Origin of the sequence: Streptomyces sp. NBC_01384, from assembly GCF_045040035.1 — a bacterium.
Lineage (GTDB): Bacteria > Actinomycetota > Actinomycetes > Streptomycetales > Streptomycetaceae > Streptomyces.
The window spans coordinates 1,200,477-1,256,779 of sequence record NZ_CP109559.1 but is presented as its reverse complement, the minus strand read 5'-3'; the positions used below and the strand labels follow the sequence as shown (position 1 = coordinate 1,256,779).

The window sequence follows — 56,303 nt, the reverse complement described above, 5'->3', positions numbered from 1 at the left end:
GTCGAGGATGACGCGGGCGACGAGCGCCGGGTCGTCGCTCATCGGGACGTGGCCGCAGCCGGGCAGCCGCACCAGCCGGGCCCGCGGAATGATGTGTTTGGCGCGGATCCCTTGGCGGCGCACCAGCAGCCGGTCCCGGGTGCCCCAGGCCACGGTGACGGGCAGCCCCGGGATGTCGTCCGTGAACTGGACGGTGGTGCCGGCCCGGAGGGTCTCGTCGAATCCCGCGGCGTGGGCCAGCGCGAGGGTCTCGGCGACGACCGCCTCGGGTGAACGGCGGCCGGGCCGGGCGTAGATGGTGCTCGTCAGGACGGCTCGCCCGGCCGCCGTCCGCGAGAGCCGCTCGACCACCGGGAGCGGCAGGCGCCGCGCGCCTTGCCGCATCGCCATGAGCACTCCGAAGGCGTACCGTCGCTCGACCGGCGTCCAGAACCCGGCGGGCGAGAGCGCCGTGACGGACCGTACGAGCTTCTCGCGGCCCAGCTCCAGGGCCAGGAGTCCGCCCAGGGAGTTGCCCGCCACGTGCGGACGCTCGATCTCGAGTGCCTCGCACAGCGCGCCGAGCACGGGTACCACCGCCCCGAGGCCGTGCGTGAGCCCCTCGGGCAGCGCCGGGGACTCGCCGAACCCGGGAAGGTCGACGGCTATCACCTCGCGCTCGGCGGCCAGGACGTGCACGACCGGGTCCCAGGCCTGCCGGTGGTGGCCGATGCCGTGCAGCAGGAGCAGCGGCTCTCCGGTGCCCACGCGCGCGTAGGAGATGGTCACGGTCCGCGGGCCGTGCGCGGAGGGAAGGCTGAAGGAGACCGTGGCGGACATGATGCTGCTCCTCGTCTGGTGACATGCTGGCGAACCGACTTCGTAGACAGCTTGTCAGCAACTGCTACCGACGGGTAGCCCCCGGTCACCGCGAGCCGCACGCATGCGCCGCCATCGCCGCGCACCCGTACCGTCATCCATCACGCACACACGCGTGCGCCCCTCAACGCGCCCTGCGCACCTCCAGGTTGAACTCCGCGTGCCCGAAGCGCTCGAACAGCCGCACCCGCAGCACCCTCTCCACGGCCCGCGCCGCCTCGACGCTGCCCAGGTCGAACACGCGGGGCGGAGGCGATCCGAACCCCCCTAGGAGCGCCGCCACCTGCTCCTTGGCACTCGCGCCCTCGCCACAGACGACGATCTTGCGCTCGCCCGGGGACCAGTGCTCTGGGCCCATTCCACGGCGACCGCGGGTCATGCTGCTCCGCGGTGTTCCGTGCTGCTCCATGAGGCACCGATTCCGCCTGGACACGGCGGGACGTGTCGGATGGGATGGAAGCGTGACCACCGACACCGCGACCGACGTCTTCGAAGAGCACCGTCCCGTCCTGATGGGCGTCGCCTACCGCATGCTGGGCCGGGTGGCCGACGCGGAGGACGTGGTCCAGGAAGCCTGGCTGCGCTGGTCCGGCGCCGCCCGGACCGAGGTGCGCGAACCGCGCGGCTACCTCGTACGCATCACCACCCGGCTCGCCATCGACCGGCTGCGCCAGGTGCAGGCGCGCAACGAGGCCTATGTGGGGCCGTGGCTCCCCGAGCCATACGTCACCGACTTCGGGGACACCGCCCAGGACACGGCGGAGCGGGCCGTGCTGGCCGACTCCGTCTCGCTCGCCGTCCTCGTCGTCCTGGAGTCACTGTCACCCCTGGAACGCGCGGTGTTCGTGCTCAGGGAGGCGTTCGGCTACCCGTACGCGGACATCGCCACCGTTCTCGACCGCGGCGAGCCGGCGGTGCGCCAACTTGCCGGGCGGGCGCGCAAGCACGTCGAGGAACGGCGGCCGCGCTACGAGGTCGACCCGGCCGAGCGCCGCGATCTGACCGAACGGTTCCTCGCCGCGGCCGCCGAGGGCGACCTGGAGGGGCTGATGGCGCTGCTGGCCCCGGACGTCCGGCTGGTCGGCGACAGCGGCGGACTGTCCAAGGCCCCCCTGCGGGTCATCGAAACCGCCGACAAGGTGAGCCGTTTCCTCTACGGCGTCGCCCAGAAGGGCGTCTCCGACCTGTCGTTCCGCCTCCTGGAGCTCAACGGCGGCGCCGCGGTCCTGGCCCTGTCCGGCGACAAGCCCGACAGCGTCTTCCAGCTGGATGTCGTGGACGGCCGGATCCAGTGCATCTACATCGTGCGCAACCCGCAGAAGCTCGTGTCCCTGGGCAACCAGTAGCCGCCACGGCACCTGTACGAACCCGAAAGCCCCCGTCTTCTGGGACTCCGTTGGGAAATCCGCAAACTGGCGGGTGTGATCTTGTTGTCAGGCGGCGAGTTGGAGTCGGGCGAGGTGTGAGGTGCGGGTTCCGCCGAGGGGTGTTTCGTTGAGCCAGGCGTCGAGTCTGATGATGTTGATTGCGGTGGCGGCGAAGATGTGTCCGAGGCGGGTCTTGGGCAGGCCCGTGTAGCGGGTCCGGCGGATGCGGGTGCGCCGGACTGCCTGGGAGATGGTTCCCTCCACCCCGGCGCGGACGTTGTAGCGCTGCTGCCACTGGTCGGTCAGCTGCTCGCGACGCCGGTCTTCCAGCGCTTCCTGCTGGTCTTGGGGCAGCAGGGTCAGGCTGCGGCCCCACTTGCCGTTCGCCGCCTTGGTGCACTTGTCCTGCACCGGACAGGCCGCGCAGTCCTGGGCGGTGAAGTGCACCCGTGAGACAGGAGTGCCGCTGCTCTTGCGCTGGTCGGACCAGCTGGCACTGATCTTGCCCTGGGGACAGACTGCCTTCTTGGCCTCCCAGTCGATCGTGAACGCGCTCTGCGTGTAGTGCTCGCCCTCGTAGTTCTCGTGACACGTATCCAGCCCGACCGGCCCCAGCAGCTCGATCCCATGCGCGTCGCGCGCGGCCACGATGTGCGCGGCGGTGACGTAGCCGGCATCGACGTCGTGTTCATCAGGCAGCAGTTCACGTGCGGCCAGGCCCTGGTGGACGGCTCCGGTGACCTCGGTGTCGGCGACGGTGGCGTCCGTGGTGACGACATGGGTGATCAGGTGTGGGGCATTGGGCTCGCACGTCTCGCTGAGGTGGGTCTTGTAGCCGCACCAGCCCGAGCCGCGCTTGGTCCCGTAGCGGGCGTCGGGGTCGTAGGGCGAGGAGAGCCGCCGTCTGCCCGGCGGGAGGTCTTTGCCCTCCCGCCAGCGCACCCCCTCGCCGTCGCGGTGGTACTGCTCCACCCAGGCCCGGCGCAGGACCTGGACGGCGGGGATCTCCCGTAACCAGGCAGGAGCCTGGGGTGCGTAGACGGCCTCCAGGATGGTGAAGCCGTCCCGGCCGACCTGTTCGGCCCACTCGGTGCGGACGTTGTCGCCCTTGGGGAAGCGGTAGGAGTCGATCCGGGCGCCGTAACGTTTGGCCCAGTCGGCGTTGACCATGGACGAAAGCCACGCCGGGGCGGCTGCGGCCAGTGCCTCCAGCGCCGCGCGCAGGGTCTCGCCGACGAACTCCATCCGGTTCAGCGTCCGCACCGCTGCAAGGACGTGGGTGGAGTCGGTCCGCTGCCGACCGCCTGCGCGCAACAGCCCGAGCTCGGAGCACCTGGCCAGGACCAGGTCCAGGACGTGCTCCTCCAGTCCGTGCCCGATCAGCCGGGCACGGAAGTCGCTCAGGACAGAGAAGTCGAACCCCGGATCGTCCAGCTCCAAGCCGAGGAGGAACTTCCAGTCCATCCGGGCCCGCACCTGGTCAGCAGCCTGCCGGTCGGTGTGGCCCTCGGCGTACTGCAGCACCAAGACCAGCGCCAGCGCTCCCGGTGACACGGCCGGACGCCCCCGGGCCGAGAACGCCTCAGCGAAAGACTCGTCCTCGAACAGCGGGCCGAGCGCCTCACGTACCCGGACGGCCAGCGTCCCCTTCGGGAACGACGCCCGCACCACCCGGGCGGTCAGCTCCGGCACCCCACCATCGTCCCGAGACTCCAGCGACACTCAGCCACACCCCTCGCTCCGACAAACAGAACGATCATGCCGACCTCAGCACGCCGGCGAAGCCAGTTTGCTCATTTCCCAACGGAGTCCTTCTGGACGGGGGCTTTCGGCGTTGTGTCCCGGACGTCGCCCAGCACGAACGGCCTGTGAACGCTCCGCGGCAACGCGCCTGCGCAATCCGTAAGGGATCGAGGATTGGTCTTGACCAAGGGTGGGGGCGGCCCTATGGTCGCAGGGATAGTGCAAGAACCTTTAATAAACAAGGGCGCTAAAACGCCGCCGGGTAACGGCGATTGCGGAGGACAGGGTGGGGACCACGCAGCTGGAAACGGTGCCGGAGCCTAAGTACTGGCATCTCAAGACAGTGCTCAGCGAGGCACTGGACTCTGAATTCTCCGTGGGCGAGATCCTGCCCAACGAACGCGACCTCGCGGCCAGGTTCGGCGTCGCCCGTGCCACGCTGCGCCAGGCGCTGGAGCAGCTGGAGCTGGAAGGCCGTCTGCAGCGCCGCCGCGGGGTGGGCACGACCGTCGCCCCGCCGCGCATGGGCGTGGCCGTCGGATCCGAGCAGCACGTGTGGCCGGGCGCGGTCGGCGACGCCTGGCAGCCCACGGACTGTGCGTCGGCGGTCCCGCCCGCCGCCGTGGCCGACGTCCTGGAGACGGACCACGACGACGAGGTGCACACGATCCGCCGCTCCCGGGTGACGCACGGCCAGCCGGTCGCCGCCGAGCTGATCTACATCCCGGCGTCCTCGGTGCCCGACCTGTCCGCGATCGACGCGCCTTCGGGGGCGGCACGCGCGCGTGCCGTGCTGCGCGAGCTGCAGCGCCTCGACCTGGAGGGCCAGGACCGCGCCGTGGAGCTGGGCTCGGCCCGTGCGGACGACGCCAAGGAGCTCGACCGGTTGCCCGGGGCGCCCGTTCTCGTCGTGACGACCCGCTACTTCGCCGAGGGGCGCACCGCCGCGGTCTCCGTCGCCACGTACCGCGCCGACACCTGTCGGCTGACCTTCGGCGACTCCGGCGGCGTGGAGATCCACCACGACCCGGAGCGCCGGGCTTCCTGAGCCGCAACAGAGGCGTAAGCCGTCACGTCCCGGAACACTCCGGGGCGTGACGTTTTTTCCAGCGTTCCAGCGTTCCAGCGTTCCAGTAGTCCGGTATTCCAGTCCTCGTCGGACCGCCGGTCAGCGGCGCGCGGTCACGGTCCCCTCCACCGCGAACAGCTGCTCCTCCACATGATCGAGGGCCAGCCGCAGGGCGCCCGTCGCGACGGCCGCCTCGCCCAGCAGTGAGAGCGCCACCCTGGGCGGCCGCAGACAGTAGCGCTCCAACTCGCGCCGCAGCGGCTCCAGTACGCCGTCCAGACCGGCCGCCCAGCCGCCGACCACGACCAGTTCGGGGTCGAGGGCCAGGACGAGGGCCGCCACGTCGTGCACAAGGCGCTGGATGAAGCGGTCGACCGCCGCGCGAGCCCGCTGGTCGCCGCCCTTGGCGAGCGCGAAGACCTCGGCGACGGCCTGCTCGTCAAGCGGGTGCAGCGGCTCGTCCGTGGTCGACAGCAGCGTCTCCGGAGTGGCCTCGCGGCCCAGCAGATGCAGCGCCCCGATCTCTCCGGCGGCGCCCCCGTACCCCCGGTGCAGCCGCCCGCCGATCAGTGAACCCGCCCCCGGGCTCAGCCCGGCCAGGACGAACACCACGTCGTCGGACTCGGTCGCGGAGCCCTTCCAGTGCTCGGCGACCGCCGCCGCGTTGGCGTCGTTCTCGACGAGCACCGGACACTTGAAGGAACGGCTCAACCGGTCGCCCAGCCGCAGCCCCGTCCACTCCGGCAGCGCCGTGCCCAGCCGTACGGTGCCGTCCGCCTCGACGATCCCTGGACTGCCCACGCCCACCGCGCGCAGGGAACTACGGGCGACACCCGCCCGGCGCAGCAGGTCGGCGACCGCCGTCCGCAGCCGTTCCAGCCGCTCGTCGGCCGAGGCGGTCTCGTCCACGTCCTTGGACATGGCGCCCAGTACCCGGCCGTCCAGATCGGCGAGGAGCCCGGCGACGCGATGGGGGCCGATCTCCAGGCCCAGCAGATGGCCCGCCTCGGCCCGGAACCTGAACCGCCGTGCCGGGCGGCCCTGGCGCCGCGCAGCACCCTCCTCGGCCGCCTTCTCGACCACGAGGCCGCCCTCGATCAGCCCCTCGACGACACCCTCGACCGTGGGCCGGGACAAACCGGTCACCCGGGTGATCTCGGTGAGCGTCGCGCAGTCCGTGGCACGCAGCGCGTGCAGCACCACCGCGGAATTGATCCTTCGCAGCAGAGAGGGGTCCCCGCCGGTCAACCGCCCCAACGTCCGTCCTCCCAGCTCGCGCGCGTGTTGGCCGGATCGTACTCGGCGCGGCGCGGCCCGGCGAGAGCCGGGGACCTCCTTTGCTACCGGCGGGTTGCTTTCAGCCCGGGGCCACGAACCCCGACTCGTACGCCGCGATGACCGCCTGCGTACGATCCCGGGCGCCCAGCTTCGCCAGCACGGCGCTGACATGCGATTTGACCGTCTCGGTCCCGACGATCAGCCGCGCCGCGATCTCAGCGTTCGACAGGCCCCGGGCCATCAGCCGCAGCACCTCCGCCTCCCGCTCGGTCAGCGCCGCGCGCTCCATGGCCGCCCGCGCCGCGCGATCTTTGGCGCCGCCCCCGTACTCTGCGGCCAACCGCCGTACGGAGGCCGGGAACAGCAGCGAGTCGCCCTCGGCGACCAGCCGCACGGCGTGCACGATCTCGGCGGGGCGGGCCCGCTTCAGCAGAAAGCCGTCGGCACCCGCGCGCAGTGCCTCGTAGACGTACTCGTCGTTCTCGAAGGTCGTCACGACGACGATCTTCGGCGGTTCGCTCACGGTCCGCAGCACCGCGCGCGTGGCCTCGATGCCGTCCATGAGAGGCATCCGGACGTCCATGGCGACGACGTCCGGCCGCAGCCGGCGCACCAGCGGGATCACCGCGGCGCCGTCGGCCGCCTCCCCGACGACCTCGATGTCGGGCTGCGCCTCCAGGACGGCCCGCAGGCCGGCCCGTACGAGGGGTTCGTCGTCGACAAGGAGAACGGTGACCGGCATCCGGCCAGGGTAGATCAGCGCAACGGCAGCTCCACCCGCACCTGCCAGTCACCCTCGTCCGGCCCCGTCCGTGCCCGCCCGCCGAGCAGAGCCGCCCGCTCCCGTATGCCCCGAAGGCCACTGCCGCGGCCCGGTCCGGGTACATCGGCCGTCAGCGGATTGCGGACCTCCAGGCCGAGCGTGCCGTCGGCGACCGCTATACGGACCCGGACCGGCACGCTCCCCGCGTGCCGCAGCACGTTGGTGAGGGACTCCTGGAGGATGCGATAGCCCTCCCGGGACACCGGTCCCGGCACGGCCTCCAACGCACCCGCCACCTCGGCGTCGACCTTCGCACCCGAGGCACGCGCCGACTCCAGGAGCCGGTCGGCCTCGGTCAGCGTGGGTCGCCCGCTCGCGGGGCGCCCCGCCTCGCGCAGCACGCCGAGGACCCGCTCCAGGTCCTCCAGGGCGGCCCGGCCGGTGTTCTCGATGGCAAGCAGCGCCCGGTCGGTGAACGCGGGGTCGCCGGCCGCCCGCGCCGCGCCCGCCTGCACCACCGCCACGGTCAGCGCGTGGCCGATCGAGTCGTGCAGCTCACGGGCGATGCGCGTGCGTTCCAGGAGCTGCTCGGTGCGCTCCTCCAGGGCGGCGAGCCGCTCGGCGGGGGAGGGACCGAGCAGCCTACGCGCGATCGCCGTGATCAGCTCACCGAGACCGACCACCGCGCCGTACAGGGCGAGCAGCGGCAGCGGTACGAGCAGGGCGTAGACCCAGGGCGGGAGCGACACCGGCAGCAGCGGGACGTCGAGGCCGCGGCCGAACGCCGCCCCGACGAGTTCTACGGCGGCCGCGGGCATCCAGACGGAGACGCACGTCGCCACCGCCCCGAGACCCATCCGTACCTCGAGCCAGAGAATGGTCCGCGACCGGTCCCGCCAGGTGGCCGCGGGCGCGACCGAGATCGCCGCGTCCCGGCCGTCCCGCTCGTCCGGCGCCAGCATGAACTGCGCCTGCACGCCCTCGCCCCGCCGCACGGCCGGGATCAGCCCCAGCGGGATCAACAGCACCGCGGGCACCCACGGCCTCGACATGTCGATGAACAGCCACACACTGACGAACAGCATCGGCACCCACAGGTGCAGCAAGCGCGTGTACGTCGTCCCCCGGAGCAGGGGGCGCAGAAAGCGGGCCATTGCGTCATCGTGCCAGCCGGCACCGACAACGGGCCTCCCCCGAGTGGGGGAGAGGATCTCCACTAGCGGGGGAGGCACCGGCCGGTCAACAGTCGCCACGCTGAGGCCATGACCAGCATCGACGTCCAGAACCTGACCAAGGATTACGGCAGTCGGCGCGCCGTGGACGACCTCACCTTCAGCGTGCTTCCCGGTCGCGTCACCGGCTTCCTCGGACCCAACGGCGCCGGAAAGTCCACCACCATGCGGCTCGTGCTCGGCCTGGACCGGCCCACGTCCGGCACCGCCACCGTCGGCGGCCGCGCCTACGCCACGCTCGACGAGCCCCTGCGCCACGTCGGGGCCCTGCTCGACGCGGGTGCCCCGCACGGTTCGCGCACCGCCCGCGACCATCTGAGGGCGCTCGCCGCGAGTAACCGCGTCCCCGAACGCCGGGTGGACGCGGTGCTGGAGGAGACGGGGCTCGCGTCCGTCGCGCGGCGCCGGGTGAAGACCTACTCCCTGGGCATGCGACAGCGCCTGGGCATCGCGGCCGCGCTCCTCGGGGACCCTTCCGTGGTGCTGCTCGACGAACCGTCGAACGGGCTCGACCCCGAAGGGATCATCTGGATCCGCGAGTTGCTGCGCCGACTGGCCGGGGAGGGTCGCACCGTGCTGGTCTCCAGCCATCTCATGGCCGAGACCGCGTCCTTCGCCGACCACCTCGTCGTCCTCGGCCGGGGCAGACTCCTCGCCGAGACCCCCGTGCGGGAGTTCATCCACGCGCGCGTGCGGCCCCGCGTACGAGTGCGCACCACGGACGGCGGCGCGTTGGGCGCCCTGCTCGCACGGCACGGTCACGAGGCCGTCGAGGGCGAGGGAGGACGGTGGACCGTGCTCCACGCGCGCGTGGAGGACATCGGGCACCTCATGTCCGGGGCGGGCGTGCCGATCCTCGAACTCACTGCGGAGGAGGGCACGTTGGAGCAGGCCTATCTCGACCTGACCGCCACCGAGACCGAGTTCTCGGCCCTACCGTCCCCGACGCAGCCACAGGAGGCCCGACCATGACCTTCGCACCCGCACTCCGCGCGGAGTGGATCAAGATCCGTACGCTGCGGTCGCTCGTCGTGGGACTGTCCGCCGTGCTCGTCCTGACGGCGGTCTTCTCCGCGCTCGCCGGTCTCGACGACTCCGGGGACCCGGACTTCGATCCGCTGTTCTCGGCGTTCTTCGGCGTCGGCTTCGGGCAGATCGCGGCGATCACCTTCGGCGCGCAGGCCGTCTCGGCCGAGTTCCAGGGCGGTGCGTTGCGGGTGTCGCTGGCCGCGGTGCCCCGGCGGGGGCCATGGTTCGCGGCCAAGGCGGTCGCGATCGGCGTGCCCGTGCTGACCCTCGGTCTGGTCACGGGGGCTGTGAGCCTGATGGTGGGCAAGGGGGTGCTCGGAACCAGGGCGAGCGGGCTGACCTCGGGCGAAGAGCTCCGTGGCGTGGTCGGCTGCGGCATCTACCTGACGCTCATGGCACTACTCGCGGCGGGGCTCGCGGCCGTCCTGCGCAGCGGGGTCGCCACCTTGAGCATCCTGATCCCGTTCCTGCTGATCGTCTCTTTCGTCATTGGGGGAGCGTCGGGCACCGTCGCCGACTTCCTGCCGGACAAGGCGGGCCAGGCCGTCCTCCACGAGACGTGGGACGGTGCTCTCGGACCCTGGTCGGGGCTCGCGGTGACCGCGGCCTGGGCGGCAGCGGCCCTCGGGGGCGGAGCGTGGAGCCTGCGGCGCCGCGACGCCTGACCCGCCGACGGACGGCCCCCCATGGCCATGGCCCGCTGACGGCCGACCCCGTGGCCACGACCCGCTGACGGTACACCAATTGTCAGTGGCAGCCGCTTTACTGGATCTCATGACCAGCGAGCAGCACCTCGCCACGATCCTGAGGCTGTGCTCCGAGGACTTCCCCCCGGAGCACAGCCGGTCGGACGTCGGCGACGCGGGACCCGGTTACCTCATCGCCGAGTTGGCGACGAGCGAGGAATTCTGGGAGGACGACGGCACGGCCCGGGAAGCGGCGGCGGAGCAGTACGCGACCGATCGGGACGGCCTCTCGGAGCTGCTCAGCCACCGCTGGGGGCGCCCCCAGGCCTTCAGCCTGTCGAGCGTGCTCGACAGGACGATGGACGGTGAGGACATACCTCAGCCCTGGGGCATCCTGAGCGGACATGTGCCCGACGTGCACCTTTGGAGGACGGACGGGCACGGCCGCTGGGTCGCCCTCGGTGTTTCGCAGTGGGACAAGGAATGGCCGTTCCAGCTCCTGGCCGTGGTCGCGGAGGCAGACCCACCGTGACCTGATCCACTAGCCCTCGGTGGCAGCCGCCCGCAGCCGTTCGTACTCCTCGGCCATCGTCGCCGCCGTCCAATGCGCGTTGAGCCCACTGGGGTTGGGAAGCACCCACACCCGGCTGGCCCCGATGGTCCGCTCCTGCGGGCCGATGACAGCCTTGCGGTCGCCGAAAGCCGCCCGGTACGCCGTCACACCCACCACCGCCAGCCAGCCCGGCCGTAGCCGCTCCACCTTGGCACTCAGCAGCCGCCCGCCCTCGCGGTACTCCTCCGCGGTGAGCTCGTCGGCCCGGGCGGTCGCGCGCGCCACCACGTTCGTGATGCCGAGCCCGTACGACAGCAACTCGCCCTGCTCCGACGGCTTCATCAGACGAGGAGTGAACCCCGACAGATGCAGTACGGGCCAGAACCGGTTGCCGGGACGGGCGAAGTGATAGCCCGTCGCGGCGGTCATCAACCCCGGATTGATGCCACAGAAAAGCACCTGGAGGCCGCCCGCGACGACATCCGGCACCAGCCGGTCGCGGGCGGCCTCCAGGTCCGCGGGGGTGAGCCGCGTCAGAGGATCGCCCCCGGCGTGTAGCCCGCGGCCTCCGGGTGCTGCTTCACGATCTCCTCGATACGGCCGACGACGGCGGCGACCTGGTCGGCAGCGGCGCCGGTGAAGGAGAGCTTGTCGGCCATCAGCTCGTCGAGCTGCACACGGTCGAGCGGGATGCGCTCGTCGGCGGCGAGCTTGTCGAGCAGCTCGTTGCGCTCGGCGCCCTGCTCGCGCATCGCGAGGGCCGAGGCGACGGCGTTCTCCTTGATCGCCTCGTGCGCGACCTCGCGGCCGACGCCCGCGCGCACCGCGCCCATCAGGACCTTGGTCGTCGCGAGGAACGGCAGGTAGCGGTCCAGCTCGCGGGCGACGACGGCCGGGAAGGCGCCGAACTCGTCGAGGACGGTGAGGAAGGTCTCCAGCAGACCGTCCAGCGCGAAGAACGCGTCGGGCAGCGCGACCCGGCGCACGACCGAGCACGACACGTCGCCCTCGTTCCACTGGTCGCCCGCCAGCTCGCCGGTCATCGAGGCGTAGCCGCGCAGGATCACCATGAGGCCGTTGACGCGCTCGCAGGAGCGGGTGTTCATCTTGTGCGGCATCGCGGAGGAGCCGACCTGGCCCGGCTTGAAGCCCTCGGTCACCAGCTCGTGCCCGGCCATCAGCCGGATCGTCTTGGCCAGCGAGGACGGGGCGGCCGCCAGCTGCACCAGCGCGGTCACGACCTCGTAGTCGAGCGAGCGCGGGTAGACCTGGCCGACGGACGTGAACGCCTGCGAGAAGCCGAGGTGCCCGGCGATCCGCTGCTCCAGCTCCGCGAGCTTCGCCGCGTCCCCGCCCAGCAGGTCCAGCATGTCCTGCGCCGTGCCGACCGGGCCCTTGATGCCGCGCAGCGGGTAGCGGCGGAGCAGCTCCTCGACCCGGCCGTACGCGACGAGCAGCTCGTCGGCGGCGGTCGCGAAGCGCTTGCCGAGGGTGGTGGCCTGCGCCGCCACATTGTGCGACCGGCCGGCCATGACCAGCTCGCCGTACTCGCCGGCCAGCTTGCCGAGCCGCGCCAGCACGGCCACCGTACGGTCGCGCATCAGCTCGAGCGAGAGCCGGATCTGCAGCTGCTCGACGTTCTCGGTGAGGTCCCGGGACGTCATGCCCTTGTGCACCTGCTCGTGCCCGGCGAGGTCGTTGAACTCCTCGATCCGCGCCTTCACGTCGTGCCGCGTGACCTTCTCGCGCTCGGCGATCGAGGCCAGGTCGACCTGGTCGAGCACCCGCTCGTAGTCGGCGATGGCGGCGTCCGGCACCTCGATGCCGAGATCCTTCTGCGCCCGCAGCACGGCGAGCCAGAGCTGACGCTCCAGTTTCACCTTCTGCTCGGGGGACCAGAGCGTGGCGAGCTCGGCGGAGGCGTAGCGTCCGGCGAGGACGTTGGGGATACGGGGCTTTGCAGGCGCAGCAGTCACGTGTACGGATTCTACTGGCGATTCCTGCAGGCCAGCGCCACGGGGTGATTCGTGGGAACCTACGAGAGCGGCGCGGAGCCGTCCGCGATCTCCGCCAGGATGTCCCCGTGGCACAGCTCGGGTGCGCACCAACAGGCCAGCGTCTTGCCGCGCAGCGCGGGCACCTGGGCGAGGAGTTCGGGGCGTTCAAGGAGGTACGCCCGGTACTTCTCCATGATCTCGGCGCGGGTTCCGTCGCGCTTCTTGGTGGGGGTGTCGGGGGCGAACGGGTTGTAGAGCGGGTGCTGTGGGAGGTCCCAGTGGCCGATGGTCCAGCGGCGGCCGATGTAGACGAGGTCCGCGGGGGCGTGTTCCAGCCGGGGGCCGAAGTCGTGGATGCGGCCCTTGAGGTTGATCACGGTGGTGGACATGGGGCTCCCTTCCACCCGTATGTCTACCCCGTCGGGCCCGCTCAGCCGTTGTGGCTAGGCCGCGGGCCCCTCGTACGGCAGCAGCTCCGGACGCTTGGCCGGGCGGCCGTCCCCGGACGGTGCGACACCCATGGCCGTCGAGCCTCTCATAGACCTCTGCCTGCGCAAGATCAAGAACTTGAAAAATAGCTCCACCGCCGAGGTGTGACTTCTGAGGCGTCACTGCGCCCCTGCGGCTGGTGAGATCGCGCGGCAGCCCGGTTTGCCAGTCTCAACCACTAAAGTCTGCCTCGCTCCAAGGTGTTCCGTATAGGAGATTGATCTCGTCTCGTCGCGGACGGGCCTGTCACACGAGAGGCGAGAGCGCAGTACTGGGGCGCCTGAAGCCGCTCTAATCAGGCGAAAACGACCTCTCAAGCACCCAAAATGCCCTTTCCTGCGGGTCGTGAGGCGTGGATGTACTGGTCGGCCCAGGCGCTGATGATGTGGGCGGCTCGCTGCGCCTGCCCTGGTGCGGTCAGGAGGTGGTCTGCTCCTTCGAGCGAGACGAAGCTTCGCGGGTGCCGCGCCTTGCGGAAGATCTCCCCGGCGTTGGCGATATCGACGGTGTCGTCGGTGGGCGAGTGCATCACGAGCAGCGGCTGGTCCAACTCGCGCACCCGCTCGTGCAGACGGGCACGGCGGACGTCCTCGACGAAGGCGCGCTTGAGGACCAGGGTCCGCCCGCCGACGAACCACTCGTGCTGCCCCTCACTGAGCACGCGGTCCACGACCGCGTCGTACTGGTGCTCCACGTGGCTGGGGTCGGCGGGCGCCCCGATTGTGGCGACCGCGCGGACGCCGGTTGCCTCGGCCGCCGCGGCGATGGCGGCGGCGCCTCCCCACGAGTGACCCACCAGCAGATCCGCCGGAGTCCCCCGCTCTGCCATCAGGTTTGCCGCGCGGACGGTGTCCTGGACCTTGACGGTGAAGGAACCGTCACCCCAGTCGCCGTCGGAGTCTCCGATCCCGAGGTTGTCGTAGCGCAGCATGCCGATCCCCTCGCGGGCCAACTGCTTGCTGACCCGCGAGGCGGCCGGCGAGTTCCTGCCGAGCGTGAATCCGTGGACGAAGATCCCCCAGCCCCGGACCTCGCCCTCCGGCAGGTCGATCGACCCGGCCAGCTCGGGGCCGACGACGCTCTTGAATCTCACTTCTTCGGACACGTTGCGATCACTCCGGCCGGGTGTTCGTGGAGGTCGGCGTGGAGACGAGCAGCTCGGTGATCTCCTTGGCAAGGTGCGGGCCGAGCTCGCCCCAGCCGTCCTTGTAGCCGTAGACGTCGGCCAGGGTGCGGGCCTCGTAGTCGCCGTTCATGATCTCGATGTCGTCGGCGGTGATGAGTCCCGGGTGGGCGACGCCGACAGCCGACGAGACCTTCATCAGCTCCCTGCGCAGGGTGCGCAGGTAGACGGCGGTCCGGGTGGCCTTCGAGGTCGGGTCCAGGCCGCGGGCCAGCCACTGGTTCTGGGTGGCGATGCCGGTGGGGCACTTGTCGGTGTGGCACTTCTGCGACTGGATGCAGCCGATGGACAGCATCGCCTCACGGGCCACGTTGATTATGTCGGCGCCCAGGGCGAAGGCGACCGCGGCGTTCTCGGGCAGGCCGAGCTTGCCGGAGGCGATGAAGGTCAGGTCGTCGGTGAGCCCGAGCTCGGCGAAGGTGCCGTAGACCCGGGAGAAGCCCATCCGGAACGGCAACGACACCGAGTCGGCGAAGATCCGCGGCGCCGCTCCGGTGCCGCCCTCGCTGCCATCGATGGTCACGAAGTCGACGCCACGGTCGCCACGCGCCATCAGCGTGGCCAGCTCCTGCCAGAAGCCCATCTCTCCCACCGCGCTCTTGACCCCGACCGGCAGACCGGTCTCGGTGGCGAGCAGCTCGACGAAGTCGAGCATCGAGTCGACGTCGCTGAACGCGGTGTGCCGCGACGGGGAGGCGCAGTCCTTGCCGACGGGGATGCCGCGGATTTCGGCGATCTCCGGGGTCACCTTGGCGCCCGGCAGCATCCCGCCCAGCCCCGGCTTGGCACCCTGGGAGAGCTTGATCTCGATCGCCTTGACGGGGGCGCTCGCGACCACGTCCTTGAGCTTGTCGAGGTTGAAGCTGCCGTCCTCGTTGCGGCAGCCGAAGTACGAGGTGCCGATCTGCAGCACCAGGTCGCCGCCGCCCCGGTGGTACGGCGACAGGCCGCCCTCGCCGGTGTTGTGCATCGTGCCCGCCAGCGCCGCTCCCTTGTTGAGCGCCGTGATGGCCGCGCCGGAGAGCGAGCCGAAGCTCATCGCCGAGATGTTCACGACGCTCGCCGGCCGGAAGGCCTTGGCGCGCCCGCGCGGACCGCCCAGCACCTTGGCCGAGGGCAGCGGGGCCTGCGGGTCGTGCGCGTCGGGCAGAGCGCCGGCGAAGGTGCGCTGCTTCAGGTAGGCGTGCCCCTGGACGTGCTCGATGTCGACCTCGGTGCCGAACCCGAAGTAGTTGTTCTCCTCCTTCGCCGACGCGTAGATCCAGGTGCGCTGGTCACGGCTGAAGGGGCGCTCCTCCTCGTTGGAGGTCACGATGTACTGCCGCAGCTCCGGCCCGATCGTCTCCAGCAGGTACCGGGCGTGCCCGATCACCGGGAAGTTCCGCAGCAGCGCGTGCCGCTTCTGGACAAGGTCGCGGGCTGCCACCAGCGCCACTGCTGTTGCGGCGACCGCGCCGATCCTCCTGGCCTGCATGAACGTTCCTCCTCGAGGCACGGCTCTATCGCCACACGATGGAGGCCGCTTGTGTCACATCGGGCGCCAGACGGCGCACACAGTCAGGGCGCGCCAGCGCCATCGAAGAAAGCGAGACGACTCTAAAAGGCCACACGAATATGCACAGCGACGGCAATCACACCACCCAAACGACGGGGCCCAGGCCTCGCCCGCGCCCCGCGTGTAATCGGTGCATGGCAGCCGGCGGGGCTCCGGGCTAGGGCCCCACCCGTCGCCAGTCCGTCACGGGGCCGGGGTTTGTGTGGTCCGCAGGGGTGACCCAGAAGGCTTTGCCCAGCTCAGCGCTAAACTGGGCGCCTGTCCGGCCGTCCCCGGATGGTGTGACCCCCCAGGTTCCCTGCACGGAGGGTAGAGGGCGCGTACGGCAAGAGGGGCCCATACCGCACCCAGACGGCGCTGGTCGCGCTTGCGGACCGGCCGGAACTCGAGGACCTCGTGGGTGGCGACCCTGCCGCCCGACTGGTGGGCGACCTCGACACCCACGTGAGGGAGGCCGCAGATCAAGCCCTGAAGGGACGAGCAAAGATGCGAGAGTCGCCGCCGGAGCCTTCTTTCAACTGGGTTCGTGCCGGAGGGTGGTGCGTCACCGTCACCCGGGGCATCACACCGAACGACGTGCTCGTCTGCTTCGGTGCACTCCCGGGAGATGCCCAGAACATGCCGAAGCTGGAGGCAGTGCGCCTCGGCGCCGTTGCTTACCGGGCTGGGACCCCCAAGTCGGTGCTGCGGGTCGGTTCGCTGGGCGACTGGTCGTTCTGCTACGAGGAATGGGGAGCTCTGAGCGCCATCCCCGGCACATTGCCGCGGCTCTCCAGCGGCAGGGAGACACTTACCGTCGACAGCAACGAGTCGGCCTGGACACCTTCGGGCACTGGCGCGACGGGCGGTGCACCGAAGTATTCGAACCAGAGAACCCGGGCACTCCGCTATCCTCGCCGCGCCCCTTGCGGGATGCCCTGCAGGAACGACGGTGAACGGCAGAGGAGGGCGAACCGGCGTTGGTGACGGCGGTCTGGGTGATCGGCGACCGCCCGGGCGCCGTCCTGGACGACGCCATCGCCGACGGCCTCCTGCCCACCGTGCTGCTCGGGGACGACCGTTCGAGCCGACAGCATTGGCCCGGCGGCCGGGGCCGGGGAGTCGTGGTTTTCCAGACCGACGGGCCCGATCCCGCCGCTTTGGGCAGCACGCCCCCGGCCTGAATGAGTCCCAGGCCCGGTCGGTGAATCCCGTCCGGTGAAGCACGGGGGACGCCCGACGGCATCGTCGAGCAGGGCGGTTGCGGACGGCTTCCGACCGCAACCGGCGTGGAATCTGCTGCCGGCCGATGCGAGGGCCAATACCCGACTCCACTATTAGCCCTTCAGTTGTAGTTCAGGGCGAGTTCGCGAGTCCGGCGTCTGCGATGGTGCTCGTTGGCGTCGGCCTGGTGATGTCGTGGCCAGCGTGACCACCACAGTCCGTGGGCGGCCCGACCGTGCTCGGGTGGGGGCGGCGGGTGGATGAGTGTAAGGAGCTTGCGGATCTCGGCCGCGGTGTAGGGGATGAGCTGTTCGGGGCTGATGATGTCCTCGTGCTCCCCCCTTTGGGCTCCTCATCAGGCTCGTCACCGCTGAGGGCTTCCCGGAGCGGTGCGGGGGCGTCGGCGTCGTCTGTGGCGGCCTGTACCGCCAGGAATGCGGCGGCCAGCATCGACAGGGTGATGTGCCGGTACCAGCCGTGCCAGTGGCGCACCTCGTAGTCGGCCAGCCCGCACTGATGCTTGCCGAGTTTGATCGCGTCTTCCACCCGCCAGCGCGCGCCGGCGACGTGGGCCAGGTGTTCCGGCGGGGTGCCGGCCGGGCCCCAAGCCAGGTAGTAGTCGAGGTCGTCGGGCGTTTCGGGGCGGCGTCGGGCGATCATCCATCGGCTCGGCCAGGGCTGCCCCCGCACCGCGCTGCCCACGGGCTCCTCCGGGTCGGCGACCCGGCGGACCCACCACTGCCACCAGCGGGAGCCGGTCTGGCTCGGGCCGGCTTCGATCAGCTGCCACTCGCTGTCGTCCGCGGCGGCGGCCAGCTTGTCGATACGCCGCCAACCCGGTCGGGGCAGCACTGTTTGGGCGCTGGAGACGTTGACCACGTACGGCAGTTGGCGGCTCTCGGCGAAGGAGCGGAAGCCGCCGTCACGACCGTAGACCTCGTCGGCGGCCAGCCAGGTGCTCTCCGGAAGCCCGGGGAGAATCCGGTCGATCATCTTCTCGGCGAGGCGGGGTTTGGTGGCGAAGCCGACGGTCTCGGGCACCTGCGCAGCCGCGCACCGCTCGCGATCGCCTGTCCAGACTTGCGGCAGGCAGATCTCCCGGTCGACCAGGGTTGCCCCGCGAGTGGTGGCCCACGCGGCGAACACCCCGATCTGGCAAGGAAAGACGCCACCGAGTGAGCCGGTGAACTGCCGGGCCACGCCAACGGAAGTCTTGCCCTTCTTGGCGAACCCGGTCTCATCGATGACCAGCACCCCGCCCGCGCTGTCGGCCAGCCCGTCCAGCGCATACCGGCGGACGCGGTCGCGCAGCTCATCGACGTCCCACTTCGCCCGGTCCAGCAAGTGCTGCTGCCCATCGGGGCGCCGCCAGCCGGCGTACTCGGCCAGCTGCCAGCCATTCTTGCGGGAGACCGGGCCCAACAGCCCGCGCACACACGCCTTCGCCCGCCGCCGCAGATCCGCCCGGGGGAAGACGTCGCCGACCTGCCGCAGCAACTCCTCCAACTCAGCATCCCACTCAGCTACTTGTGCCACATCGCCGGACCAGTCGTCCATAACAGGGAGTTACCCTGTGAACCTGATCGCCGAACTACAACTGAAGGGTTAGGAGGCGCCGCTGATTGCTTCACCGATCACTCTCGCTAAGTAGAACTTTCTCCGCTTCAGCGATGATTCGCTCCTGAAGTTCTACGGCGCGAGTCAGTTCCTCATCCAGGTCGAAGGGCGGGAACGCCCGCTGTTTTAGCATGCGTTCCGTTTCCTCATCAAACCTGAAGGGCCTCTTCGGCTCATCGTTTGTATAGCCGTCTACCCAAGCTGCGGCAAAGCGATGGCCGCACTCCACGGTCTCGACGGCGAGATCACGCATCACCGACGGACCTTCAAAGCGCACAGCAACAGCCTTCAGGTAGAGGTCTCTGAGAGCAGCAGCCATATCGGGAGTGATGTACTCGTCGGCGTCTTCTTCTAAGCCTTTGGTCGCTGGTGTTTCTGTGTAGATCCTCTGAATCTCCTGAAATGAGGTGACTAGGTCGGCGTAGGCGTCGCGACGGGTCTCTCGGCGCCATTGCCGCTGCTCGACACGAGCATTGCGGTGGGTTTGCCGAATGCTGACGACCCAGCCACCCGCGTTCGTAGCTATTGCAACGGTAGAGACGATAAAGGCCGCAATGACTGGCGGTTCCAAGAACTCTCCCTCAAAAATATGCAGTTTGCATTTTCCGCAAGGATACCCACGGGAGGTGACACCATGTCGGGCCCTGTCCCGAAGCGCAGTGATCAGCACCGACGGCGCAGCAAGAACCACGGCCTTGAGCGGGTGAAGGCTCGGGGCCGCACGATGACTGATGGGGGCTCTCATTCTCGAACTCTTTCCGGAGCAGGGCCTTGGGCCCGAGCCCGCGCCGCCCGGAGCGGTGCCGGGCGTCCACCCGTTCTCGATCCTGCGCAGTGACCTGGGCCCGTGGCGCGAACGGCGCCGGGCCTGGAAGGACTTGGGCCTTGATAGCCAGCGCGGGCGGGAGCACGTACAGACCTACGCTGCCCCGGGGGGCTTCGGGGCGGACATGCTCCGCAAGTTCAAGGGCGGGGACGGGGCTTCAACCTTTGACCCAGTTCTCGCTGAGACGCATTACGCCTGGTACTGCCCGGAGGGCGGGCGGATCCTCGACCCGTTCGCGGGTGGCTCCGTGCGGGGCCTGGTTGCCGGGAACGGTGGCTACCAGTACGACGGCGTTGACCTCTCCGGGCCGCAGATCGACGCCAACGAGGAGCAGGCGGAGGACTGGCAGGAGCGCGACCTCCTGGCCGAGGTGCCGCGCTGGCACGAGGGCGACGCGGCGGACGTGCTGCCGGAGTTCAAGGACGAGTCCTTTGACTACGTCTTCACATGCCCGCCGTGCTTCAACCTGGAGCGCTACTCGGACCACCCGGCGGACCTGTCCGCAATGAAGTGGCGCGAGTTCACCGAGGCGTATCAGGAGATCATCGCGGAGTCCGTCCGGTGCCTGGCAGAGGACCGGTTCGCCACGTGGGTGGTGGGTGAGGTCCGTAATTCGTCCGGCGCCGTACGGGGGTTGGCGCCGCTGACGATCGCTGCACACGAGGCGGCCGGGGTCCGTCTCTACAACGATGCGGTGCTGATGAACTCCATCGGCACGACGGCCATGCGCCTGCCGCAGCAATGGCGAGCCTCCCGGAAGATCGATCGCATCCATCAGTACGTCCTGACCTTCGTCAAGGGCGATCCAAAGAAGGCGACCCAGGCCCTCCCCGTACCCGAGAAGCCGTAGCAGAGATTGAAGGGGGCGGATGCCATGCCGGGCCCTGTCCCGAAGCGGTCGGACCAGCGCCGACGGCGTAACAAGAGCGACGGTCCACCCCTCACCAAGGCACCCGGCGGAGTGGCCTCCGAGCCCCCGCCGGCTGCCGAGGAATGGCACCCGATCGCAGCGGACTGGTACGCGTCCCTGGCCGAGTCCGGACAGGCGATGTTCTACGAGGCGTCGGACTGGGCGACCGCGTACTACGTCGCCGAGGCCATGAGCCGCAACCTGCAACAGGGCCGGTTCTCCGCTCAGCTCTTCCAATCGGTGCTGTCCGGCATGACGGACCTTCTCACCACGGAGGGCGCGCGGCGCCGGGCCCGGGTGGAGCTGGAGCGGCAGAGCGGTGAAGTGGACCCGCGCGAGGCCGCCCGCGTGACGCTCATGGAGGCGTACCGCAAGGCGGCTGGGGAGTCAGGCGACTGATCGACGATGGCACCTCCTCACGTGAGGAGGTGGGCAAGCCCCTCGCGGGCGCGACCTTCGGGGGGAGGTGAGCCCATGACAGCCCTCACGCTGGAGCCAATCCGCACATGGCCGGACACCGTGCCGCCGGAGACGCGCACGCTGGGGTGGGACGTCCTGGACTGGACAGCCCGCTACCTGTTGCAGCCGGACGGACCGGACGCCGGGAAGCCCTGGCGGTACACGCCGGAACAAGTCCGCATCCTGTTGCGCTGGTTCGAGATCGACGACGCCGGGGTGTTCGTCCGCAGACAGGGAACGATCCGACGCCTGAAGGGCTGGGGCTTACCCCGGTAAGGACCCGTTTCTTGCGTCGCTCGCCCTGGTCGAGTTCGTCGGCCCCTCTCGCTTCGGCGGCTGGCGGGAGGACGGCAGACCGGATGCCGTGCCGCATCAGGCCCCATGGGTCCAGGTAGCGGCTGTCAGCCGTGACCAGACCCGCAACACCATGCCCCTCTTCTCGCCCATGTGCTCCGTGGAACTCGTCGAGGAGTACGGCGTAGACCTCGGCAAGGAGATCATCTACTCCGCCAGGGGCGGCGTGATCGAGGCCGTGACGTCCTCCCCGCGCACGCTGGAAGGCGGACGTGCCACGTTCGTGATCCTCAATGAGACGCACCACTGGGTGAGTTCGAACCAGGGCCACGAGATGGCGCAGACGATCGCGGGCAACGTCGGCAAGTCCCGTGGCGGCGGCGCCCGAACCATGGGGATCACGAACGCGCCGTTGCCCGGTGAGGACTCCGTTGCCGAGCAGACCTGGCACGCCTGGTCCAAGGTCGCGGAGGGCAAGGCCCGCGATTCGGGGGCGTACTACGACAGCGTGGAGTCCCCGCCGGTCGACCTGGCGGACCCGGACCAGCTCCGTGCCGGAATCCTCGCAGCCCGCGGTGACGCCACATGGCTTGACGTCGACTGGATCGTCTCCACGGTCTACAGCGGCGTCATGCCGCGCGCCCGGTCGCAGCGGATGTTCCTCAACCAGTTGGTGACTGCTGAGGACCAGCTCATAGCTCCGGAGGACTGGGGCACCTGCGCCACGGACGACGAACTGAAGCCCGGTGACGAAATCATGCTTGGGTTCGACGGCGGCAAGAGCGATGACGTCACGGCCCTGGTGGCGGTGCGTCTCCGGGACCGCCTTGTCTGGCCCTTTGGTGTGTGGGAGCGCCCGGACGGGCCAGCCGGCGACGGGTGGGAAGTCGACCGCCAGGAGGTGGACGACGCAGTCCGCCACGCACTGGAGACGTACATCGTGTCCGCATTCTTCGCGGACGTCGCGCTGTGGGAATCCTTCGTTGACGCCTGGTCGGAGGACTACCGGGACCGCCTGGTGATCCGGGCGTCTCCGCGCTCGGCAGTCGGCCGGGACATGCGCGGCGGGCTCCAGGAGCTGACGGCCGCCAATGAGCGGCCCGTGTCCGCCATCGAAAACCGGCAGATACGCCACGGCGGGGACGGATTCCCGCTCGGCAAGACGCTCCGGCGGCACGTGCTCAACGCGCGACGGCGCCCGAACCGCTTCGGCCTGTCCTTCGGCAAGGAGTCCCGCGAGAGCGCCCGGAAGGTGGACGCCTACGCGGCGGCCCTCCTGGCGGACCTCGCCCGACACCGGCTCACCGAGTCCGGCAAGCAGCGGCCCCATGAACGCTCCGGGGCCGTGTTCTTCTTCTAGCGGCGTAGATCGCGTCTACGCCCCACGTACAGCATGAACGCTGACCAGTGACTTCGGCGCAAGAGCAGACGGAGACTGGGATGCCCGCGACGGTACCCGTCCCGCCGAAGCACATCGTTCGACTGCAAGTCCCTGATCCACTGGTATCCGTCGGCATCCACGAAACGCACCGCAAGAGGGCGGTTACGGACACCGTCGACGTAGCGAGGCACAGAGACGGTGGCTTCCTTGCCGGACGAGAGCCGGGTCACGCTGAATTCGATCTCACGCTCAGGCCCACCCGTGATCACATGGGGGTAGGAAATGGGGCGGTCCGCCGTGTTCAGCAGGTGAACCCATGCGTGCCCATCCTGGAAATGGAGATGCGTCACCACCTTCTGGGCCTCTTGCCGCTCCTGCCTTCTGCGGTCCCGCAGCAGGATGGTGAATCCCAGAAGGAGCGACCCACTCGTTCCGATCGCACTGGCCCAGGCGGGGACGGTTCCCCAATCGAGTCCGCTCATGTCTGGAGTGATACAGCGATCTCGGTTTGCCGAAACGGCACTTGAGCCAATTCTGAGCCCTACCTAGCCCTTCAGTTGTAGTTCAGGGCGAGTTCGCGAGTCCGGCGTCTGCGATGGTGCTCGTTGGCGTCGGCCTGGTGATGTCGTGGCCAGCGTGACCACCACAGTCCGTGGGCGGCCCGACCGTGCTCGGGTGGGGGCGGCGGGTGGATGAGTGTAAGGAGCTTGCGGATCTCGGCCGCGGTGTAGGGGATGAGCTGTTCGGGGCTGATGATGTCCTCGTGCTCCCCCCTTTGGGCTCCTCATCAGGCTCGTCACCGCTGAGGGCTTCCCGGAGCGGTGCGGGGGCGTCGGCGTCGTCTGTGGCGGCCTGTACCGCCAGGAATGCGGCGGCCAGCATCGACAGGGTGATGTGCCGGTACCAGCCGTGCCAGTGGCGCACCTCGTAGTCGGCCAGCCCGCACTGATGCTTGCCGAGTTTGATCGCGTCTTCCACCCGCCAGCGCGCGCCGGCGACGTGGGCCAGGTGTTCCGGCGGGGTGCCGGCCGGGCCCCAAGCCAGGTAGTAGTCGAGGTCGTCGGGCGTTTCGGGGCGGCGTCGGGCGATCATCCATCGGCTCGGCCAGGGCTGCCCCCGCACCGCGCTGCCCACGGGCTCCTCCGGGTCGGCGACCCGGCGGACCCACCACTGCCACCAGCGGGAGCCGGTCTGGCTCGGGCCGGCTTCGATCAGCTGCCACTCGCTGTCGTCCGCGGCGGCGGCCAGCTTGTCGATACGCCGCCAACCCGGTCGGGGCAGCACTGTTTGGGCGCTGGAGACGTTGACCACGTACGGCAGTTGGCGGCTCTCGGCGAAGGAGCGGAAGCCGCCGTCACGACCGTAGACCTCGTCGGCGGCCAGCCAGGTGCTCTCCGGAAGCCCGGGGAGAATCCGGTCGATCATCTTCTCGGCGAGGCGGGGTTTGGTGGCGAAGCCGACGGTCTCGGGCACCTGCGCAGCCGCGCACCGCTCGCGATCGCCTGTCCAGACTTGCGGCAGGCAGATCTCCCGGTCGACCAGGGTTGCCCCGCGAGTGGTGGCCCACGCGGCGAACACCCCGATCTGGCAAGGAAAGACGCCACCGAGTGAGCCGGTGAACTGCCGGGCCACGCCAACGGAAGTCTTGCCCTTCTTGGCGAACCCGGTCTCATCGATGACCAGCACCCCGCCCGCGCTGTCGGCCAGCCCGTCCAGCGCATACCGGCGGACGCGGTCGCGCAGCTCATCGACGTCCCACTTCGCCCGGTCCAGCAAGTGCTGCTGCCCATCGGGGCGCCGCCAGCCGGCGTACTCGGCCAGCTGCCAGCCATTCTTGCGGGAGACCGGGCCCAACAGCCCGCGCACACACGCCTTCGCCCGCCGCCGCAGATCCGCCCGGGGGAAGACGTCGCCGACCTGCCGCAGCAACTCCTCCAACTCAGCATCCCACTCAGCTACTTGTGCCACATCGCCGGACCAGTCGTCCATAACAGGGAGTTACCCTGTGAACCTGATCGCCGAACTACAACTGAAGGGCTAGGCGCCCAATCGATCGCCCATGCTGGGCACATCACGAAGGAAAACCCCGCCAGGGATTACCTGGCGGGGTTCGACCTCAGCGATCTGTCGAGATCACTCTTCGTTCAGGGCAGCTCGCAGGTAGGCGATCAGATCACCGGTCGGCACCTCGACCCAGGAGGCCCCGGGCACCCCGGCGCAGACTTCATAACGCTCTCCGTCCAGCTCATACACCCGGACCTGACGGCTCGCTCCGTCGAACAGATCCACCCGCAGGCGGACCGCACCGTGCGACATTACCGGGAACATGTTCCGCAGTACCTCATCCGCATGGAGGCGACGCAGAAGGTTCCATTGTCTCCGGTGGAATTCGGCCGACAGAAGGTCGGCCCACTGCGAAGAAGTGGGCTCTCCCCTCTCGAGCGCCCTGGCGAACTCGTCGAGCTCCAGGAACGTGAATCTCGCCGCCAACTCGTCGAACGGCACACCTTCCCGCCATGCGATGACCACCTCCACGAGCAACCCGAGATCGTCCGTCGAGCCGATGTCCCAGGTGAACCCGGGAATGTCCCAGGTGAACCCGGGAATATGGACACGCACCCGGAATAGACGCTCCTCGGTCGCGGGAACGACCGACACATGACCCCTTGCCGTCTCGATGACGATGGCGTCGGTGATCCAGGGCACCGGCCAGATTTCGCCTCTGCCCAGCTTCGCGGCCTCTTTTATCGCCGATAGAAGGCCGCCTGCAGCGGTCACGTCCGGGTACAGGTCTTTCCGATGGGGATCCATATATCGACTCCTCAGCAGTGGCAGTAACCGATGACCGAACCCTTCACGGGGGCAAGGTCTCCCTTCAACACCGATAGATCCGGCATATCTGTCAGGGGATCCAGTCGCATGGCTCCATCTGGACCCGACGGGGAGTAGAACTTGATCGAACTCCACGGACGCTGACCATTGGCGAGTGCCCTCGCGATCATGGACATCTCGTAGTCCGTGGCAGCAGCTCCGGCCTCCCCGCCCTTCAGGCCACGCTGGGCAGCATCTATGAAGGTTCCCTTTTCGGCCAGTCCCGTCATGTTGATGTGCAGCGTCACGCTCGGGTCGGCGATGGCCATTTCCGCCATACGTGCGAAGTCCCTCGGGGGCACGTTGGAGAAGGTGGCGAACTTGTTCTCGGGCAGCCCGGCCCACTCGTCGAGCTTCCCACCCCTCTGCCACCCCAACGCGACCTTACAGTTGTGGACAAGGATCGGAGTGGCACCCGCCAGCACGAAGAACGTGTGCAGGTCGTCGACCGTGAGGTCGTAGACCGTACGCCGAGTCAGGCCCGAGCGGTCGAGGAGGGCGGTCACCGGGTGGACGGAGCCGTCCGGGGTGCGCAGGTGGTCGCCGACGTGCAGATCGGAAACCAGCGTCCACCCACGCTCCACCACGTAGAACTTGTGGCCGGCAGTGCTGGTCAGCCTCCCCCCGTCGGCAACGGTGATGTCCAACAGCCGCTGGGTGTCGTGCTTGAAAGTGTCGGTGACCTGCCGGGTCCGCAACTGGCCGGTGGCCGGATCCATGGCTTTGACGAGGTCCCCCACACCCACCTGGCTGATGGGCCGGTGTGAGCCGTCCGCCATGAGCACCTCGGTGGTGCCGGGGAAGCTATTGGTCTGGCAGGCGGTCCGCAACTCCTCGAAGAGATCCGACGACCGCTCGATACCCGCCAACGCCGATGCATCGACGTCCAGCGTGCGCAGCGCCTTCAGTGCGTCGGCGACTCCAATGCCGGTACGCAGGGAGGCGTCCACTGCCTTGACCGCGTCGGCGAGCGCGGCCAGAGGCTTCTCGAGTGGGACGAACATGGCAGCAGTCCAGGCGCACGCCGTCTTCGACCCGTGGAAGCACTTGATGGCGTCGCCGAGGATCACTTCGTACAGGACGCTGCCGAGGGTGTCACCGAAGAGGTTCTGCCAGCCGAGGCGGGTGATTTGACCAGCGGTGAAGTGGTGCTCCCAGTCGACGTCCTCGGCCGTCACCGTTTTCCGGCTGAGCCACTGCCACGCCGCTTTCGGGCAGCCAGTAGCGGTGGCGAGGGCGCTGTCGTCGGTGCACAGGTAGAAGTCGACGACCAGCTTGGCGTTGACCTTGTATGCAACGTCGCAGCCTTGGACGGTGAGCGCGCAGTTTTTGGTCTGCTTCCCGGAGAGAATCTCCGACTTCTCTTCGTCGATGACGTAGAAGACGCCGCCGGATCCGGTACCGGCACCCGTGGAGACCTGCTTGTTGGCTGCCTCCTGTTCGGTGCGGTCGGCCGTGACCTGGGCTTCCTTTGCGTATTTGTCGGCGTCCTTGGCCGCCTGTTCGGCCTCGCTCGCGGCGGCGTCGGCGCGGTCGGCCGCCGCGCGGGCGTCCTTGGCGTCCTGTGTCGCCTGGGCGGCTGCGGTGCGGGCCGCGGAGGCGTCGAGTTCGGCGGCGTCGGCTGAGTCGCGGGCGTCCTTGGCGTAGCCCTCGGCGTTGCCGGCCGCGGTGTCGGCGGCGGCGGCGTCGGTGGCGGCCTGTTTGTCGTAGTCGATGGTGCGGGCCAGAGATTCCTGGGCTGCCGCGGCGGCCTTGGCTGCGTCGGCGGCGTAACCGAGGGCCTGCTGGGCGTAGGTGCGGGCGTCGGCGGCGTACTGGGCGGCGTTGGCGGCGTGCTGGTAGGCCTCCTTGGCGTCGCCCTTGGCCTGGTCGGCGATGTTCTTGGCGGCCTGGGCCTCGGCCTGGGCGTTCTTGGCGTGGGCGTCGGCGACGGCCTGCTGCTGGTCGGCGATGGACTTGGAGGCCTGTCCGGTCAGGACGACCAGGCCGGCGGCGGAGTCGGTGTCGAGGTAGGCCGAGCCCAGCTGGATGGCGTCGTTGGCCGGGTCGGCGACCTGTTCGGCGGCCTTGCCGGCGTCCACGGCGGCCTGGGCGGTGACATGCGCGTACCCGGCGGCTTTCGCCGACGCCGCGAGTGCCTTGCCGGCCTCGGTGTTCGCCGCGTCCGCCTGGGACCTGGCGTCCTTGGCGTGTTGCTCGGCCTCGTCGGCGAGCTTGACCGCCGTCCTGGCTTCGGTGGCGGCGTCCTGGGAGGCCTTGATGGCGTCGGCGGCGGCACTGGTCGCGGTCTGGACCGCCGCGTCCGCCTTCAGCTTGTCCGCCTGGGCGGCGTCGGCGTCGGAGCGGGCGCGCTTGGCGGCTGCCTCGGCGCGGGTGGCCGCGGCGTCGGCGTCGGCCGCCGCCTGCGTCGCCGTGTCCGCTTCCGAACGAGCCTTGCCGGCAGCGGCTTCGCCATCATCGGCAGCCTTGTCCGCGTCGTTCGCGGCGGCGCGGGCGGCGTCGGCGGCCTCCCCGGAGTCGAGAGAGTCGGCGTAGGCGTCCTTGGCGTCGGCCTTGGCTCGGGCCGCGTCCGCCTTCTGTTCGGCGTCCCAGGCGTCGTCCCGCATGTCCTTGGCGTGGTCGCTCGCCTTGACCGCGTCGTCGCGTCTGCTCTCGGCGGTCGACTCCGCCGCCTCGGCCTTGTCCTTGGCGTCCTTCGCCTTCGTGGCCTCGGACTCGGCGTTCTTCCTGTGCTCGGCGGCTTCTGCCTGCTTGGCCGCGGCGTTCTCCTTCTCCGCCTTGGCCGTCTTCTCCTCGGCCTCGGCGGCGAGCCGCTTGGCGTGGGCGTCGGCGGCGGCAGCCTTGGCGTCGCCCTCGGCTGTCAGGGCGTCGGCGAGCTTGGCCTCCGCGGTCTCCTTGTCCTTTTTGGCGTTGTCCCGGTGGAGCTTCGCCGCGTCGGCGGCCGCCTTGGCCTGCAACTCGGACGTCTCGGCGGCCTTCTTCTTGAACTCCGCCTGCACCTGCGCCGCCTGCGCCAGCGCGCGCTGCGTGATCGTCGCGCTGTCCCCGGCGGAGGCACGGGTGGCGGCCTCAGCCGTCTCGGCGGCCTTCACCATCGCCGTCAGCGCGGCGACCGAACCCTTGGTCACCTGGTCCTTCTGCTGGCCCACCAGCAGACCACGGCCGCGGGGCGCGCCGTTGGTGTCGGCGATGCCGTAGGCGGCCTGAATGGCTGTGTCCGAGGTGGTCGCGGCTGTCTGCGCGGCGGCGAGCTGCGCCTTGACTGCGGCGAGCTGCTTCTTCGCCTCCGCCTGCGCGTTCGTGACGTTCGCCTTGGCCTTGTCCACGTCGGCCTTCGTCGGCGCGGTGCCGGTGTGGCCATTGGGGACGGTGCGGAGCTTCTGTGCGTTGGAGCCGTTGCACGCGTTGAGCAGGGCATCCTTGCCGTTGTCGAACGTGGCCAGGTCCAGGCACTTGTCCGTGGCGATGTTGCGCAGCTCGCCCGCGGCGCGGACGTTGAACGTCCACTGCTGTGCCTTGCTGCTGCCGCAGTCTCGGATCTGGATCTTCGTGCCGTTGGCGTTGGCGCCGTTCAGCACCTCCAGGCATTTCTGCGCGTTGAGGTTCAGGAGGGTGTAGTGGCCGTCGTAGACACCCCACAGCTGCCACTTCTGGGCGCTGCTGCTGTTGCAGGTGTTGATCTGGACCGGGGAGCCGTTGGTCTTGGCGGCTCCCTGGACCTCAAGGCACTTCCCGGCGGCGCCCGGCACCTGGATCTCCAACGGAGCGTCACCGATCCAGCCGAGGCCGCCCTCGGTGTAGTGGTCCAGCCAGCGGGTGGAGTAGTCCGCGATCCACGACTGGCCCAGGACCTTGCCCAGGGCGAAGGTGCCGTCCTGCAACGCCTTCGTGGCGGTGACGTTGGCGGCGAGGATCTGCTGTCGCTGCGTGGCCTGGGAAGCGATCTCCTGCTGCCATTCGGCGGACGCCTGCGCGACCTCCTTGCCGAGAACCCGGTCCGGGTCGATCGGATCGTGCCACGCGCATGCGGCGAAACGGGACTTCAGGTCCTCGACCGCGATACGGAGCTCCGGGCTGTCCGGAGCCGGGGCCGTGCGCGGGAAACCGCCCGAGGACAGGAAGATACGGGCGTCATCGGCGAACACCCGGGGAACGAACAACTGATTGGGTTCGATTTTGCCGGAGTTCTTCTTCCACAGCGCCCACGCCTGCTGCTCCTCCGGAGTCCCCCCGGTGGTGTACAGCTGGTCGCCGATCGCGACCGCGGCAGCCTTCGTGCTGTCGTCAGCGGTGGGCGATGTCTCGTAGAACGGGGAGAACAGGTCGACCGACTTGAAGTGCGACTGGTACAGCCACGGAAGCAGCCCGACCTGGTCGAAGATCTTGTTCGCTCCCTGCGGTGCGCCAGGGTAGGAGTCCAGGCCGCTGACCGTGCTGGTCCAGGCCTGCCCCTGGTCGCCGACCTCCTTGACCCACTGGTCGCTGTTGGTGCCGTCCGCGTAGAACGCCTGGTGCAGGGGGGTGTTGTTGTTGGAGAGGTCCCGGTCGAGCTTCTGGTGGAGCTGATCGGGCGGCAGCCCTATCGCGCTCTGTGCGAGGGCGAACAGGTTCGGTCCGCCCTTGCGGAGGGCGTCAGCGGCCAGACACTGGTCCCCGCGCAGTTGTTCAGCCGCTTTGGTGTCGTAGCCGTCGTAGGAATCACCCACGAGGCTTGCGTCGTCCAGGTCCGTGTGGCCTGCAAGGCCGGGCCGGACAGCAAGGCCGACGACGACCGCCACTGCGGTCAGCAGAACGAGGAATCGGGCAACCAGCCCTGTCTTTCTAACGGTTGGTATGAAGGATCTTCGTGATCGGGAAGGCAACGGAGCATCACTTTCTTCTTTAGAACGTGTATGCGCCGGATGGCCGGCCGATGCTCCGCAGAGCAGTGGATTTCAAGGGCTCTCACGGGAACTCAGAAGTGCAGGTCCCTGGATGGGCTTACGCACATGGTTGGCCACTGCGACGGCATGGCGATGCAACCCTCCCCGTGAGCGACGGCGTTCCCCCGGTCGCTGACTGATGTGCGCATACGGAGTGGTCAGGCTCCGCCGGTGCGCGGCATCACTGTACATACACAGAAGTGCTCGTACAGGCGTTCCTGTGGGATTTCTCTGTGTGGGGACGGCTGGCGGGGCGCGATGGGCGATCACAAATGGTCGTCGTGGCCGGTCGGCCACACGTCAATCCCGATCCCGCACGGGTGCGCGAGCAACTCTCTCGTTCTGCGTGACCGACTACCGCCCTGGTGCGGCCAGCTCGCACCAGACCGTCTTGCGGTCCGCTCCCTGATCGACGCCCCAACGCTGGGCGAGTACGTCGACCAGCGTCAGGCCGCAGCCGGACTCGGCCGTTTCGGAGGCGGCCAGGAGAGTGGGCAGCGCGCGTGGGTCCGGGTCGGTTACCTCGATGCGGGTGTGACCGAGGTCCGTTCCGGTGACGCGGACGGTTACGAGTGTGCCCTCGCCGAGGTGGTCGATCACGTTCGTCAGTAACTCCGTCACGCAGAGGCGAACTTCGAAGTCGAGCGCACGAAGGTGGTGGCGCAACAGAAAGCCGCCGGGGTCGCTGGAACGCGATGTTCCGGCCACCCCGGCGGCATGTTTCTGCTCAGCTGCCCGAAGGGCTCAGCCCTCGTCGGGTACGGCTTTGGGCGTGGCCAGCAGGCTGAGTTCGAAGGTCATCGCTCCGCCACCTTGCGGAGCGCGATGGCCAGTGCGTGGGCCGTGGCTGTGTTGCAGTTTCCGAGCGCGATGAGACCGGCGGGTGCGTACGTGCCGGCGAAGCTCGGCAGGTACGCGCGGAGGGAGGGCAGCGTGATGTCGTGCAGGGCGAGGGCGATGCGGAGGTTCTCGACGCAGAGGGTGACGTCGTAGGCCGTGGGGGAGTGGTCGGGCATGGGGGTGGCAACCTTCTGTGCGGTACGTGACGAATGCCTCACAGAGTGTCGCTTGGTCCGTTAGCCTCGCGCTTTCGCGAGTGTGAGTGTCCGAGGCTTGATCAAGTAAGCGAGGAGTGCCTTTGACCTGGGACGGTGGGACTTGTCTAGGGTCCTGTTCGTCGTCAGGGAAGCTGCACTCCTGAACGGAAAATCCCAGCCACGGGCGGCAGGAAGGCTTCGAGGCCGGCGAGGCGCAGAGACTCGACTTTCATGGCCTCGGTCTGCGCGTCGCGATGCGTCTCGGTCAGGACTGGAGGCTCTTCTCCCGGGCAAGTGGTCTGAGCTCACCCATGACGTCCCGCAACAACAACAGCGGGCGATGGCAGGGGGCGGCGCCCCGTGTTTAATCGGGGCACGGCAGCCTGGCGGGGTTCCGGGTTAGGGCTCCACCCGTCGCCAGTCCGTCACAGGGCCGGGGTTTGTGTGGTCCGCAGGGGTGACCCAGAAGGCTTTGCCCAGCTCAGCGCTAAAGTGGGCGCCTGTTCGGCCGTCCCCCGAGGAGCGTCCCGTCAGCCGCCGTCCGATCCAGGGCAGTAGGTGCTGCTTGGCGAAGCGGGCGTCGGCGGTGCGGCGGGCGACCCAGCCGGGTGGCGCCGTGGGCGGCATCGGCGTATGCCAGTCCGTGTCCTTCGGCTCGTACCCGAGGGTCTGCCAGACGGCCTCCGCGACTCGGCGGTGCCCTTCGGCCGTCAGGTGCAGCCGGTCCACGTCCCACATCCGGGGGTCGGCGAGCGAGGGCGCCCCGTAGAGGTCGACCACCAGCGCGCCGTGCCGCTTCGCGAGGTCGTCGACGACGGCGAAGAGCTCCTCCATGCGCGGCCGGAACCGCTCCAGCACCGGACCGTTGCGCCCCGGGCTGCGCATCATGACCAGCCGCTCGCAGGCGGGCGCGAGCCGTTCCACGGCCTCCTCCAGGAGCCCGCGGACGCGTCCCATGTCGACCTTGGGCCGCAACGTGTCGTTCAGCCCGCCCACCAGCGTGATCACGTCCGGCCGCATCGCGACCGCCACGTCCACCTGCTCCTCGACGATCTGCCCGATGAGCTTGCCGCGCACCGCGAGGTTGGCGTACCGGAAACCGGGCGTCCGCGCGGCCATCCGCCCGGCGAGCACATCGGCCCAGCCGCGGTAGGAGCCGTCGGGCAACACGTCCGACATGCCCTCGGTGAAGGAGTCGCCGACCGCGACAAGACTGGTGTAGGTGGCATTCGTCTGCATGGCGGACAAGATGGTAACCCGCACGCGCGCTCGCCGGTCGGTTGGGCCACCGACCCTCACCGAGGCCGACGCTCCACTCGCATCGCATCGCGTTGCATCGCATCGCATCCGCATTGCATCGAATCGCCATCACCGACCCCGGTGCGTCACACCGTCTGCCCGAACAGCTCCCTCAGTACGTCCTCCATCGTCACCAGCCCGGCCAGGCGTCCGTCGCTGCCCATCACCGCCGCGAGATGCGTACGACTGCGCCGCATCGCCGTGAGCACGTCGTCCAGCGGGGTGCTCTCCCGGACACGGGCGATGGGCCGGATGTCCTGCACCTGGAACGGCACGTCGCGCGGCATCGCGTCCAGCGCGTCCTTGACGTGCAGATAGCCGACGATGCGGCGCCCGTCGTCCACGACGGGGAAGCGCGAGAAGCCGGACTCGGCGGACAGCCGCTCCAACTCCTCCGGAGTTACGCCCACGTGCGCGTAGACCAAGCGTTCCAACGGCAGGACGACATCGCGCACGGGGCGGCGGCCGAGTTCCAGCACGTCGTGCAGCCGCTCCCGGGCGCGGTCGTCGATGAGCCCCGCCTCGCCGGAGTCCTTGACCAGCCGGGCCAGTTCGTCGTCGGAGAAGGTCGCGGAGACCTCGCCCTTCGTCTCTACCCGCAGCAGCTTCAGCAGCCCGTTCGCGAAGGCGTTGACCGTGAAGATGACCGGGCGCAGCGCACGCGAGAGTCCTACCAGCGGCGGGCCGAGCAGCAGCGCGGTGCGCACCGGCTCCGCGAGCGCGATGTTCTTCGGCACCATCTCGCCGAGCAGCATGTGCAGATACGTCGCCAGAGTGAGCGCGATCACGAACGAGATCGCGTGCCCCGCGCCCTGCGAGACGCCCACCGCGTGGAACACCGGCTCCAGCAGGTGCGCGATCGCGGGCTCGGCCACGATACCGAGCACCAGCGTGCACAGGGTGATGCCCAGCTGCGCGGCCGCCAGCAGCGCCGACACGTGCTCCAGACCCCACAGCACACTGCGCGCCCGCCGGTCGCCCTCCTCGGCGTGCGGTTCGATCTGGCTGCGGCGCACCGAGATCAGTGCGAATTCGCCGCCCACGAAGAAGGCGTTCACGACCAGCGTCGCGAGGCCGATCAGCAGTTGTACGGCGGTCATCGCGCCCCCTTCCCCTCGTTGTGCGACTGCTCCCCGTCACGCGGCGCGTGCAGCAGCACCCGCGCGGCCCGCCGTCCCGAGGCGTCGACCACGTCGAGCCGCCACCCGGCGACCTCGACGGTGTCCCCGACGGCGGGAATGCGGCCGAGCTCGGTCGCGAGGAAACCGGCCAGCGTCTCGTACGGTCCCTCGGGCACCCGCAGTCCGACGCGGGCCAGCTGGTCGGTGCGGGCGGACCCGTCGGCCGAGTACAGCGCCCGCCCCTCCTCGTCCGTGCCGGCCGGGGCCAGGTCGGGCGTCTCGTGCGGGTCGTGCTCGTCGCGGACCTCGCCGACGACCTCCTCGACGATGTCCTCCAGGGTGGCGACCCCGGCCGTACCGCCGTACTCGTCGATGACCACGGCCACGGTGCGCCCGCCGGACAGCCGGTCGAGCAGCCGGTCGACGGTCAGTGACTCCGGTACGAACAGGGGTTCGCGCATGACCTGGGAGACGGAGGTGCGGTGCCGGCGCTCGGCGGACACGGCCACCACGTCCTTGATGTGCGCGACACCGACGACCGAGTCGAGGTTGCCGCGGTAGACGGGGAAGCGGGACAGACCCGTCGCCCGCGTCGCGTTCGCCACGTCCGCGCAGGTCGCCTGGACGTCCAGTGCGATGACCTGGACACGCGGGGTCATCACGTTCTCCGCGGTCAGGTCGGCGAGATTGAGCGTGCGGACGAACAGCTCGGCCGTGTCCGCCTCCAGGGCGCCCTTCTTGGCGGAGTGCCGGGCGAGGGCCACCAGTTCCTGGGGTCCGCGCGCGGAGGCCAGCTCCTCGGCGGGTTCGAGGCCGAAACGGCGTACGACACCGTTCGCGGTGTTGTTGAGATGTGTGATGAACGGACGGAACGCGGAGCTGAACCAGCGCTGCGGCGTCGCCACCCGCTTGGCCACGGCGAGCGGCGAGGAGATCGCCCAGTTCTTGGGCACGAGCTCGCCGACGACCATCAGGAAGACCGTCGACAGGGCCGTACCGATGACCAGCGCCACCGAGTTCGACGCGGAGGGCGAGACACCGATCGACTCCAGGGGGCCGGCGATCAGCTTGGCGATCGAGGACTCGGAGAGCATGCCGACGACCAGGTTGGTGACCGTGATGCCGAGCTGGGCGCCGGAGAGCTGGAACGTCAGATTCCGTACGGCCTTGAGGGCGCCCGACGCGCCGCGCTCGCCGCGTTCGACCGCGCGCTCCAGCTCACTGCGCTCCACCGTGGTCAGCGAGAACTCCGCCGCGACGAAGGCGCCACAGGCCAGCGAGAGCAGCACCGCCACCAGGAGGAGGAGCACTTCGGTCATCGGGTCACCTCCGTCCCATGGTCGGCCAGGGACGGGGTGATCGCGCGATATCGGGTACGAGGAGGCACGCCCATGGGCGGACGCTCACACCTTTCATGAGAGGACCGAGTGATCCTCCCATGGTAAAGGATCGGTAAAGGGCCTTCTTCGGCGGTGAACGCTAGTCGGTGAGCGGCTTCACCCAGCGGCGCCACTGCTCCTCCGGCGCATACCCGGCGGCCCGCCACGCATGCTGCCCGGTCTCGTTGCGCTGCAGCACCATCGCGTCCCCGCGCCGCCCTCCGAGCCGCACGAAGCGTTCCTCGGCGGCGGCGAGCAGCGCCGAGCCGATGCCGAGCCGCCGCCGCTCGGGATGCACCGCGAGCCGGTACAGATGGCACCGCCAGCCGTCGAAGCCCGCGATCACCGTGCCCACCAGCTCCCCGCCGAGTTCGGCCAGGATCAGGGCCTCGGGATCGCGGGCGACCAGCCGCTCCACGCCGTCCCGGTCGTCACTGATGCTGGTGCCCTCGGCGGCCACCTTCCAGAAGGCCAGTACGGTGTCGAGGTCCTCGGGCGTCGCGGCCCGTATGCGCAGGTCAGTCATGCGCCGATCCCTATCACGCGGTCCGGACGGCGGCAGGGAATTCCACGATGCGGCGAGTGCATCACTCGTGTGCGATCGCCGCCAGTACGTTCATGCGCGAGGCACGCAACGCGGGCAGCAGCGCCGCCACGATGCCCACGACCGCCGAACCCACCACCACCGCCACGATGGTGGTCCAGGGGATGGCGAGCGCCTTCATGCCCTGGAGTGCCAGTACTCGCTGCACACAGACGCCCCAGACCAGCCCGAGCGCGAGGCCGAGGACGGCGCCGAACACGGCGATCACCACCGACTCCAGACGGATCATCCTGCGCAGTTGACGGCGGGCGAGCCCGATGGCGCGCAGCAGTCCGATCTCGCGGGTGCGCTCGACGACCGACAGGGCGAGGGTGTTGACCACGCCCAGCACCGCGATGACGATCGCGAGCCCGAGCAGCGCGTACACGAGGTAGAGCAGCACCGCGATCTGATCGTGCACCAGCTTCTTGTAGTCGGCCTGGTCGCGGACCTGCACCTGTGGATACGGCTTGAGGGTCCGCTCCAGACGCGAGCGCAGCTGGTCGGGGCTCGTGCCGGGGGCCGCGTTCACATACAGCGAGGAGTCCTGCCCGCCGGGCACGTACTTCTCGATGGTGCCGAAGCCGAAGAACAGGCCGCCCTGCATGCCGAACCCGCCGCCGGTCTCCTGGTCGGTGAGCGCCGCCACCGTCAGCTCGGTCTTCCGGCCGGCCGGAAATTCGACGGGGATCGTGCTGCCGGCGCGCACGCCGTGCTGTCGGGCGAACTTCACGTCCATGGCGAGGTGCCCGTCGCCGAGCGCCGCCGCGGTGTCCCCTTGCGCGTACGTGATGTGGGCGACGTCGTCGAGCCGCGGATCGTAACCCGAGGCGGTCGTCTCGATCCGCTTGCCGTCCGGCAGCCGCACCGCGACCGGCGTGAACCGCTGACGGACGACGAGCCCGGCGCCTTCGGTGCCGCGCACCTTGTCGGTGACCTCCGGGGAGAACGGCACGAAGTTGCTGTTCTGGATCACGAAGTCGGCACCGAGGGTCTTGTCGATCTGCTGATCGAAGGACTTGCTCATGGACGCGCTCGCCACGGACATCCCGCCGACCAGGGCGAGGCCCACCATCAGGGCGGCCGCGGTGGCGCCCGTGCGCCGCGGATTGCGCAGCGCGTTGCGCTGGCTCATCCGGCCGACCGGGCCGAACAGGGCGGGGAAGGCGCCGCCCAGGACCCGGATCACCGGCCGCACCAGCAGCGGACCCGCGATCACCGTCGCGACGAGGCTCAGCACGACCCCGAGTCCGAGCAGCGAGGCGGCCGTCGAGGTCTTCGACGCCGCGGCACACCCGGCGAGCGCCGCGGCACCCGCCACGCCCACGACCGACCCCACGACGGCGCGCACCCGCAACGGCCGTCCCACTCCGGCGGCTTCGGCGTCCGAGAGGGCCGCCATCGGGGAGACGCCGGCCGCGCGCCGGGCGGGGAGATACGCCGCCACGAAGGTGACGCCGACCCCGACGACGTACGACACGACGGGGGTCGCCCAGCCGATCACCATCTCGGTGGACTTGAGGTTCATCCCGAACGCGGTCATCAGCTGGATCAGCCCGACGGCGAGCCCGATCCCCGCGGCGAGCCCGAGCGTGGAGCCGACCAGACCGAGCAGCAGCGCCTCGGTGAGCACGGACCGGCGCACCTGCCGCCGGTCGGCACCGAGCGCGCGCAGCAGGCCCAGCTCACGGGTGCGTTGGGCGATCAGCATCGAGAAGGTGTTGACGATCAGGAAGACGCCCACCAGTACGGCGATTCCGGCGAAGCCGAGCATCACGTACTTGATGACGTCCAGGAATCCGCCGAGCTGGGCGGCGGAGTCCTTGGCCTGCTCGGCGGCCGTCTTCACGTTGTAGGTCTTTGTGCCCAGTACGGCGGCGACGCGCTGCTTGAGCAGGGTGTTGTCGACCCCGGGTGCGGCGTCCACCGAGATGGTCGTGGCGGCGTCGGCGCTGCCCAGCAGTCTTGTCTGCGCGGTCGGGGTGTCGAGGTACACGAGCGCGGCGCCGGGGTTGGTGGTGGTGAAGGTGGCGATGCCGACGATCCTCACCTCGAACGTGCCGGGCTGCGCCTGCACCGACAGGGTGTCGCCGATACGGACGTGCTTCTTCTTGGCGGTGTCGGCGTCCAGGAGCGCCTCGTTGTCACCCTTCGGCTCATGGCCGGAGGTCAGCTTCACCGGACTGCGTTTGGTGGCCTGCCAGTTGGTGACGATGGTGGGAGCACCCGTCGTCGGCCCGACCGACTTGTTCGCGCTGTCGACGACCGTGGCGTTCTCGACCGCCGCGTCCACATGGGTGGCCGCGACGCCGTCGACCTTCGCCAGGCGGCCCGCGAGTGCGGCGGGCAGTGTCTCGGTGGCACCGGTCTGAACCCGCGAGTTGAGATCGTTCTTGGGTGACACGGTCACATCGGCCGCGGTGGAGGCGAAGAGCCGGTCGAAGGTACGGGTGACCGTGTCCGAGAAGATCAGGCTGCCCGCGACGAACGCCACGGACAGCACGACGGCCAGCGCTGAGAGGAGTAGCCGTCCCTTGTGTGCGAGGAAGCTCCGCAGAGTCGCCTTGAGCACGGTCGCCGCCTCAGTTCTGGTCGAGGGTGTCGAGGATCGCGTCGTCGGTCGCGTCGGCCGCGTCACCGGGGCCGTCCGCGCCGTCGAAGGTCACCCGGATCGTGTCGAATCGCTTCATCCGTTCGAGTACCGCCTCGGCGGTCGGCCGCTCCATCTCGTCCACGATCCGCCCGTCCCCGAGGAAGAGCACCAGGTCGGAGTGGGTGGCCGCGCCCGGATCGTGGGTGACCATGACGACGGTCTGGCCCAGTTCGTCGACCGCCTCGCGCAGGAAGCCGAGGACTTCGAGCCCCGCACGGGAGTCGAGGTTGCCGGTCGGCTCGTCCGCGAAGATCAACTCAGGACGGGAGGCCAGTGCCCGCGCACAGGCGACGCGTTGCTGCTGCCCGCCGGAGAGCTGTGCGGGCCGGTGCCGCAGCCGGTCGCGCAGCCCGAGCGTGTCGATGACCTGGTCCAGCCACTTCGGGTCGGGTTTCTGGCCCGCGATGTCCATGGGCAAGGTGATGTTCTCGGCCGCGTTCAGCGTCGGGATCAGATTGAACGACTGGAACATGAATCCGATCCGGTCCCGGCGCAGCCGGGTCAGCTCGCGGTCCTTCAGCCCCGTGATCTCGGTGTCTCCGAGCCAAACCTGTCCGGCCGAAACGGTGTCGAGCCCCGCGAGGCAGTGCATCAACGTCGACTTCCCCGAGCCCGAGGGGCCCATGACCGCGGTGAAGCGACCACGGGCGATGTTCACATCGACCGAGTCGAGGGCGAGGACGGCCGTCTCCCCGGTTCCGTACGCCTTCGTCAGGCCGCGGGCGCGGGCGGCGATACCGTCGGCGTCCCTTCGCCCGACGGTGTGTTCCGTAGCAGGTGTGGACAAGGCCGCCTCCTAGGTGATGGACGTCCTGACTCCCTTGTCCCGGCTGAGCGTAGTGTGATCCACCCACGCCCGGTATCCCCCCGAGGTCCTGGGTCGGGCGAGTCGCCTCTTGCGGGTGCTAGCGCATCGGCGCTAGCTTCGAGGTATGGCGAAGACCCAGCTGAATGTGCGGGTGGACGAGGGCACGGCCCGGGCCGCCCGGGAGCGGGCCCTGGAGCGCGGTATGAGCGTGAACCGCTACATCGAGGAACTGGTCAGACAGGACACCGGAGAAGTCGGCCACACCTTCGTCGACGCTGCCGCCGACTTCATGAAGCAGTACGAGAACGTCTTCGCCGAGGAGTTCGGCGCGGACCGGGAGGGCGTGCGCGGGCGGTCGCGAGACGGCGCGCCGGAACGATCGCGAGATGCCTCCCGAGATGCCTTCCGAGACAACTCGGGCGAAGGTCGTCGTTGATCCCTTGAGCAGTCTCAGAGTCGACCTCGCCTGGCTCCTCATGATCGCCGAACAGAAGACGCCCGGAGACCCTCAGGTCACCGACTGGGGTGCGCTCGTCGCCGCCGTCAGCCGGCATGAGGCGGAGATATTCGGCGTTCCCGTCTACGACAGCCCGCATGCCCGCGCCGCCGCGCTGCTCCAGCTCCTGCTGCACGTCCCGGCGCTCGAACGCTCCAACGCGATGTTCGCCTCGGCCGTCGCGTACGCCTATCTCGTCGCCAGCGGTCTCAAGGTCGTCACCTCCCCGGAACAGGTGCGTGAACTCGCCCGCCTGGTGAAGGGCGGCGAGGCGACCGTGCACGAGATCGCGCAGGAACTGCGGCAGTGGAGTCTGTGACCACCCCCCGGGGGCCGCGACCAATCCTCGGGGTCCCCGACTACTCCTTGACCTGCGGGCGCCACGCGCTGCCCAGCACACAGTACGAGGTGGGCAGTCGCGGCCCCTTCTCCGGCATCAGCACCTGCCGGTAGGGGCCGAGTTCGAACCCGGCGTCACGCAGCGCGGCGATCGTGTCGCGCGACAGATGGCAGCCGCCGTTCAGTCGCGGCCACACCGTGCGGTCCAGGCCGCGCTGGGCGGACGCCATCACGCGCCCGCCGCCCTTGCCGTGCTCGAAGAAGCGCACGATGCCACCGGGTCGCAGTACGCGCCGCACCTCGCCGAGGGCCCGCGGTACATCGCGCACACTGCACAGCACCAGGGAGAGCACCGCCGCGTCGAAGGCCTCGCTCTTGACCGGCAGTGCCTCCGCCGCGCCCGGCGCCACGTCGACCGGCACCTCGGAGCGCAGCGCCGCCTCCACGGCCAACTGCCGCAGCAGCCGCTCCGGTTCGATCGCGACCACCTCCGAGACGGTGCTCGGATAGTGCGCGAAGTTCAGACCGTTGCCCGCGCCGATCTCGATGACCCGCCCCGACAGACCGGCGAGCAGCCGGTCGCGTACCCCGCCCATGCCCATCCGGGTCTCGGCGGTCACACTGAGCCGGGCGTAGTAGCGGGCGAACAGCGGATGGTGCACGGCGTCCTGCGACACTTTGCCGGAGGCGGCTGACCTGAGGGGCATGACGGACCTCCCGGGAGGACGGGGCCTTATCGTGATTGTCCCCCCAGGACGTCCGCCACACGCTTTACGTCTCTCGACTCGGGCGTCAGGCGATGAAGTCGCGCACCTGCTGGTAGACGCCGTAGTCGTTGTTCATGTCGGTGTGCGAGATACAGCCGACCCCCACATTGGTGGCGCCGCTCAGGATCGCGCTGCTGTCCGGGTCGATCAGCTCGTCGCAGTTCGACCAGTAGCTGGCGTACGAGACACTGCCCGGCGTCTCGTCACCGGAGTTCAGCGCGGTCAGGAACGAGCTGCCGGTATACATCTCGGCGCACGAGGTGTACAGCCACTTGCACCACCCCGCGACCGTGGTCCCGTGGTTCACCCCGGCGGTGGAGACGAAGTCGTCCACGTACGAGGTACCGCCCAGGTTCTTCAGGTAGTAACGCGCGCTGAGTGCGCCCATGGAGTGGACGACCAGGTCCACCTTCGACGCGCCGGTCTGCGCGAGGACGGTCTTGACCTCGGTGGCCAGGGCCTGGGCGGTGGTCACGTTCGACTGCCCCCAGTCGTACGACCACGCGTACAGCTCGGAACTGGAGTAGCCGTCGGCCTTGAAGTCGGCGATCCAGTCGTCCCAGCTGCTCGCCGAACTGCTGAGGCCGTGCACGAAGATCACGGGGTTGTGGGTGGCGGCCTGCGCGGGCGCCGCGGACAGGGAGAGCGACACGAGGAGTGCTGCGGTCGTGGCGGAGAAGAATGTGGCGATGCGACGCAAGCGGCGTTGCATGGTGCCTCCAGATGCGGGTGGGGTTGTCTGGAGTGTCAGGTGGGGTCTACGCGCGCCGCATCGGTGAAATCGCCAGTCTTTACTTGCCAGTTAACTCACCAGTAACGTCATTCGTGTGGTGACTTCGGTGAACTCCGCACGCGGCCCCGCGCAGTCCGAGCTCGGCCCCTCGCTTCCCGAAGGCGTACGGGTACGGATCCTGCGCACCGCGCACGGCGACGGACGCGCGGCCGCGCAACTGGCCTCGATGCTGACCGAGCGTCAGCTGACCGGCCTCGACCCGCTTCCGGCGCAGCCTCCCGTGCTCCTGAGGGCGTACCGGCAGGAGGTCCGCGCTCTGCCCGACACCACCCGGCGCCTGCTGCTCCTCGCGGCGGCCGACCAGTACCCGGTCGACACCCAGGCCTTCCTGCGTGCCGTCACCGCGGCCCGGCTGGACACCCGGCCACTCGGCGCCGGCGAACTGGCCGGAGTCGCCCATGCCACGGCGGGCGGGATCGTCTTCCGCGATCCGTGGACGCGGATAGCGGCGTACGAGACCGCCTCCGTGACGGACCGGCGCGCGGTCCATCTGCTGCTCGCCCGTGTCCTGCGCGGCGAGGGCGAGTCACCCCGGCGGTCCTGGCACCGGGGCGCCGCGGCGCTCGGCCCCAGCCGACGGCTCGCCGCCGAACTCCGGGCGGCGGCGCACACGGCGCGCGGCGCGGGCGAGCACGCACTGGCCTGCGCCCTCGCCGAACGTGCTGCCGCACTGTCCCCCGAGCCGCGAGAGCGGGCCCGGCTGCTCACCCGGGCCGCCGCCGACGCCTGGCGGTCCGGCGACGCCGACCGGGCCCGCCGCCTCGTCGCGTCCACCGACGACGACGCCCTGGGCGGTCTGCTCGCACTCCGCGCGGGGAACGCGACAGACGCCTTCGACGCGCTGCTGACGGCCGCGGCGCGGTACGCGGGCGGTGCCGCGGTGTCCCACGGTTCGGCCGTGGAGTCCAGCAGCCGTACCGACTCCAACGACTCCAACGGCTTCAACGGGTCCAACGGGTCCTATGAGTTCAACGGGTCCCATGGGTCCAACGGCCCCGGTGCCCGCGACGCCGCCGTCCATCTCCTCGCCCGCGCCACCGAAGCCGCCATCTACACCGGCGACCTGCGCCGATGCCGGGAGGCGGCGGCCGTCGCCGACCGGCTCGGGATCGCGCCGCCCGGCACGCTGGGCGGGCTGGCCGCGGCGTTCGAGGGCCGGTACGAGGACGCGCGGGACGTGCTGAAGGCGGCAGCCGGGCGGTGCGGTCCCGGGGGCGACCCCACCCTGCTGATCCACTCCGGGATCGCGGCGCTCATGCTCGGCGACCACACCGCGGCCGCCACCGCCGCCGTGCGGGCCGTCGCCTCCGCCCGAGCCGGGGGAGAGGCGGTCACCGTGCCGCAGGCCATGGAGTTCCGGACGTACGCGGACTTCTGGACCGGGCGCCCGCGGGCCGCCGAGGCCGCCACCCTCGACGCGCTGCGCCAGGCCTACGCCACCGGTCAGGACAACGGGGCCTGCCATCTGCAGGCCGCCCTCGCGATGTTCGCCGCGGTCACCGGCGACGAGGACGTCTGCCGGGAGCGCGCCGAGGCCGCCCGCTCCTACGCCCTCGCGCGCGGGCTCGGCCTCCCCGCCGCGCTGGCCCTGTTCGCACTCGCCTTCCTCGACCTGAGCACCGGCCGCTACGCCGCCTCCGCGGCCCGGCTGCGCGCCCTCGCCGGATTCGGCCCAGGGCACGGGCACCGGGCCATCCGCCACATCGCCACCCCGCACTACGTGGAGGCCGCCGTCCGCACCGGCGACACCCGGGTGGCCCGCGCCGCCCACGCCGACTACGACCATTGGGCGCGCACCGTCCGCAGCCCCGACGACCTCGCCCTCAGCGCCCGCTGCCGGGCCCTGCTCGCTTTTGGCGCGGACGCCGTCGAGCACTACCGCACCGCCCTCGACCTGCACGCCTCCGGCACCCGCGACTTCGAACGCGCCCGCACTGAACTGCTGTTCGGTGGTGCGCTGAGGCGACTGCGGCACCGTACGGAGGCCCGTGACCGGCTGCACAGCGCGCTCGAAGCGTTCGAGCACTTCGGCTCGCCGCAGTGCGCTGCCGCGGCGCGGGCCGAACTCCGTGTCCTGGGGGAGCCCGTCTCCCCTGTGCGGGGCCCCGACGACCCCGTTGCCCGACTCACCGCGCAGCAGCTGATGGTCGCGCGCATGGCGGCCGAGGGGGCCACCAATCGGGAGATCGCCGCACAGCTGTTGCTCAGTCCGCGCACCATCGATCACCATCTGCGCGGGGTTTTCGCGCGGTTGGGGATTCGGTCGCGGATCGAGTTGGTGCGCTTGCTGGGGGAACGGTGAAAGGTCTGAGCACCGGCGTTGTTCTTCGGCTGCGGGTTGGTTGTGGCTGGTCGCGCCCACGAGGCGGAGCCGCATGGTGTCACAGCCCCCGCGCCCCCTACGGGGCGCTCAGACCCTGTGTGCCGAAGCGAAGGCGCTTCCGTCCCAGCTTCCGCCCAGTCGGGGGGCCAGCCAATTCGGTGCCTCCGCACGAAAGTTGTCGGGAGCGTATGCTCCCGCGCCCGACGGCACCGCGCCGAGCAGCGGGGCGTCGGCCACCGTCGGCAGGTCCGCGAGGTTGCAGAGGGACGCCAAGTCGGCGTCGCCGGGCCAGCTGCCGATGACGATGCCCGCCAAGTCCAGCCCCTGCCGCCGGAGTTCACGAGACGTCAGCTCCGTCGTGTTCAGCGTGCCCAGACCCGCCGACGCCACCACCAGTACCGGCGCGTCCAGCAGCCGCGCCGCCTCGACCAGGGTGCCGCCCTCGTCGTCGAAGCGGACGAGCAGACCGCCCGCGCCCTCGACCAGGACGAGGTCGTGCTCGGTTGCCAGTTTGGCAGCGGCCTCCGCGACCTCATGCGGGCGCACGCCGGCCAGCCCGGCCCGCCGGGCCGCCGTCGCGGGGGCCAACGGATCGGGATAGCGGGCGAGTTCGAGCGTGGTCACGGTGCCCGCGAGGCGGGCCACCTCGTCGGCGTCTCCGCGCTCGTTTGGACGTACCCCCGTCTGCGCGGGCTTGAGCACGGCCACGGACCGCCCGGCGGCGACGGCCGTGGCGGCGACGGCGGCCGTTGTGACCGTCTTGCCGACCTCCGTGCCCGTTCCCGTGATCACCAGGACCGTCATGTCATCCCTCCCGCGCCGCCGCGCACACCGCGCGCGCGATCCGTGCCACGTCCGTGTCCCCGGTGACGTACGGCGGCATCGTGTAGACGAGGTCGCGGAACGGCCGCAGCCAGACGCCCTCGCGCACCGCGGCGGCCGTCGCCGCGTTCATGTCGACGTCGTGGTCGAGCTGGACGACTCCGATCGCCCCGAGGACGCGTACGTCCCGCACGCCCGGGAGTTCGCAAGCGGGCGCCAGCCCGTCCCGCAGGCCCGCCTCGATGCGCTTGACCTCGGTCTGCCAGTCCTGTCCGAGCAGCAGGTCGATCGAGGCACAGGCCACCGCGGCGGCGAGGGGATTACCCATGAACGTCGGGCCGTGGGCGAGGACCGGAACCTCGCCCCGCGAGATGCCCTCGGCCACCCGCGCCGTGCACAGGGTGGCCGCCATCGTCAGGTAGCCGCCGGTCAGCGCCTTGCCGACGCACATCACGTCCGGTGTGACGCCCGCGTGCTCCGCCGCGAACAGCGCGCCTGTACGGCCGAAGCCGGTCGCGATCTCGTCGAAGACCAGCAGCACGTCATGCGCGTCGCACGCCTCCCGCAGCACCCGCAGATACGCGGGGGAGTGGAACCGCATTCCGCCCGCGCCCTGCACCACCGGCTCCACGATCACCGCGGCCAGTTCGTCGGCGTGCCGCTCGATCAGCCGGCGCAGATGATCGGCGTACGACTCCTCGTACGCGACCGGCGGCGCGTCGGCGAACACCTGACGCTGGAGCACGCCCTGCCACAGCTCGTGCATGCCGCCCTCGGGGTCGCACACCGACATCGGCTGCCAGGTGTCCCCGTGGTAGCCGCCGCGCCAGGTAAGCAGCCGCTGCTTGCCCGGGCGGCCGAGCGAGCGCCAGTGCTGGAGGCACATCTTGACGGCGACCTCGACCGACACCGAGCCGGAGTCGGCGAGGAAGACGTGTTCCAGGCCCTCGGGCGTGATGTCGACAAGGCGCTTCGCCAGCCGGACGGCGGGCTCGTGGGTGAGCCCGCCGAACATGACGTGACTCATGCGCTCCAGCTGGTCGCGCGCCGCGTCGTTGAGGACCGGGTGGTTGTAGCCGTGGATGGCCGACCACCAGGACGACATGCCGTCGACCAGTTCACCCGAGCCGTCCGCCAGTCGGAGGCGTACCCCGCTCGCCGACTCCACGACGAGCGGTTCCTGGCGGCCGGGCATGGGACCGTACGGATGCCAGACATGCCGCCGGTCCAGGTCCAGCAGTTCACGTACGGGCAGCGTGGACGGCCCGGACAGGTCAGGCATTGGGGGCGAGGTCCGTTCCGGCACCTCGGCGGCGCACGGCGACGAGATCCGTCCGTGCTTCGGAGGGCTGCTCCTCCTTCACCCGCACGGAACCGCAGACTCCGCCGCCCGCGTGCGACCCGCACCCGGCATCCGCGTGCGAGCCGCAGCCGGTCTCGGCGTGCGAACCGCAGCCACCGCCGGCCGTCGCACGGTGCTCCGGCAGCGTCACCTCGCCCGCGCCCTCCACCTCGAACCCGGCGTCCGCGATCATCTCCAGGTCGGCCTTGCCGGCCTGGCCCTCGCTGGTGAGGTAGTCGCCCAGGAAGATCGAGTTGGCCAGGTGCAGGGCCAGCGGCTGCATGGTGCGCAGATGGACCTCGCGGCCGCCCGCGATGCGGACCTCGACGTCCGGGCAGACGAAACGGGCCATCGCCAGGATGCGCAGACAGCGCTGCGGGGTGAGGTTCCACTCCTTGGCGAGCGGGGTGCCCTCGAAGGGGATCAGGAAGTTCACCGGAACGGAGTCCGGGTCGAGCTCGCGGAGCGAGAAGACGACGTCGACCAGGTCCTCGTCCGACTCGCCCATGCCCGCGATCAGGCCGGAGCAGGCGGAAAGGCCCGCCGCGTGCGCCTTCTGGACCGTGTCCACCCGGTCGGCGTACGTGTGCGTGGTCGTGATGTCCCCGTACGTCCCCTCGGACGTGTTCAGGTTGTGGTTGTAGGCGTCCGCGCCCGCCTCGCGCAGCCGCTCGGCCTGGCCGTCGGAGAGCAGACCGAGGCAGGCGCACACCTCGACGCCCTCGTTCTGGTCCTTGATCGCCTTGATGGTGTCGGAGACCCGGTCCACGTCACGGTCGGTCGGACCGCGGCCGCTGGCCACCAGGCAGACCCGCTTGGCGCCCCCGGCGAGCCCGGCCGCCGCGGCCTGCGAGGCCTGGTCGGGCTTGAGCCAGGTGTACTTGAGGATGTCGGCCTTGGAGCCGAGCCGCTGCGAGCAGTACGAGCAGTCCTCGGGGCACAGACCGGACTTCAGATTGACCAGATAGTTGAGTTTCACTCGACGGCCGAACCAGTGCCGGCGGACCTTTCCGGCCGCGGCCACCACGTCGAGCACGTCGTCGTCGGACGTGGCCAGCACGGCCAGCGCCTCGTCACGGGTCGGCAGCTCGCGCCGAAGCCCCTTGTCCACCAGCGTGTTCAGCAGGTCCATAAGATCCGATCCTGACGTATACGTGCCGCTGAGGCCAAGGAGAGTTTGCACAACAGAGACGGTTCGACGTGTGGGTATTGCCACATCCTGGGCGGCGGGCCGCCCCGCTAGGGTCTGTGCACTGCCTACAAAGCGACCACCCTCATGACCACCCTCATGAGCAACCTCATGACGATCGTCATGACTCGCTCACGACCACTCTCAGGGCCCGGAGGCACCAGCATGGCGGGATCGCCGTTCGCGTGGATCGACGAGCAGGCGCACCAGCGCCGGCAGGCCGGACTCGTCCGCACCCTGCGCCCGCGCGCCGCCGACTCACCTCTCCTCGATCTGGCGAGCAACGACTACCTCGGACTCGCCCGCCACCCCGAGATCACGGCGGCCGCGGCGGAAGCGGCCCGCCGCTGGGGCGCCGGAGCGACTGGCTCCCGGCTGGTCTCCGGCACGACCGAACTGCACGGCGAACTCGAACGGGAGCTCGCCGACTTCTGCGGCTTCGAGTCCGCGCTCGTCCTCTCCTCCGGCTATGCGGCCAATCTCGCCGCCGTGACCACGCTCGCGCCGCACGGCTCGCTGGTCGTCTCGGACGCGGGCAACCACGCCTCGCTCATCGACGGCTGCCGACTGGCCCGAGGTACGACACAGGTCGTGGCGCACGCCGACCCGGACGCTGTTCGCAAGGCGCTCGGCACGCATGAGGGTCCCGCCGTCGCCGTGTCCGACACGGTCTTCTCGGTGGACGGCGACGCGGCCCCGCTGGCCGAACTCGCGACCGCCTGCCGTGAGCACGGAGCCGCGCTGCTCGTCGACGACGCGCACGGGCTCGGCGTCCTGGGCGATGGCGGCCGAGGCGCGCCGCACGCCGCGGGGCTGGCGGGCGCCCCGGACGTCGTCGTGACCGCCACGCTTTCCAAGTCGTTCGGCAGCCAGGGCGGCGCCGTCCTCGGCCCCGCCCCGGTCATCGACCATCTGGTCAACGCGGCGCGCACCTTCATTTTCGACACCGGGCTCGCGCCCGCGGCCGCGGGCGCGGCCCTCGCGGCGCTCAGGCTGCTGCGCCGCGAGCCGGAGCGCGCCGCCCGGGCCCGTGAGGTGGCGACGGCGCTGCACACCCGGCTGACGGCCGAGGGCCTGGAAGCCGTACGACCGGACGCCGCCGTGGTCTCCGTGCGCGCGCCGTCACCCGAGCGGGCCGTGCGATGGGCGGCGGACTGCCGGGAGGCGGGACTCGCCGTCGGCTGTTTCCGGCCCCCGTCCGTGCCGGACGGCATCTCGCGGCTGCGGCTGACCGCCCGCGCGGACCTCACCGACGCGCAGATCGAGCACGCCGTGGAGGTGATCAGCCGGAATCGGTGAACGGGCGAGGGATGAATTGGGTGGGGGCGAATGGGGTGAGGGACGGCTGAATGCGGGGTGACTGGGTGGGGGTCAGCTCAGTCCGGCGATGAAGCCCTCCCAGCTCGCAGGAGTGAAGAGCAGGGCAGGGCCCGCCTTGTTCTTGGAATCGCGCACGGCGACGAGTCCGGCCCAGGGGCCTGGGCCGGGTCGGGCCGTCTCGACGCAGTTGTTCATTCCCGTACTGCGGCTGCTGCGCAGCCACCGCAGGTCGCGGAGTGAAGTACTGGAGGGTACGTACCGAGGCAATGCAGTCATGGGGGTGCCTCCTTACGCGCCGTCACCTATCCCGGCGATGTAGTCCAACGAGTCCTCGGGTGAAAGGGCGTGGAACTGAAGGGCGTTGAAGGCCTCGGTGTAGGCCTGAAGGTCTTCTTTCCGTTCGAGGTAGAGGCTACTCGTCAAGTGGTCGAGAACAACCACATCCAGATCGCTTGTGTTCGGAAATGAGAAGATAACGAAAGGCCCGGTAACGCCGATGTGCGCCCCCGCGGCGAACGGCAGGACCTGAAGCCGCACTTGAGGAAGGGCGGCGGCCTCTCTCAACCGGTCCAGTTGCCGTGCCATGACCTCCGGCCCGCCGACCTCACGTCTTAACACCGCCTCGTCCAGGACCGCGGTCAGTTCCAGCGGCGGATTCGAACGCAGTACGTCCTGCCGGGCGAGGCGCACCTCGACGAGCGCGTCGAGTTTGCCGTCCTCGAGTCCGCCGACGGCGACCCGGGTCACCTCGCGGGCGTACTCGGGCGTTTGGAGCAGCCCCGGCACCACCGTGGTCTCCAGCGTGCGCATGCCGCTGGCCTGGGACTCCAGACTGATGAAGTCGCGGTAGGTCGGCGGAAGGACCCCGCGGTAGGCGTGCCACCAGTGGTGCCGCCCGTTGCCCTCGGAGCCGGCCAACCCGACCAGGAGCTCCCGTAATTCGGGCTCCGCGACGGCGTACGCGTCCAACAGGCGCTCCACGTCGGCCGGTTTCACCCCACTGATGCCCGTCTCGATCCGACTCACCTTCGACTGGTGCCAGCCGACGAGACGGGCCGCCTCACCACTCGTGATTCCCACCCCGGCGCGCAGCGCGCGCAGTTCGGCACCGAGCTTGCGGCGGCGCACCGCGGGACCGTGCTGCATGGCCGTACTCCTTACTCCTTCCGAGCCGCCCAAATACGCTCTGCCGTCGCAGAGTTCACCGCATCGAGCGACAGATATATGCATATCTCGGTGGATCGCACCCGTGACCGGCCCAGTAATGGCAGTCTGGCGCGAAGCACCAGTTCGGGACCGTACTCGAACCATCCGCTCCGTGTCGGACTCCGGTCCCGTGGGAAAGGGACGACGTCGCCATGGCAGATCACCAGGAAGCATCCGTCACTCTGCCGAGCGATCCCGCCTCGGTCTCCGCGGCCCGGAAATTCGTCGCCGATGTGCTGGCCGAATGGGGCCTGCCGAGCGACGCCGAAGTCGCGGACACCGTACGCCTGATCGTGTCAGAACTAGCCACCAACGCCGTCCAGCACACTTTCGGGCAGTCGCCCACCTTCACGGTGGCCGTCCGGCTCGACCGAGACGAACACCTGCGCATCGGCGTGACCGACAGCCATCCGCGCTTCCCGAAACGTTTGCCCGCCGCTGTCCAGCAGGACAACGGGCGGGGCATGGTGATCATCCGCTGGCTGACCGCCGAGTGCGGCGGCAGACTCGTGGTCCGGCCCACCCGGGAAGGGGGCAAGACGGTCTCCATCGAGCTGCCCTGGACCCTGTCGGCCCACCCGGTCACGGCCGGGGGGCCACAAGAGCCGTAAGGAGCGGCTCAGTTGGCCTGCTCTCCACCGATCCTGTCCTGCCGGTCCTGTCGCCAGTTCTGTCCTGCCGGTCCTGTCCTGCTGGTCCTCGCCAAGCCGGTCCTGCCCAAGTGGGCCCTGGCTCTACTGCTCCTGCCTCTGCTGTGCCGCGCGTCCGAAGGCGCCGCGCAGCAGGGCCCGGAAGGCCTCGGCCGCCGGTGCGGGCCGGTCGTCGGTCCGGTGGACGACGGAGATCGTACGACGCAGATCTCCCGGTTCCAGCAGCCGCGTCCCCACCGGAGTCGCCGCGGTCCTGGCCACCATGCCCGGCGCGGACTTCACCGTCGTCGTACGCAACACCCTGGTCTCGCGCCGGGCCGGGGTCGTGTGCGCGCTCGGGATCACGGGCGGGCTGCTCCTGCACACGGCGCTGGCCGTCGCCGGGGTGGCGCGCGCCCCAGGGGCCGGTTCGGGGCCCCGAGCGGGGTCGCCCGCGCCCCTGGCCCGGCAGCGGAGCCCCTGGCCGGGCAGCGGAGCCCCTGGCCGGGCAGCGGAGACCCGAGGGCGCACGGCCCCCCGGCGAGGTTGGCTCGCGCCTCGCGAGAGGACGACTGACGCCCCCGAGCGAGGCTGCTCGCGCTCCGAGGCGAGACCACTCGTGCCCCGAGGGGCGGCGGGGTCCCGGGAGGGTGCCGGCGCCACTACCGGCACCCTCCCGGGCAGGTCAGCTGACCCGGCCGTACCAGACGCTCTTCGTCCAGATCTTCTGCAGCTTCACGACCTCCCCGGTCTTCGGGGAGTGCCAGATCTTTCCCTTCCCGGCGTAGATGCCGACGTGGTACACGTTCCGGCCGGAGTGGAAGAACACCAGGTCTCCCGCTCTGCGGCTGGAGGCGGAGATGTGGTGCGTCTTGTTGTACTGCGCCGCGGCCGTACGAGGCAGCGTCTTGCCCGCCTTCTTGTACGAGTACAGCGTGAACCCGGAGCAGTCGAAACGGCGTGGCCCGGCGGCACCGTACTGGTACGGGGAGCCCTTCTTGGAAGCCGCGACCTGAAGTGCCTTCGTCGCCAGAGTGGCCGCTTCGGCGTCGGACGCGACGCCAGGGACCACGAGGCTGCCGCCCATGGCGGCGATGGTGAGCGCCGAGGCCGTACCGGCCCGGGTCCACAGCGACGGGACACGATTGAGCGCAGTCATGCGCAACCCTTCGTCAGCCGCCTGTGAAGGATGACCTGTCGGATTCGGACTGGCGAAGTAGCCCGGCCGCGTACTGCGGCTTCACCCCAAGGACCGCCCGGATCTCTCCGGCGGCCCGTCGTGCTGGGTCCTCCACTCCTGCCGATGCACATCTGTCGACCGGTCATCCGGGCAGCGGCAGGACTCGGCGTCCGCCCGGACCGCCCCGCCGTTGTGGCGGGGGCTTGTCGTCGGAAGGGATCTTCACGCATTGAAGTCGGAAAATCCGAGCGGAACCGGCGATTTGTGGGGTTACTCACCACTCACCCGTTCGGGTGGACACCCCTCTGTTCGAGGGCCGTTGGGGACACCGACGACGCCCGTACCAGCACCGGAGCACCTCATTCCGCCTCTGCGCTACGCGCGTTGCGCAACCTTTGCGGGCCCCCGAAGGGACCGGTGTCTACTCCATCAGGGGGTACGCCATCTGGTCCGTTTGAAACCCGGGCCGGACGCTTCGCCGACTCGGCGCGTGCGGCGGCCCGGGATGGACCCGGGGGCGGACCCAGGGAGGGACCGAGGGAGGGAGCGAGGTGTGGATGCGTCAACTGTCGGAGCCGGGCGGTAGCGTGACGCGGGCCGCGCGTCGCTCGCCGTCGAGGACACGCAGGGCCTGGGCCAGGGTCGGGGCGTGCACCTCGCTCTCGCCCCGCTGGTGCATCAGCGCGAGGGCGTCGCGCAGCGCCGTCGCCTTGCTGACCAGCGCCTGGGCGGCGCGCAGTCCGCGGTAGGTGTCCCCGGGGCGGGCCGGGTTGATGCGGCCGAGCAGGTCGACCACGTCGAGGTAACGGTCGATCAACTCGGCCTCGGCACGCGTCAGCGCGGGCAGCGGGGGCAGTTCGGGCACCATCGGCGGATCACCTCGCGTCGGGTGTGGCGTTCCTCGCACCGGGCGCGGTGCGCGAGGTCTTGCGGCTCGGGATGATCCCGTCCACCAGTCCGTACGCCAACGCGGCCTGCGCGTCCAGGATCTTGTCCCGCTCGATGTCGGCGGCGACTTGTTCAGGACTCTGCCCCGTGTGCCGTACGAGCATGTCCTCCAGCAGCCCTCGAGTGCGCATCAACTCCTCGGCCTGGAGGGCCAGATCGCTCGCCTGCCCCTGTACCGGCTCGGGAAGTGACGGCTGGTGGATCAGCACCCGGGCCCCCGGTAGCGCGAACCTCTTGCCCGGCGCACCGCCGGCCAGCAGCACGGCGGCGGCCGACGCGGCCTGCCCCAGACAGGTGGTCTCCACGTCGCAGCTGACGAACTGCATCGTGTCGTAGATCGCCGTCATCGCGCTGAACGAGCCCCCGGGGGAGTTGATGTACAGCGAGATGTCCTGGTCCGGTGCCAGGTATTCGAGGTGCATGAACTGCGCCATCACGTCGTTCGCCGAGGTGTCGTCGATCGGCGTCCCGAGGAACACGATCCGCTCGGCGAGCAGCTTCGAGTACGGATCCAGGGTCCGGTACCCCGCACTCGTGCGCTCGGTGAACTCGGGCAGGACGTAGCGGGCGGACGGTTCATTCATGGCACGCGCCTTCCACTGGGGGACCGTTGACGGGCTCCTGTAAAAAATGTACAGGACGTACAGAAGGTCATGGGGGTCGCTCGGCTGACAGCGAAAATCCCCGCGGAGCGAGCTGCTCCGCGGGGATTCGGCGAGGGTGACTCAGGTGAGCGGGGCCGGGGCGGGGGTGCCGTAGGAACAGGGGTGCCGTAGAAGGTGACCGGGGCCGGCCGCGGGATGTGGCGAGGTCGTTGAGGAGGTCGGCGATCTCCTTTGGCGTGATGTTGTTCGCCGGGTCGGACACCTGGGTCGCGATGCTGAAGGTCAGGGTGAGGTCGGATGACTCGGAGTCGGACGGGATGGTGGCTTCTGCCTTGAACCGGGTGCCCTTGGAGAAGACGATCGCCGCTTCGGTGGCCTCCTGTGCCTGTGTGTCCTGTGCCTGCGCCTCCGTCGCCCCGCCGGTGGCCGGCACCGCCCCCGCCGAACCCGAGTACCCCAGCAGTGAGCGTCTGGAAATCCTGGACGCGTTCCCCTCCTTTTTGTCATGCGTGCCTCGCTGGAGGTGGCCGGTCGAGCGTACGAATGACTCGTTTCCGGCGGAGCTGAATCGGATCGTCCGCTCCGGGAGGCCGTCGTGAGCCGGGTCTAAGCTGGACGGCATGGCCTACGAGATTCCGGTGACGCAAGCCAGGGCTGAGCTCGCCGATCTGATCAACCGGGTGGTGTACGGCGGTGAGCGCGTCGTCGTGACACGGCACGGGAAGCCCCTCGTCGCCCTGGTCTCCGCCGCCGACCTGGAGCGGCTCGAGGAGCTCCAGGAGCCGGTGGAGGAGCAGGTGGTCAGCTCCCTCTCCAGCGTCCGTGAGGTCGCGTCCGCCCCGCGTGAGCGCCAGCGGTTCGGCATCGCGGCGGAGCACCGGGGGCCCGGCGTCCCGTAAGCGCGGGCCCTGTGTCTTCGTAGGGCCCGCGCGAGGGTGACGAGCGCGCCGTATACGGTCGGGCCGTCCATGCCGTGGTGAGCGGCGGCCCGGTGGACGGCCCGGAGCGTTCGCGTCGGTCATGACCGGATCGCGGCGCGGTTAACGTCCTTGAAACGACGGCCAACTAGCGTGCCCATCCATGCCACCAGGGGTTTTGGTGGCTGCGGCCACCGGACCCCGCACGGTCCGGAGCGAGGACTGTGAGGTGGGACGCCGTGCAACTGACCCCGCACGAGCAAGAGAGGCTGCTGATCCATGTGGCCGCCGACGTGGCCGAGAAGCGCCGGGCCCGCGGGCTGAGACTGAACCACCCTGAGGCCGTCGCCCTCATCACGTCGCACATCCTCGAAGGCGCGCGCGACGGCCGTACGGTCGCCGAGCTGATGTCCTCCGGGCGTAAGATCCTCACCAGGGACGATGTCATGGAGGGCATCCCCGAGATGATCCACGACGTCCAGGTCGAGGCGACCTTCCCGGACGGCACCAAGCTCGTCACCGTCCACGACCCGATCGTCTGACGGGGGAGCGAGCGCCATGATTCCCGGAGAGATCCTCTTCGCCGACGGACCCGTCGCCTTCAACGAGGGCCGCGAGGTCACCCGGCTGACCGTCCTCAACGCCGCCGACCGGCCCGTCCAGGTCGGCTCCCACTACCACTTCGCCGAGGCGAACCCCGGTCTGGACTTCGACCGCGCCGCCGCGCGCGGCAAGCGGCTCAACGTCGCCGCCGGCACCGCCGTGCGCTTCGAGCCCGGGATCCCCGTCGACGTCGAACTCGTTCCGCTCACCGGCGCCCGTGTCGTGCCCGGCCTGCGCGGTGAGACCGGAGGCGCCCTCGATGTGAGCGGGGGGCACCTCCCAGCGGTAGCTGGGGGAGCACGCGAGGCCGCCGGGCCGCAGCCGACCACCAACCCGCACGCTCGCCTCGCGGGCTCAGAAGCGAACGGAGCTGAAGGTGCCTGAGCTCTCGCGCGGCGCGTACGCCGATCTGTTCGGCCCCACCACCGGTGACCGTATCCGGCTCGCCGACACCGATCTGCTGATCGAGATCGAGGAGGACCGGTCCGGCGGCCCCGGGCTCGCCGGTGACGAGGCCGTGTTCGGCGGTGGCAAGGTCATCCGCGAATCCATGGGTCAGGCGCGTGCTACGCGCGCAGAAGGCACCCCGGACACCGTCATCACGGGTGTGGTGATCGTCGACCACTGGGGCATCGTCAAGGCCGACGTCGGCATCCGCGACGGCCGGATCACCGGCATCGGCAAGGCGGGCAACCCGGACACCATGGACGGGGTCCACCCCGACCTCGTCATCGGTCCGGAGACCGAGATCATCGCGGGCAACGGGCGGATCGTCACCGCGGGCGCCATCGACGCGCACGTCCACCTGATCTGTCCGCAGATCGCCGACGAGGCGCTCGCCTCCGGCATCACCACGGTGGTCGGTGGCGGCACGGGTCCCGCCGAGGGCTCGAAGGCGACGACGGTCACCCCCGGTCCCTGGCACCTCGCCCGGATGCTGGAGTCGATGGAGCAGTACCCCCTCAACTTCGGTCTGCTCGGCAAGGGCAACACCGTCTCGCACGACGCGATGCTGTCCCAGATCCGCGGTGGAGCACTCGGCCTCAAGCTGCACGAGGACTGGGGGTCCACACCGGCCGTCATCGACGCTGCGCTGACCGTCGCCGACCGCACCGGCATCCAGGTCGCCATCCACACGGACACGCTGAACGAGGCCGGGTTCGTCGGCGACACGCTCGCCGCGATCGCCGGACGCGGCATCCACGCCTACCACACCGAGGGCGCGGGCGGCGGGCACGCGCCGGACATCATGACCGTGGTCTCCGAGCCGCACGTGCTGCCCAGCTCCACCAACCCGACCCGGCCGTACACCGTCAACACCGCCGAGGAACACCTCGACATGCTGATGGTCTGCCACCACCTCAACGCGGCCGTCCCGGAGGACCTGGCCTTCGCCGAGTCGCGGATTCGCCCGTCGACGATCGGCGCCGAGGACATACTCCACGACTTGGGCGCCATCTCGATCATTTCGTCCGACGCGCAGGCCATGGGGCGCGTCGGCGAGGTCATCATGCGGACCTGGCAGACGGCCCATGTGATGAAGCGGCGGCGGGGCGCCCTCCCGGGGGACGGCCGCGCGGACAACCACCGCGTACGTCGCTATGTCGCCAAGTACACGATCAACCCGGCGCTCGCGCAGGGCCTCGCCCGCGAGATCGG

54 protein-coding genes, 3 pseudogenes and 1 riboswitch (2 of these 58 cut by a window edge) are annotated in these 56,303 nt (G+C 69.9%); of the genes and pseudogenes, 20 read left to right on the top strand and 37 right to left on the bottom strand.

Annotated features, from left to right (window positions below):
* Positions 1–819, bottom strand: partial view of an alpha/beta fold hydrolase gene (locus OG747_RS05490; protein ID WP_405878158.1) — the 5' portion only. 12 nt of this gene lie to the left of the window's left edge; the window shows 819 of its 831 coding nt (coding positions 1–819); its start codon is at positions 817–819; its stop codon lies beyond the left edge, outside the window.
* A 163-nt stretch (positions 820–982) separates the two neighbouring features.
* Complete coding sequence (locus OG747_RS05485) at positions 983–1,237, bottom strand: hypothetical protein (RefSeq protein ID WP_405878157.1); 255 nt, start codon at positions 1,235–1,237, stop codon at positions 983–985.
* A gap of 82 nt (positions 1,238–1,319) precedes the next feature.
* Between OG747_RS05485 and OG747_RS05480 the strand changes: the two genes are divergently transcribed.
* On the top strand, positions 1,320–2,204 hold the full coding sequence (locus tag OG747_RS05480; protein WP_405878156.1) for an RNA polymerase sigma-70 factor: 885 nt from the start codon (positions 1,320–1,322) through the stop codon (positions 2,202–2,204).
* 87 nt (positions 2,205–2,291) lie between these two features.
* On the opposite strand, the gene OG747_RS05475 is transcribed toward OG747_RS05480, so the two are convergent.
* A complete protein-coding gene (locus OG747_RS05475) occupies positions 2,292–3,917 on the bottom strand; it encodes an IS1182 family transposase (RefSeq protein ID WP_405877939.1) in 1,626 nt (541 codons plus the stop codon).
* A 337-nt stretch (positions 3,918–4,254) separates the two neighbouring features.
* On the opposite strand from OG747_RS05475, the gene OG747_RS05470 reads away from it, so the two are divergent.
* Positions 4,255–5,016 carry a GntR family transcriptional regulator gene (locus OG747_RS05470; RefSeq protein WP_405878155.1) on the top strand — a complete coding sequence of 254 codons (762 nt, stop codon included), beginning with the start codon at positions 4,255–4,257 and terminating at the stop codon, positions 5,014–5,016.
* 120 nt (positions 5,017–5,136) lie between these two features.
* Here the strand turns inward: OG747_RS05470 and OG747_RS05465 are convergent, their stop codons facing one another.
* From OG747_RS05465 to OG747_RS05455, 3 genes are all read right to left on the bottom strand, one after another.
* Positions 5,137–6,294 (bottom strand): ROK family transcriptional regulator, encoded by a 1,158-nt coding sequence (locus OG747_RS05465; RefSeq protein ID WP_405878154.1) that lies wholly within the window; start codon positions 6,292–6,294, stop codon positions 5,137–5,139.
* Positions 6,295–6,394: 100 nt separating this feature from the next.
* Complete coding sequence (locus tag OG747_RS05460; protein WP_405878153.1) at positions 6,395–7,057, bottom strand: response regulator; 663 nt, start codon at positions 7,055–7,057, stop codon at positions 6,395–6,397.
* 14 nt (positions 7,058–7,071) lie between these two features.
* A complete protein-coding gene (locus OG747_RS05455; RefSeq protein WP_405878152.1) occupies positions 7,072–8,232 on the bottom strand; it encodes a sensor histidine kinase in 1,161 nt (386 codons plus the stop codon).
* A gap of 108 nt (positions 8,233–8,340) precedes the next feature.
* On the opposite strand from OG747_RS05455, the gene OG747_RS05450 reads away from it, so the two are divergent.
* The 3 genes from OG747_RS05450 (at position 8,341) to OG747_RS05440 (ending at position 10,557) form a co-directional block, all read left to right on the top strand.
* The gene (locus tag OG747_RS05450) at positions 8,341–9,282 is read left to right on the top strand and encodes an ABC transporter ATP-binding protein (RefSeq protein WP_405878151.1); all 942 of its coding nucleotides are present in this window, start codon (positions 8,341–8,343) and stop codon (positions 9,280–9,282) included.
* Positions 9,279–10,004, top strand: a complete 726-nt coding sequence (locus OG747_RS05445; protein ID WP_405878150.1) for an ABC transporter permease subunit — start codon at positions 9,279–9,281, stop codon at positions 10,002–10,004. Before OG747_RS05450 ends, OG747_RS05445 begins: the two co-directional genes overlap by 4 nt.
* A 109-nt stretch (positions 10,005–10,113) precedes the next feature.
* Positions 10,114–10,557 carry a hypothetical protein gene (locus OG747_RS05440; protein WP_405878149.1) on the top strand — a complete coding sequence of 148 codons (444 nt, stop codon included), beginning with the start codon at positions 10,114–10,116 and terminating at the stop codon, positions 10,555–10,557.
* Between the two features lie 9 nt (positions 10,558–10,566).
* Here the strand turns inward: OG747_RS05440 and mug are convergent, their stop codons facing one another.
* The 6 genes and pseudogenes from mug to OG747_RS05410 all read right to left on the bottom strand — a co-directional run.
* Positions 10,567–11,115, bottom strand: a complete 549-nt coding sequence (gene mug / locus OG747_RS05435) for a G/U mismatch-specific DNA glycosylase (protein WP_405885453.1) — start codon at positions 11,113–11,115, stop codon at positions 10,567–10,569.
* Positions 11,112–12,554, bottom strand: coding sequence for an adenylosuccinate lyase (gene purB, locus OG747_RS05430; RefSeq protein WP_405878148.1), 1,443 nt, complete (start codon positions 12,552–12,554; stop codon positions 11,112–11,114). Before purB ends, mug begins: the two co-directional genes overlap by 4 nt.
* A 59-nt stretch (positions 12,555–12,613) precedes the next feature.
* Positions 12,614–12,964 carry a DUF4326 domain-containing protein gene (locus OG747_RS05425; RefSeq protein ID WP_405878147.1) on the bottom strand — a complete coding sequence of 117 codons (351 nt, stop codon included), beginning with the start codon at positions 12,962–12,964 and terminating at the stop codon, positions 12,614–12,616.
* Positions 12,965–13,377: 413 nt separating this feature from the next.
* Positions 13,378–14,169 carry an alpha/beta hydrolase family protein gene (locus OG747_RS05420; RefSeq protein ID WP_405878146.1) on the bottom strand — a complete coding sequence of 264 codons (792 nt, stop codon included), beginning with the start codon at positions 14,167–14,169 and terminating at the stop codon, positions 13,378–13,380.
* Between the two features lie 7 nt (positions 14,170–14,176).
* The gene (locus OG747_RS05415; protein ID WP_405878145.1) at positions 14,177–15,721 is read right to left on the bottom strand and encodes an FMN-binding glutamate synthase family protein; all 1,545 of its coding nucleotides are present in this window, start codon (positions 15,719–15,721) and stop codon (positions 14,177–14,179) included.
* Between the two features lie 238 nt (positions 15,722–15,959).
* A pseudogene (locus OG747_RS05410) lies at positions 15,960–16,079 on the bottom strand (SGNH/GDSL hydrolase family protein); the annotation flags it as partial.
* Between the two features lie 682 nt (positions 16,080–16,761).
* Between OG747_RS05410 and OG747_RS05405 the strand changes: the two are divergent.
* On the top strand, positions 16,762–16,965 hold the full coding sequence (locus OG747_RS05405) for a hypothetical protein (protein ID WP_405878144.1): 204 nt from the start codon (positions 16,762–16,764) through the stop codon (positions 16,963–16,965).
* A gap of 172 nt (positions 16,966–17,137) precedes the next feature.
* Here the strand turns inward: OG747_RS05405 and OG747_RS05400 are convergent, their stop codons facing one another.
* Together OG747_RS05400 and OG747_RS05395 are read right to left on the bottom strand one after the other, a co-directional pair.
* Positions 17,138–18,562 carry an IS701 family transposase gene (locus tag OG747_RS05400; RefSeq protein ID WP_405878137.1) on the bottom strand — a complete coding sequence of 475 codons (1,425 nt, stop codon included), beginning with the start codon at positions 18,560–18,562 and terminating at the stop codon, positions 17,138–17,140.
* Positions 18,563–18,632: 70 nt separating this feature from the next.
* Entirely contained in the window at positions 18,633–19,193 is a 561-nt protein-coding gene (locus tag OG747_RS05395; RefSeq protein ID WP_405878143.1) for a hypothetical protein, read from the bottom strand.
* 160 nt (positions 19,194–19,353) lie between these two features.
* On the opposite strand from OG747_RS05395, the gene OG747_RS05390 reads away from it, so the two are divergent.
* The 4 genes from OG747_RS05390 (at position 19,354) to OG747_RS05375 (ending at position 22,471) form a co-directional block, all read left to right on the top strand.
* Positions 19,354–20,298: a methyltransferase domain-containing protein gene (locus tag OG747_RS05390; protein WP_405878142.1), complete on the top strand. Its 945-nt coding sequence runs from the start codon at positions 19,354–19,356 to the stop codon at positions 20,296–20,298.
* A 24-nt stretch (positions 20,299–20,322) separates the two neighbouring features.
* Complete coding sequence (locus OG747_RS05385; RefSeq protein ID WP_405878141.1) at positions 20,323–20,757, top strand: hypothetical protein; 435 nt, start codon at positions 20,323–20,325, stop codon at positions 20,755–20,757.
* A 75-nt stretch (positions 20,758–20,832) separates the two neighbouring features.
* Positions 20,833–21,093 (top strand): hypothetical protein, encoded by a 261-nt coding sequence (locus tag OG747_RS05380; RefSeq protein ID WP_405878140.1) that lies wholly within the window; start codon positions 20,833–20,835, stop codon positions 21,091–21,093.
* An 88-nt stretch (positions 21,094–21,181) separates the two neighbouring features.
* On the top strand, positions 21,182–22,471 hold the full coding sequence (locus OG747_RS05375; RefSeq protein ID WP_405878139.1) for a terminase: 1,290 nt from the start codon (positions 21,182–21,184) through the stop codon (positions 22,469–22,471).
* Here the strand turns inward: OG747_RS05375 and OG747_RS05370 are convergent.
* The 12 genes from OG747_RS05370 to OG747_RS05315 all read right to left on the bottom strand — a co-directional run bounded on the left by OG747_RS05370 (position 22,468) and on the right by OG747_RS05315 (position 39,144).
* Positions 22,468–22,974, bottom strand: a complete 507-nt coding sequence (locus OG747_RS05370) for a hypothetical protein (protein WP_405878138.1) — start codon at positions 22,972–22,974, stop codon at positions 22,468–22,470. The genes OG747_RS05375 and OG747_RS05370 overlap by 4 nt on opposite strands.
* An 82-nt stretch (positions 22,975–23,056) precedes the next feature.
* On the bottom strand, positions 23,057–24,481 hold the full coding sequence (locus OG747_RS05365; protein WP_405878137.1) for an IS701 family transposase: 1,425 nt from the start codon (positions 24,479–24,481) through the stop codon (positions 23,057–23,059).
* A gap of 144 nt (positions 24,482–24,625) precedes the next feature.
* On the bottom strand, positions 24,626–25,303 hold the full coding sequence (locus tag OG747_RS05360; RefSeq protein WP_405878136.1) for a hypothetical protein: 678 nt from the start codon (positions 25,301–25,303) through the stop codon (positions 24,626–24,628).
* Positions 25,304–25,314: 11 nt separating this feature from the next.
* Positions 25,315–30,069 (bottom strand): RICIN domain-containing protein, encoded by a 4,755-nt coding sequence (locus OG747_RS05355; protein ID WP_405878135.1) that lies wholly within the window; start codon positions 30,067–30,069, stop codon positions 25,315–25,317.
* A gap of 570 nt (positions 30,070–30,639) precedes the next feature.
* A complete protein-coding gene (locus OG747_RS05350; protein WP_405878134.1) occupies positions 30,640–30,993 on the bottom strand; it encodes an ATP-binding protein in 354 nt (117 codons plus the stop codon).
* 89 nt (positions 30,994–31,082) lie between these two features.
* On the bottom strand, positions 31,083–31,301 hold the full coding sequence (locus OG747_RS05345; protein WP_405878133.1) for a hypothetical protein: 219 nt from the start codon (positions 31,299–31,301) through the stop codon (positions 31,083–31,085).
* A gap of 420 nt (positions 31,302–31,721) precedes the next feature.
* Complete coding sequence (locus OG747_RS05340; protein WP_405878132.1) at positions 31,722–32,561, bottom strand: SGNH/GDSL hydrolase family protein; 840 nt, start codon at positions 32,559–32,561, stop codon at positions 31,722–31,724.
* A 146-nt stretch (positions 32,562–32,707) separates the two neighbouring features.
* Positions 32,708–33,721 carry a hemolysin family protein gene (locus tag OG747_RS05335; protein ID WP_405878131.1) on the bottom strand — a complete coding sequence of 338 codons (1,014 nt, stop codon included), beginning with the start codon at positions 33,719–33,721 and terminating at the stop codon, positions 32,708–32,710.
* Positions 33,718–35,061, bottom strand: a complete 1,344-nt coding sequence (locus OG747_RS05330; protein WP_405878130.1) for a hemolysin family protein — start codon at positions 35,059–35,061, stop codon at positions 33,718–33,720. Before OG747_RS05330 ends, OG747_RS05335 begins: the two co-directional genes overlap by 4 nt.
* Positions 35,062–35,221: 160 nt before the next feature.
* Positions 35,222–35,647 carry a GNAT family N-acetyltransferase gene (locus tag OG747_RS05325; protein ID WP_405878129.1) on the bottom strand — a complete coding sequence of 142 codons (426 nt, stop codon included), beginning with the start codon at positions 35,645–35,647 and terminating at the stop codon, positions 35,222–35,224.
* Between the two features lie 61 nt (positions 35,648–35,708).
* Complete coding sequence (locus tag OG747_RS05320) at positions 35,709–38,276, bottom strand: ABC transporter permease (RefSeq protein WP_405878128.1); 2,568 nt, start codon at positions 38,274–38,276, stop codon at positions 35,709–35,711.
* 10 nt (positions 38,277–38,286) lie between these two features.
* On the bottom strand, positions 38,287–39,144 hold the full coding sequence (locus OG747_RS05315; protein ID WP_405878127.1) for an ABC transporter ATP-binding protein: 858 nt from the start codon (positions 39,142–39,144) through the stop codon (positions 38,287–38,289).
* 145 nt (positions 39,145–39,289) lie between these two features.
* Between OG747_RS05315 and OG747_RS05310 the strand changes: the two genes are divergently transcribed.
* Positions 39,290–39,601 carry a toxin-antitoxin system HicB family antitoxin gene (locus OG747_RS05310; protein ID WP_405878126.1) on the top strand — a complete coding sequence of 104 codons (312 nt, stop codon included), beginning with the start codon at positions 39,290–39,292 and terminating at the stop codon, positions 39,599–39,601.
* A 4-nt stretch (positions 39,602–39,605) separates the two neighbouring features.
* Positions 39,606–39,980 carry a fic family toxin-antitoxin system, toxin component gene (locus OG747_RS05305; protein WP_405878125.1) on the top strand — a complete coding sequence of 125 codons (375 nt, stop codon included), beginning with the start codon at positions 39,606–39,608 and terminating at the stop codon, positions 39,978–39,980.
* A 40-nt stretch (positions 39,981–40,020) separates the two neighbouring features.
* Here the strand turns inward: OG747_RS05305 and OG747_RS05300 are convergent, their stop codons facing one another.
* Both OG747_RS05300 and OG747_RS05295 read right to left on the bottom strand, forming a co-directional pair.
* A complete protein-coding gene (locus OG747_RS05300; protein WP_405878124.1) occupies positions 40,021–40,707 on the bottom strand; it encodes a class I SAM-dependent methyltransferase in 687 nt (228 codons plus the stop codon).
* A gap of 85 nt (positions 40,708–40,792) precedes the next feature.
* A complete protein-coding gene (locus OG747_RS05295) occupies positions 40,793–41,479 on the bottom strand; it encodes an esterase/lipase family protein (protein WP_405878123.1) in 687 nt (228 codons plus the stop codon).
* 115 nt (positions 41,480–41,594) lie between these two features.
* Here OG747_RS05295 and OG747_RS05290 point away from each other — a divergent pair, with 115 nt between their 5' ends.
* Positions 41,595–43,862: a LuxR C-terminal-related transcriptional regulator gene (locus OG747_RS05290; protein WP_405878122.1), complete on the top strand. Its 2,268-nt coding sequence runs from the start codon at positions 41,595–41,597 to the stop codon at positions 43,860–43,862.
* A 108-nt stretch (positions 43,863–43,970) separates the two neighbouring features.
* Here OG747_RS05290 and bioD read toward each other — a convergent pair whose 3' ends face one another.
* From bioD to bioB, 3 genes are read right to left on the bottom strand one after another with little or no spacing between them, the layout of a single operon-like run.
* Positions 43,971–44,687, bottom strand: a complete 717-nt coding sequence (gene bioD / locus OG747_RS05285; RefSeq protein ID WP_405878121.1) for a dethiobiotin synthase — start codon at positions 44,685–44,687, stop codon at positions 43,971–43,973.
* A gap of 1 nt (position 44,688) precedes the next feature.
* Positions 44,689–45,987 carry an adenosylmethionine--8-amino-7-oxononanoate transaminase gene (locus OG747_RS05280; RefSeq protein ID WP_405878120.1) on the bottom strand — a complete coding sequence of 433 codons (1,299 nt, stop codon included), beginning with the start codon at positions 45,985–45,987 and terminating at the stop codon, positions 44,689–44,691.
* Positions 45,980–47,179 carry a biotin synthase BioB gene (gene bioB, locus OG747_RS05275; RefSeq protein ID WP_405878119.1) on the bottom strand — a complete coding sequence of 400 codons (1,200 nt, stop codon included), beginning with the start codon at positions 47,177–47,179 and terminating at the stop codon, positions 45,980–45,982. The genes OG747_RS05280 and bioB overlap by 8 nt, the downstream gene beginning before the upstream one ends.
* Before the next feature lie 222 nt (positions 47,180–47,401).
* On the opposite strand from bioB, the gene OG747_RS05270 reads away from it, so the two are divergent.
* Positions 47,402–48,535 (top strand): 8-amino-7-oxononanoate synthase, encoded by a 1,134-nt coding sequence (locus tag OG747_RS05270; RefSeq protein WP_405878118.1) that lies wholly within the window; start codon positions 47,402–47,404, stop codon positions 48,533–48,535.
* A 72-nt stretch (positions 48,536–48,607) separates the two neighbouring features.
* On the opposite strand, the gene OG747_RS05265 is transcribed toward OG747_RS05270, so the two are convergent.
* Both OG747_RS05265 and OG747_RS05260 read right to left on the bottom strand, forming a co-directional pair.
* Entirely contained in the window at positions 48,608–48,832 is a 225-nt protein-coding gene (locus OG747_RS05265) for a DUF397 domain-containing protein (protein ID WP_405878117.1), read from the bottom strand.
* 12 nt (positions 48,833–48,844) lie between these two features.
* The gene (locus OG747_RS05260; RefSeq protein ID WP_405878116.1) at positions 48,845–49,702 is read right to left on the bottom strand and encodes a helix-turn-helix domain-containing protein; all 858 of its coding nucleotides are present in this window, start codon (positions 49,700–49,702) and stop codon (positions 48,845–48,847) included.
* 212 nt (positions 49,703–49,914) lie between these two features.
* Between OG747_RS05260 and OG747_RS05255 the strand changes: the two genes are divergently transcribed.
* Positions 49,915–50,373, top strand: a complete 459-nt coding sequence (locus OG747_RS05255; RefSeq protein ID WP_405878115.1) for an ATP-binding protein — start codon at positions 49,915–49,917, stop codon at positions 50,371–50,373.
* A gap of 301 nt (positions 50,374–50,674) precedes the next feature.
* Positions 50,675–50,803: pseudogene (locus OG747_RS05250) on the top strand (LysE family translocator); the annotation flags it as partial.
* 273 nt (positions 50,804–51,076) lie between these two features.
* Here the strand turns inward: OG747_RS05250 and OG747_RS05245 are convergent.
* The 4 genes from OG747_RS05245 to OG747_RS05230 all read right to left on the bottom strand — a co-directional run bounded on the left by OG747_RS05245 (position 51,077) and on the right by OG747_RS05230 (position 53,557).
* Entirely contained in the window at positions 51,077–51,550 is a 474-nt protein-coding gene (locus tag OG747_RS05245; RefSeq protein WP_405878114.1) for a C40 family peptidase, read from the bottom strand.
* A 3-nt stretch (positions 51,551–51,553) separates the two neighbouring features.
* Positions 51,554–51,740, bottom strand: a riboswitch (cyclic di-AMP (ydaO/yuaA leader).
* A gap of 393 nt (positions 51,741–52,133) precedes the next feature.
* A complete protein-coding gene (locus tag OG747_RS05240) occupies positions 52,134–52,439 on the bottom strand; it encodes a hypothetical protein (RefSeq protein ID WP_405878113.1) in 306 nt (101 codons plus the stop codon).
* Positions 52,440–52,446: 7 nt separating this feature from the next.
* Positions 52,447–53,103 carry an ATP-dependent Clp protease proteolytic subunit gene (locus tag OG747_RS05235; RefSeq protein ID WP_405878112.1) on the bottom strand — a complete coding sequence of 219 codons (657 nt, stop codon included), beginning with the start codon at positions 53,101–53,103 and terminating at the stop codon, positions 52,447–52,449.
* Between the two features lie 67 nt (positions 53,104–53,170).
* Complete coding sequence (locus tag OG747_RS05230) at positions 53,171–53,557, bottom strand: hypothetical protein (protein ID WP_405878111.1); 387 nt, start codon at positions 53,555–53,557, stop codon at positions 53,171–53,173.
* A gap of 187 nt (positions 53,558–53,744) precedes the next feature.
* On the opposite strand from OG747_RS05230, the gene OG747_RS05225 reads away from it, so the two are divergent.
* The 4 genes and pseudogenes from OG747_RS05225 to OG747_RS05210 form a co-directional block, all read left to right on the top strand.
* Positions 53,745–54,023 carry a type II toxin-antitoxin system Phd/YefM family antitoxin gene (locus tag OG747_RS05225; RefSeq protein WP_405878110.1) on the top strand — a complete coding sequence of 93 codons (279 nt, stop codon included), beginning with the start codon at positions 53,745–53,747 and terminating at the stop codon, positions 54,021–54,023.
* A 257-nt stretch (positions 54,024–54,280) separates the two neighbouring features.
* Entirely contained in the window at positions 54,281–54,583 is a 303-nt protein-coding gene (locus OG747_RS05220; protein WP_101408483.1) for an urease subunit gamma, read from the top strand.
* A gap of 16 nt (positions 54,584–54,599) precedes the next feature.
* Positions 54,600–54,905 (top strand): annotated as a pseudogene (locus OG747_RS05215) (urease subunit beta); the annotation flags it as partial.
* A 115-nt stretch (positions 54,906–55,020) separates the two neighbouring features.
* Positions 55,021–56,303, top strand: the 5' portion of a protein-coding gene (locus tag OG747_RS05210) for an urease subunit alpha (protein ID WP_405878109.1). Its footprint extends 439 nt past the window's final position; the window shows 1,283 of its 1,722 coding nt (coding positions 1–1,283); the start codon lies at positions 55,021–55,023; the stop codon falls past the right edge of the window.

Bases quoted from the DNA above. Each gene is read 5' to 3' on its own strand.
- OG747_RS05455 (WP_405878152.1), bottom strand. From the start codon at position 8,232: ATGGCCCGCTTTCTGCGCCCCCTGCTCCGGGGGACGACGTACACGCGC.
- OG747_RS05295 (WP_405878123.1), bottom strand. From the start codon at position 41,479: ATGCAACGCCGCTTGCGTCGCATCGCCACATTCTTCTCCGCCACGACC.
- OG747_RS05245 (WP_405878114.1), bottom strand. From the start codon at position 51,550: ATGACTGCGCTCAATCGTGTCCCGTCGCTGTGGACCCGGGCCGGTACG.
- OG747_RS05260 (WP_405878116.1), bottom strand. From the start codon at position 49,702: ATGCAGCACGGTCCCGCGGTGCGCCGCCGCAAGCTCGGTGCCGAACTG.
- OG747_RS05390 (WP_405878142.1), top strand. From the start codon at position 19,354: ATGGGGGCTCTCATTCTCGAACTCTTTCCGGAGCAGGGCCTTGGGCCC.
- OG747_RS05360 (WP_405878136.1), bottom strand. From the start codon at position 25,303: ATGGATCCCCATCGGAAAGACCTGTACCCGGACGTGACCGCTGCAGGC.
- OG747_RS05415 (WP_405878145.1), bottom strand. From the start codon at position 15,721: ATGCAGGCCAGGAGGATCGGCGCGGTCGCCGCAACAGCAGTGGCGCTG.
- OG747_RS05325 (WP_405878129.1), bottom strand. From the start codon at position 35,647: ATGACTGACCTGCGCATACGGGCCGCGACGCCCGAGGACCTCGACACC.
- OG747_RS05225 (WP_405878110.1), top strand. From the start codon at position 53,745: ATGGCCTACGAGATTCCGGTGACGCAAGCCAGGGCTGAGCTCGCCGAT.
- OG747_RS05280 (WP_405878120.1), bottom strand. From the start codon at position 45,987: ATGCCTGACCTGTCCGGGCCGTCCACGCTGCCCGTACGTGAACTGCTG.
- OG747_RS05270 (WP_405878118.1), top strand. From the start codon at position 47,402: ATGGCGGGATCGCCGTTCGCGTGGATCGACGAGCAGGCGCACCAGCGC.
- OG747_RS05380 (WP_405878140.1), top strand. From the start codon at position 20,833: ATGACAGCCCTCACGCTGGAGCCAATCCGCACATGGCCGGACACCGTG.
- OG747_RS05265 (WP_405878117.1), bottom strand. From the start codon at position 48,832: ATGACTGCATTGCCTCGGTACGTACCCTCCAGTACTTCACTCCGCGAC.
- OG747_RS05235 (WP_405878112.1), bottom strand. From the start codon at position 53,103: ATGAATGAACCGTCCGCCCGCTACGTCCTGCCCGAGTTCACCGAGCGC.
- OG747_RS05370 (WP_405878138.1), bottom strand. From the start codon at position 22,974: ATGAGCGGACTCGATTGGGGAACCGTCCCCGCCTGGGCCAGTGCGATC.
- OG747_RS05330 (WP_405878130.1), bottom strand. From the start codon at position 35,061: ATGACCGAAGTGCTCCTCCTCCTGGTGGCGGTGCTGCTCTCGCTGGCC.
- OG747_RS05440 (WP_405878149.1), top strand. From the start codon at position 10,114: ATGACCAGCGAGCAGCACCTCGCCACGATCCTGAGGCTGTGCTCCGAG.
- bioB (WP_405878119.1), bottom strand. From the start codon at position 47,179: ATGGACCTGCTGAACACGCTGGTGGACAAGGGGCTTCGGCGCGAGCTG.
- OG747_RS05340 (WP_405878132.1), bottom strand. From the start codon at position 32,561: ATGCAGACGAATGCCACCTACACCAGTCTTGTCGCGGTCGGCGACTCC.
- OG747_RS05365 (WP_405878137.1), bottom strand. From the start codon at position 24,481: ATGGACGACTGGTCCGGCGATGTGGCACAAGTAGCTGAGTGGGATGCT.
- OG747_RS05240 (WP_405878113.1), bottom strand. From the start codon at position 52,439: ATGGTGCCCGAACTGCCCCCGCTGCCCGCGCTGACGCGTGCCGAGGCC.
- OG747_RS05425 (WP_405878147.1), bottom strand. From the start codon at position 12,964: ATGTCCACCACCGTGATCAACCTCAAGGGCCGCATCCACGACTTCGGC.
- OG747_RS05385 (WP_405878141.1), top strand. From the start codon at position 20,323: ATGCCGGGCCCTGTCCCGAAGCGGTCGGACCAGCGCCGACGGCGTAAC.
- OG747_RS05300 (WP_405878124.1), bottom strand. From the start codon at position 40,707: ATGCCCCTCAGGTCAGCCGCCTCCGGCAAAGTGTCGCAGGACGCCGTG.
- OG747_RS05310 (WP_405878126.1), top strand. From the start codon at position 39,290: ATGGCGAAGACCCAGCTGAATGTGCGGGTGGACGAGGGCACGGCCCGG.
- OG747_RS05400 (WP_405878137.1), bottom strand. From the start codon at position 18,562: ATGGACGACTGGTCCGGCGATGTGGCACAAGTAGCTGAGTGGGATGCT.
- bioD (WP_405878121.1), bottom strand. From the start codon at position 44,687: ATGACGGTCCTGGTGATCACGGGAACGGGCACGGAGGTCGGCAAGACG.
- OG747_RS05445 (WP_405878150.1), top strand. From the start codon at position 9,279: ATGACCTTCGCACCCGCACTCCGCGCGGAGTGGATCAAGATCCGTACG.
- OG747_RS05255 (WP_405878115.1), top strand. From the start codon at position 49,915: ATGGCAGATCACCAGGAAGCATCCGTCACTCTGCCGAGCGATCCCGCC.
- OG747_RS05335 (WP_405878131.1), bottom strand. From the start codon at position 33,721: ATGACCGCCGTACAACTGCTGATCGGCCTCGCGACGCTGGTCGTGAAC.
- OG747_RS05460 (WP_405878153.1), bottom strand. From the start codon at position 7,057: ATGCCGGTCACCGTTCTCCTTGTCGACGACGAACCCCTCGTACGGGCC.
- OG747_RS05450 (WP_405878151.1), top strand. From the start codon at position 8,341: ATGACCAGCATCGACGTCCAGAACCTGACCAAGGATTACGGCAGTCGG.
- OG747_RS05485 (WP_405878157.1), bottom strand. From the start codon at position 1,237: ATGACCCGCGGTCGCCGTGGAATGGGCCCAGAGCACTGGTCCCCGGGC.
- OG747_RS05345 (WP_405878133.1), bottom strand. From the start codon at position 31,301: ATGCCCGACCACTCCCCCACGGCCTACGACGTCACCCTCTGCGTCGAG.